Source organism: uncultured Limimaricola sp. (assembly GCF_964022235.1).
Taxonomy (GTDB): domain Bacteria; phylum Pseudomonadota; class Alphaproteobacteria; order Rhodobacterales; family Rhodobacteraceae; genus Limimaricola.
The window spans coordinates 111,896-167,913 of the sequence record NZ_CAXHZL010000007.1 but is presented as its reverse complement, the minus strand read 5'-3'; the positions used below and the strand labels follow the sequence as shown (position 1 = coordinate 167,913).

The following is a 56,018-nucleotide window of genomic DNA, read 5'->3' as shown; positions in this document are numbered from 1 at the left end:
TGTCGTGAGCGAGGTGGCTCGCACGCTGGACATCCCCTTTGCCGGCACCGATTGGCAGGCCGCCCTTGAGCAGTGCCGCCCCGACATCGTCTCCATCGCGACGCCGGGCGGCGCACATTTTGAGCCGATCAGGCAGGCCATCGCTTACGGCGCGCATGTCTTCTGCGACAAGCCGATGACGACCCAAGGCGACACCGCGTCCGAACTGCACGACCTTGCGTGCGAGCGCGGCATCAAGACCGCCTATGCCGCGAGCTTTCGCTATGCGCCGAGCGTGCTGCACGCCAAGGCACTGGTGGCGGCGGGTGCGATCGGCGCGCCCACCGAAGTCGAGTGCATCTCGCACTTCAACCTCGAACGCGAGATTCCCTTTGGCTGGTCGCACCGCAAGGCGGATGGCGGCGGGCGCCTGAACAACAACTTCACTCACACGCTGTCGATCGTGGCCTCGGTGGTCGGCGACAGGATCCTGAAGATCGCCGGAGAGGTGCGCGACGATCTGGGCCGCGCGCCGATCGTCGAGGGCGTGCACAACTTCGCCACGCGGCGCGACTTCATTCCCACCGATCTCGACGACCCCACGCTCGAATGGGGCGAGAGCGACGTCGAGTGGTCCTATACCGTAATGGCCCGGCTTGAGAGCCGCTTTGCCGATGCGCCGGTCTCGGTGCTGTTCAAGCACGGAGGGCTGGTGCCGCGCTTTCGCGAGGATCACATCGTGTTCTACGGCCAGAAGGGCGCGATCTACCTCGAAGGCCATTACGGCAACGGGGCGCTGCATCTGCACGACGGCAAGGGCTGGCAGAAAAAGACCCTCCCCGACGAGATCGCTGCGACCGTGCCGGATGTCAAAGGCGAGACTGAGCAGTGCTGGCACTATCTCGCGCGCGAGTTCGTCCGCGACATTCGCGGCGAGGAGGTCGACCCCTATCCGACCTTCCGCGAAGGCAGCCAGTACCAGCGCATCATCGACCTGATCCGCGAGGGCGATCCCTGGACCGACCTGACCAGCAACGCCTGACCATCCCCCAAGCGACGGGCTGCAAGCGGCCCTTACACGGAGACCCCAAATGAAGATCACCGATGCCAAGGTGTTCGTCGGCGGCCCTGCCAAGAACTACGTGACGCTCAAGATCATGACCGATCAGGGCGTCTACGGCCTTGGCGACGCGACGCTGAACAACCGCGAGACCCTGCCCGCCAAATACCTGCAGGACTACCTGATCCCGAACCTGATCGGCATGGACCCGCGCCGCAGCGAGGACATCTGGCAGTTCTTCTATCGCGGCGCCTATTTCCGGCGCGGCCCGATCGCCATGGCCGCCTACGGCGCCATCGACATGGCGCTGTGGGACATCAAGGGCAAACTCGCGAACCTGCCGGTCTATGATCTCTTGGGCGGCAAAAGCCGCGACGGCGCGCTGGTCTATGCCCATGCCACCGGCGCCGATCTCGAGGACCTGATGGACTCCATCGCGCATTACGTGGAGGCGGGCTACAAAGCCGTGCGCGTGCAATGCGGCATCCCCGGCATGCCGACGGCAAGCTATGCGGTCCCCGAGGAAAAGGGTGCAAGGCACTTCATCACCGACTACTCCGGCATCCGCCCCAAGGTCGAGGCTTGGGACAGCGAGAAATACATGCGCTTCATGCCCGAGGCATTGATGCGCATCCGCGAACGCTTTGGCCCGGATCTGAAGATCCTGCACGACGTGCATCACCGCCTTACCCCGCGCGAGGCGGCCCAGTTCGCCAAGGAGGTCGAGCCCGCGCGGCTGTTCTGGCTCGAGGACCCGACGCCCGCCGAGGATCAGGACGCGCTGCGGCTGTTGCGGCAGCACTCCATCGTGCCGGTGGCCATCGGTGAGGTGTTCAACTCGATATATGACTGCAACAAGCTGATCGAGAAAGAGCTGATCGACTTCATCCGCATCGCCGCGACCTATGCGGGCGGCATCACCCCGACCCGCCGCATCGTCGATCTCGCGGCGCTGCACCACGTGCGCACCGGATTTCACGGCGCGCCGAGCCATTCGCCGATCTGCATGGCGGCCCATGCGCATCTCAACGCCTGGGCGCCCAATTTCGGCATCCAGGAATACCTCGTGCTCGGCACGCCAGAATGCGACGCGCTGTTTCCCTCCGAACACCGGATGGAAAACGGCATGGTCTTCGTCAGCGACGCGCCGGGCCTCGGCGTCGAATTCGACGAGGATGAGGCCGCGCGCTACGAATACGCGCCCGGCAGCCACCCTGTCGTGCGGCTCGAAGACGGGACGATGTGGAACTACTGAACCGGCTTTGGAGCGGCGTGCCCGACCCGCACCGGGCCGGGCATGCCTGCCTCAACGGCCCATCCAGCCGCCGTCGACCACTATGACATGCCCGTGCATGTAGGACGCGGCTTCGGAGGCGAGGAACACCACCGGCCCGCCGAAATCCTCGGCCCGGCCCCAACGGCCCGCCGGAATGCGCGACAGGATCGCCGCCGAGCGTTCGGGATCGTCGCGCAGTGCCTCGGTGTTGTCGGTGTCGATATAGCCCGGCGCGATGGCGTTGACGTTGACGCCCCGGCCCGCCCATTCGTTGGCAAAGGCCATGGTGAGCTGCGCGATCCCGCCCTTGGAAGCGGCATAGCCCGGCACGGTGATCCCGCCTTGAAAGCTCAGCAGCGAGGCGGTGAAGATGATCTTGCCCGCCCCCCTCTCGACCATGCCACGCCCGATCTCGCGGGTCAGCACGAACTGCGCCGAAAGATTGACCTCGATCACCTCGTCCCAGATCTCGTCGCCATGCTCGGCGGCGGGCGCGCGCCGGATCATGCCCGCGTTGTTGACCAGGATGTCGATCGGCGGCGCGTCCCGCTCGATCCGCGCGGCCAACGCGCGCACCGCCGCGCGGTCTGAAAAATCGCAGGCAAGGGCGGTGAAACGGCGGCCCATGTCGCGCACCGCCGTCCCCACCGCGCCGCCGTCATCGGGTATGGTGGCGCTGACACCGATGATATCGGCGCCCGCCGCCGCCAAGGCCTGCGCCATGCCGCGCCCGATACCCCGGCTTGCCCCCGTGACGAGCGCTGTCTTGCCAGTCAGGTCGAATGACGGCGCGCTCATCGGCGCGCCTCCACCCATGCGGGGTCTCGCGGGATCATTGGCATGTCGCGTTTCCTTTCTCGGTTTGCGTGTCACTCGACGGCGAGGCCGCGCTTCCATTCGCCTTTGTAGAGCCGCATGTGGAACAGCGGGAACTTGACCAGTTCCTCGACCAGAAACAGCGCGAAGACCCATGTCACCGACAGGTCGAGGTGCAGCACGAACAGGGCCGTCAGCGGGATCCGCACCAGCCACTGCGCCGCGACGAAGATGTTCATCACGTAAAGCGTATCGCCCCCCGCGCGCAGGGTCTGCCCGCAGATCGCGTTCGACCCTTTGGGGAAGGGCAGCACCAAGAGCACCGGCAGGAAGCTCAAAAGCGCCGCCGTCGTCTCGGCTTCGAGCCCGGCATAAATCCGGGTCGAGGCAAGGCAGATGACCAGATAGGCCAGCGACACCAGCCCGGCGGCGACGAAGGCCATGCGCCAGGCGCGGCCGAGAAAGGCGTCGAGCTCCTCGCTGCCGCGGTCGTTGCCCAGAAGCTGGGCCACGATGATCCCCGTCGATTGCGCCCAGGCGATGCCGAAGGTGCCCGCCGCCTGCACCCATGGCAGGATCAGCGTCATCGCGGCGAACTGGTTCACGCTCATCTTGGCGAACAGCAGCGTCGCGGCGTAATTGGCCACCGCATTGCTGACGAAGGTGCCCGCGATCGGCATCGAAAAACTCAGGTGCCGCGCAAGAGAGCGGCGCAGCGTGCCATGCAGCCAGCCCGGCTCGTCGAGATAACCGCCGGTCTCGCGGTAAAAGCTGACGCCCATGTAGAGGCTGCGCGTCGCCGCGCCCAGCACGCTGCCGATCGCGGCCCCGGCCACGCCGAGAGCCGGCAGTCCAAAGGCCCCGTGGATCAGCAGGTAGCTCGTGGTGACGTTGATCGGGATTGCGATGAGGAAACTCTTGAGCGGAATGATCGTGCGGCCGCTGCCGTTGAAGAAGCTGCCGATGTTTTGCGCCACCGCCTCGAACATCACCACCATGAGAAAGATGTAGAGGTAGCTCTTGGCCTGTTCGGCGATCCACGGCGTATGCGCCATCCGCTCCAGCATCCCGCCGCCAAACAGCGCCACGAGCGCGACCCCGCTGGCCCCGACGGCGAGGTTGGTCACGAGACCTGCGTAAAAGCCGGTCTTGAGCGCCACCCGCCGCCCCGATCCCGCCGCTTGGGCAAGCCGGATCTGCGTGGCAGTCGAAAAGGCCATGAGCGTGCCGACCAGCAGGCTACCGAAAGCCGCCGCCAGCCCCATCGCCGCAAGCGCGGGTTCGCCCAGACCGGAGACGAGATAGGCGTCGATCAGCACGATGGCGTTGACCATCATCGCCTTGAAGGTCAGCGGCCATGCGACGTTGAAGACATCGCGGTTGGAGGGCGTCGTGTCGGCGCGTGCGGCGGTGTCGGACATGATGTTCCATCAAGGGCGAAAGGCGCGAGCCTCGAAAGGGCGGCGCTCGGGGGAATCTCGCGGCGGCGGGGGTGCCCCCGACGACAAAGGCCCCCTTGGGGGGGGGCGTGTGGCGGCCGGGCGGGGCCGCGGTTGCGGGCGGCGGGGTCGTGATCCCGCCGCCCGCCCCGATCCGGGTGTCAGCTGCCGTGTTCGATATCGAGATCGAAGAAGGTCACCTGATCGAAATCGCGCTCGGGCTGGTCGCTGGTGTTGTTTTGCGAATAGGCCCCGGCCTTGAAATACATGAAGTCGTCGGCGACCGAGTAGCCGCTCTCGCTCATGTCGTAGGGCTCGGCCTCGATCCGGCTTCCGTCGTCGCGGGTGATCGAGACGTGCAGCATCGGATGGATCTCGCCATCCCGCTCTTCGCCACGCACCGCGATCTCGTAGGAAAAGGTCTCGTCGAGCGCGATACCGTCATCGGGGTTCTCGGCGTGGTTGCCGCGATCGCCGATCATCTCGACATAGACGTCGTCCTCGCCCACCGCCTCATGCGCGTAGTAGATCGAACCGAACTTGTTGCCCGGCAGCTTGCGATAATAGAGCCGGATCGGTTCGTCGTCCTTGGCGTGGATCTGGCCGATGATGACACGGCCGACCTTGCCCGCCTCGCCCATCCGCGTGACCTGATTGACCGCCAGCGTCGCGCGCATCACCCCGTCGACGCCGCCGGCCATGACCTGCGCCTCTTCGGGGGCCGAGGAAAACACCCAGTTGTTGGCCGTGGGCGTGCCGTCGTCGTTGCGGGTCGAGATGCTCTCGTCGCCGCGTCGCATCATCTCGCGCAGCTCCGAGCGGGTGTAGCTGGAGCCCGAGGTGGTGACGCCGCCCGGAACGGTGCGGAAGACCATGCCGCCGGTGACGGGATCGGTGTAGAAGAACCGCTCGTCGGAGTAGCCCGCGAGATCGGTCTCGGAGATCTCGTCGACCTTGCCGTTACCGTCGAGATCGGCGGGCAGGGTCAGCTTCCAGTAGGAGAGGTCGAAGTTCTCGCTCGGCGGCACGTCGATGCGCAGGTCGAGCCCGGTCTTGCTCATGTTGGCGACCCGTGCCGTGTCGCTGCCATCGCTCAGCTCCGCGATCTCGCCCGAACCGCAGCCAAAGGCCTGCATCTCGATCAGGCTGTTCCAGCCGCTGGATTCGTTGCCCTGCCCGGTGAGCCGCAGATAGCGCGCCTGCGTGGCGGGCACCTCGAAGGTTTCGATCGCGGTGGTCGTCCCGCCGCTCTGGCCGCCCTCGATCAGCGTGGTCCAGGCCTCGCCGTCCTCCGACGCCTCGATGTCGAACATCGTGCGGCGCTCGTCGCCCTTGTAGAAGGCAAGCCCGACCGCGCTCATCGTCTGCGCCTCCCCCAGATCAAGGGTGACCTGCTTGCCCGCCCCTTCCGAGGACCAGCGCGAGTCCGGGTCGAAGTCGTTGTCGAAAACCCGTTCGGGCCCGTACTCGGCGTCAAAGCTGCCATCGTCGACGGCAGCCTTGATGGCCAGAGGCGAGATATCGGCGCAGGCCTCTGGCGTGGCTGCGGCGGACTGGGTCGCGGGCCACAGCACGCTTGCGAGAATTAGCGCGGAGCCGCCGCGCAACCATTTGGTCTTGTTCATCTTATCGCTCCTCCCCGAGCGGTCGAACCGCGCTTGCGCGCAGACTGATTTAAAACTCGAACTTCGTGCCCCTCTTAGGACGCGATCTCCTCTTGCCGCGTGGCCGTCAAGGGCAGGATGGCCCCCGGCGTCGCGACCACGCGCGCCGCCATCTCATGCGCCTGCCGCAGGGCCGCGCCGACGCCGCGGCCCTCGATCCAGGCCGCGAGAAAGCTGCCGTTGAAGCTGTCGCCCGCGCCGGTCGTGTCGACGACCCGGGTCGCGCGCGCGAATTCCGGCACCGGCCCCTCGTGTTCGGGCACCAGAAGGCGCGGCCCCTGCCCGCCCCGCTTGAGCACGCACAGTGACATGCCATAGCCGCGCAGCCGTGCGACGGTCTGATCCTCGGTGCCGCCGAACAGCGCCATCTCGTCATCGACCGACGGAAATCCCACGTCGGTCACGGCCCAGGCCGCGGCAACGCTGCGCTGCGCGGTGGCGGCGCTCTCCCACAGGCGGGGGCGGTAGTTGCTGTCGAAACAGATCAACACGCCTGCGCGCCGCAGCTCGGCCAGCCGGTCGAGCAACGCCTCGCGGATTGCGGGCGACAGGATCGCCAGCGTGATCGCTGACAGGCAAATATGGGTCGCGCCATCCAAGGCCGAGAAGTCCGGCGCGTGGTCGGGGCCGAACATGTGCCGCGCCGCCGCCGCGTCGCGCCAATAGGCAAAGCTGCGCTCGCCCTCCGCGTCGGTCTCGATGGCATAAAGGCCGGGGCCGCGATCTGGATCGGTGCGGATGCGCGCGATACCGACGCCATGCGCCGTGACAAATCTTCGAACCCGGTCGGAAAACCGGTCCCGCCCCAGCGCCGTGACCAGCTCGACCTGCGCCGGACCGGTGAGGCCCCGGCGCAGGTAGATCGCCGCGTTGAGCACGTCGCCCGCCACACCGAGGCGGGCGGTGTCGCCGTCCCTTGGCACCGACAGCTCGATCATCGGCTCCCCGACGAAAAGGACGACAGGCGCGGTCATCCCCTGAGCTCGGCGGGCAGCAGCGCGGCGGGGATGTTCTGATAGCTGACAGGCCGCAGGAAGCGGCGGATCGACAGCGTGCCGACCGAGGTTGCGCCGAAGTTAGTCGAGGCCGGATACGGCCCGCCGTGAACCATCGCGTCGGCCACCTCGACCCCGGTCGGGAACCCGTTGGCCAGCACCCGGCCCGCCTTGCGCTCGAGCGTGCGCAGCAGCGGTGCCGCGGCCTCGGCGTCCGCGTCCTCGATCTGCAGCGTGCAGGTGAGCTGGCCTTCGAGTTCGCGGGCCACGTCGCGCATCTCCTCGACGGTCTCGGCCAGCACCACGACGCCCAAGGGGCCGAAGGCCTCCTCGTGCAGCGTCGTATCCGCCAGCCAGTCCGCGGCGCGGGTCACGAACAGCGCGGGCGAAGCGTGGCGCGGGTCGCTCTCGCGGGCGATGCGCGTTTCGGCCCGGCCATTGGCGACCATGGCATCCCGCGCGGAGCGGAAGGCGGCGGCGATGCCCGGCGTCAGCATCGGCTGATCGGGGGCGGCATCGAGCGCCTCCTGCGCCGCGTCGATGAAGCTCTCGGCGCGGTCGCCCGCGGGCAGCACCACGACGCCGGGGTTGGTGCAGAACTGGCCCGCGCCCATCAGCAGCGAGGCGGCCCAGCCGGTCGCGATCTCGCCGCCGCGCGCGGCCAGTGCACGGGGCAGCACAAAGACCGGGTTGATCGAGCCCAGCTCCCCGAAGAAGGGGATCGGCTCGGGCCGCTGCGCGCACAGATCAAACAGCGCGCGACCGCCTGCGAGCGATCCGGTAAAGCCCACGGCGCGGATCAACGGATGGCGCACCAGCGCCTCGCCCACCGCGCGGTTGCCGCCCTGGATCTGGCTGAAGACGCCCGGGTGCAGCCCTTCGGCCACCCGCGCCGCATCGACGGCCTGCGCCACGATGTCGGCGACGCCGGGGTGCGCCGAGTGTCCCTTGACCACCACCGGGCAGCCGGCCGCCAGCGCCGCCGCCGTGTCGCCACCGGCGCTCGAAAAGGCCAGCGGGAAGTTCGAGGCGCCGAACACGGCCACGGGGCCGATCGGCCGCTGCATCAGCCGCAGCTCGGGGCGCGGCGCGGGCTGGCGCTCGGGCAGCGCCGCGTCATGGCGCAGATCGAGGTGCTTACCGGCCTCGACGTGATCTGCAAAGAGGTTGAGCTGGACGATGGTGCGCCCGCGCTCGCCATTGAGCCGCGCTTCGGGCAGGCCGGTCTCGCGCATGCCGATCTCGGTGATCTGGGCGCCGCGCGCCTCGATCTCCTGACCGATGCGGCGCAAGAAGGCCGCACGCTGCGCGCCGCTGGTGGCCGAGTAGCTGTCGAACGCGGCTTCGGCGGCCTCGCAGGCGCGGTCCACGAGCTCGGGCGTGCCCGCCTGAAACCGGTCGGGCGCGCCGTGGATCGGCTGGTTCTCGAAGGTCGCGGTGCCGTCGAGCCATTCTCCGGCGATCAGGTGTTGGGTCTTGAGCATGGATGGGCTCCTTGTCAGGTGTCGTCGAAGGGCGGCGGGGCCCGGCGCGGTCGCCTCGCTTGTGGATGCGGCCGTGGCTTCGGGGCGAAAAGAGGTGGTCGGCGGGCTCACGCGCGGCGCGGCGGGCCGTGAGGCTGGCAGACCGTGGCCCGCGAAGGCGGCCACGGCGCAAACCAGATACTCGTCACGACTTGGTCGGGGCCACCCCGGCGGGGCGGCCCCAATGGAGCATCACGAAAACAGCATGCCGCCGTTGATGTCGACATTGGCCCCGGTGATGAAGGCCGCCGCAGGCGACGCGAGGAAGACGGCGAGATCGGCCACTTCCTCGGAGGTGCCTTCGCGCTTGAGCGGCGTGTTGCCTGCCACCATCTTGCGCACCTCGGGCTTGGTGAAGATGTTGTGGAAATCGGTGTCGATCATGCCCGGGCAAAGCGCGTTGACGCGGATCGCGGGGGCCAGCTCCTTGGCCATGCCACGGGTCATCGTCATGATCGCGCCCTTGGCCGCGCCATAGGCCAGCGCGCCGCCGCCGCCGCCGTCGCGGCCCGCTTGGGAGGCCATGTTCACGATCGAGCCGCCCTCGGTCATATGCGGCAGCGCCGCCTGCACCAGCAGCAGCGCGGAGGTGACGTTGACGTCCATCACCGCCTGCCAATGCTCGACCGTCAGCTCGGGGATGGTCTTGCGCGCAATGAGCCCGCCGGTGATCGGCATGACCACGTGGATCGGGCCGTAGGCCTCGGCGGCGGCGGTGACGAAGGCCTTGACCTGCGCGGGGTCGGTCATGTCGCCCTGCATGGCGAAGGCTTTGCCGCCCATCTCTTCGATCTCGCGGACGGCGGACTCGGCACCGTCGCCGCTCTTGTAGTAGTTGATCGCGACATTGGCGCCCGCCTTGGCGAGGCGGATAGCGCAGGCGCGGCCGATATCGCGGCCACCGCCGGTGACGATCGCGGTTTTTCCGGTGAGATCCATGTCGTGTTCCTTGGATATGAGTGGATTGGCGCCGCCCGGACCCTCGGGGCCCGAGCGGCGAAGGGTGTCAGGTCCGGGCGAGCTTCTTCACCACGCGCTTGAAGGTGCGCTCCTCGGCGTCGGTGAAATACAGGTCGCAGTCGTAGCCCTGATCGTCGAGGAAGTGGAACACCCGCTTGGGCGCGTCGAGCCGGTAGGGCACGAGCAGCGTCGCGATCCGGTGGCGCGTCGCTTTGGGAAAGCGCGCGGTCAGGCAGGTGCTCTCGGGCAGGCCCTCGTACTCCTTGGGGTCGACCCCGGCAAAGCCGGTCTCCTGGCTCAGGCGCGGCATCCCCGCCTCGGACCAGACGACCTGCCCGTAAAAGCCCGCCGTCTTGCCCGAGTAGCGGAACGAGGCCTGCCCCAGCTCGTAGCGGCCATTGGCGTGCAGCAGCCAGTCGATTGAAACCGGAGTCTCGGCATCGATGCAATCGACGATGACGAAGTAGCTGTCATGCACGAAATGCACCTCGCGGGTGACGCTTGTCACCTCGGGGCTGAGCGAGCGGTAAGCCTCGGTGGCGTCGCCGTGGATATAGATCTCCTCGCCGCGATCCTCGGCGGTGATGATCTTGCCGGTCGCCGCCATGGCGCGCGCCTTGTCCTTGTCGGCGTATTGCCCCTTGCCGTCGATCAGGATCGCGTTCTTGGAACGCGTCTGCCGCCGCCAGCCTTGGTGCATGGTCGAGTTGAAGGCGACGTAATGCCCCGACTGGATCGCCAGATCTTCGCCGAAAGCCGAGAGGCAAAAGGCGTTCTGGTCGCCGTGGCTGTGGCTGATCGAGCCGAAAGGCGAGGATTTCATCACGAACTGCAGATGCCGCTCGGGGTCGTCCATGTGGCTCTGGATCGCGGCCCAGCCGATGCCCTTGAACCAGCGCAGCCGGTCGTTCGGCCCCGGTGCGGCGCCCTCGACCTGCGGCCAGTCGTGCCGGTACATCAGGTCGTCGAAATTGAGATCCCACCAGCCGTAGTTGTAGAACGCGCCCTCGGTGCCCGGATCGTTGCGGCAGATCTCGTCGAAGTACCACTGGTAGGCCGGGTTGCCGGTGACGCCGGCATATTGGCGCAGGTTATAGCCGATCTTGAGACAGGGCAGATCGCCCATGGTGCTGTCATCGCCGAAGGTGGCGCGGCGGGTGTCGGGCGCCTTGGTGTAAAGCGGGAAATCCCCGGTGTTCTGGAAGAAGGGCCGCTCGTAGAGGTTCAGGCCGGTGAAGGATTTCAGCAGGTTGGCCGCCTCGACCAGATAGGCCATGCCGGTCATCCAGTAATGCGGCCCCTCGGCCCAGCCGCCGTCCTTGTCGCCCCAGGGCGAGTAGACGGTCCAGAGGAATTCGATCGAATAGTCGAGCCACTCGCGCGCCTCGGGCTCTTCGTCGAGAAGTGCTATGCAGGCCGGGACCAGTACCGCCGAGACCGAGCGCACGGCGTGGCTGTCGTAGGGAAAGAGGTGGATGTGCGCGTGACGGATCACGTGGTCGGCGACCTCGCGGGTGCGGATCAGCAGGGCGGTGCGGACCCGCGTCTTCTCGTCCTCGTCGAGCACGTCGTGCAGCCAGTCATAGCCCCAGGCCAGTGCCACGGCGACGCGGAAGGCCCACTCGTCGGTGTAGCCGCGCGAGGTGGTGCCCGCCGGATCCCAGTCGGCGGCAGACAGCAGCCATTCCTTGGAACGCGCGACCATCGCCTCGTCTTCGAGCACCTTGCCCGCGATGGCGAGGTGGCGGATCGCGTAGATCAGCTCCTGACAGTCTATATAGGTCTGACGCCAGATCGGCGCGGTGCGGGTATTGTTGGGGTATGGCGCGGGCTCGGCCATGATCTCGCGGTCGAGCCACGGCGCGACCGACTTGTCGAAGAAGGCCTGCCAGTTGCAATGCTCGGGATCGGCGGCGACATCGCGGCGGAACGCCTTGAGCTCCTTGGGCCCGAGCCAGAGGCGCGGATGCGCCATGTCGGCCCGCGCATAGCGGTCGGCGCGCGAGGGCAGCGGCGTCTCAGGCAGGTCATCGGCCAGATCGAAGGCGCGCGACACGCTCCAGCGGCTGGCGGGGCGCTTGGCCTCGGCGTCCCACACCGCGTAGGACCAGTGGTAGCGGCCCGGCGGCAGCGCCGCGTCGGGCGTCATGAAATTGAGCGGCAGGTCGGTGAAAAGCTGCGTCGCGGCATCGCCATACTCGGGGTCGGTCGAGAGGCGCAGCACGTAGCGCGCTGCCTCGTCGACCACCGGCAGCCATGTGAAGCGCGGCGGGTTCTCGGCGATCTCGGCCCCCTCGTCGGGGGCATAACGGATGTTGAGCCGGCCGGCGGCAGGTTCGTCGAGATAGGCGGTCTGTTGATCGGCGGTCATGGTGGCCATGCGCTTGCATCCTTGGTCGAAGGGGTCGGACTGAGGTCCGGGAGGGCGCGATCGCCCCCCCGGAGCCGGTGCGTCAGCTGTCGTACTGGCGCTCGTAGGCGGAGTTCATCACCTCGAGCACGTCGCTCAGGCCGCGCTTGTCGAGCTGGGCCATGTAGTCGTCCCAATCGGCTTCGATGTCGCCGGTGCCCAGGATCCAGGCCTGCTGGCGCTCGAGCATGTAGGTCAGGATCGAGGGCCAGTAGCGATCATAGACCGCCTGCTCTTCCTCGTTGAGTGTGACGCCAAGGAATTGGTCGATCAGCAGGTCGTTCTGCTCGTAAAGCTCGATGCCTTCGCGCGCCGCGTCGGAGGTCCACTGCAGCTCGTAGGCATAGTCCATGTAGTAGCCGCGCGGGATGCCCGCCCCGATCTCCCACATCTGGCTGTTGACGGGCTGATCGGCGGTCAGCACCGCGTCGGTGAACACCGGCTCGCCGTCGACCATCTCGTAATGCTCGCCCTCGACGCCGAAGTTCGACAGGCGGCGACCCTCTTCGGTGAACCAGAAGTCGAAATACTTGATCGTCTCGACGGGATGCTCGTTGGCGTAGCTGATGGCCCAGCCATCGGGCTTGAGCGGGGTGCGGCGATGCTCTTCAAGACGGGTGCCGCTGATGCTCTCGGGCGGCAGCATCGGCGCGAAGTCGAAGCCGGGCACCTTTTCCTGAAGCGTCTCGTTGTAGCCCGCGGTCGAGGCGAACCAGTCATGGGTGATGCCGCCGAGGTTCTCCGACAGAAGGTACTCGCGCGCGCTGGTGCCGCGGGTGAAGACCTCTGGATCGATCAGCCCCTCCTCGTACCACTGGGCGATGTTCTTGATGCCCTCGCGGTAGCCTTCGGTGGCGTAGGGGTGCTTGATCTCGCCGTTGTCGACATAGAAGTCGTGATAGGTGTCAGAGCCCGTCGAGCGGCCGTCCCACAGGGTGACGAAGCGAATGAGCTCCTCCCAGTGGCGCAGGAAGATCGGAATCTCGTCCTTCTGGCCGTTGCCGTTGGGATCCTGATCGCGGAAGGCCACCAGCACCTTGTAGAGATCCTCGACATTGTCGGGCCGCTCCAGCCCCAGCGCGTCGAGCCAGTCCTGACGCACGAACCAGGCGCGGCCGAACTCGCCATCGGGCAGGTAAGGGATGTAGTAGATCTCGCCGTCCCACGACGCCATCGCGTCGCGCAGCTCGGGGCGCGCATCGAGCACGGCCTGGATGTTGGGAGCATGCTCGGCGATCAGATCGCCCAGCGGCAGGAAGGCGCCCTCGGGGCCGTACTGGTTGACCGGGTCCTTGATCCGGTTGCCGCCGACGATGTCGGGCAGGTCGCCCTGCGCCAGAAGCAGGTTCATCGCCTCGTTGTGGTCGGGCGTGTTGCGCCCGGCGGTCGCGTCAACAAGGTGGATGCCCGTCATCTCGCGCGCCGCCTGCTCGACCGGATAGTCCTCCTCGTAGCCCTGGTTGCGGGGCCAGTGGAAGTGGATGCTGAGTTCGAGCGGCTCTTCGACGATGCGCAGATGCTCGTCTGCGAAGCCGGGCTGGGCCAGCATGGTGGTGGCCAGGAACGCGGCGGACAATGTGGATTTACGCATGGTTCTCCTCCCAAATCGCGTGTTTGTCTTGCGGGTCATTCCTTCACGCCTCCCAGAAGGATGCCCTTGTTGAAGTACTTCTGGACCCACGGGTAGATCAGCAGGACCGGAATGATCGAACAGACGATGATCGCCGCCGTGACCGTCTCGACCGAGTAGGCCGCGCTGATCAGCGTGCTGGTGAACTCCTCGTCGTCCGACAGCTCGGCGATCAGCTGGCGCAGGTAGACCTGCAGCGGGATCTTGTCCTCGCTCTGAAGCAGCACCATCGCCCAGAAGAAGCCGTTCCAGCGCGCCACGATGCAAAACAGGGTGATCGTGGCGATGGCGGGCTTGGACAGCGGCACATAGACCTTCCACAGCACCTGGAACTCGTTGGCGCCGTCCATCCGCGCCGCCTCCTCAAAAGAGGACGGGATGGATTCAAAGAAGTTGCGCAGCAGGATGATGTTGAAGGCGTTGAGCGCGAAGCCGATGATGATGCCGAAGTAGCTGTCGAGCAGCCCGAGATCGCGCATGTTGAGAAAGAACGGGATGAGCCCTGCGTTGAACCACATCGTGAAGGCCACGAAGAGGTTCCAGAACCGCCTTCCGATCAGCTGCGGGCGCGACAGCGCATAGGCGCCGGGGATGATGATCAGCAGGCTCACCGCCGTGCCGCCGAAGGTGTAGATGAAGGTGTTGGCGTAGGAGCGCCAGAACTCCGGCTCGCTCAGCACGCGCTCATAGGCCGCGATGGTGAAGTTCACCGGGGTCAGCACCACCGTTCCGGCCGCCGCGGCAAAGCCCGAGCTGAAGGAGACGGCGGCGATGTAGATGAACGGGTAGAGCGTCGAGATCGTGAACAGCCCCACCAGGACCATGTTGGCGATGACGAACCATTTGTCGCCGCGGGAATAGAGATTCATCTTCATGGCTTTGCCCTCCTCACCACAGCGACGTGCGCGACACGCGCTTGGAGATGGTGTTGGCGGTCATCACCAGAACGAAGGCGACGACGGCGTTGAACAGGCCGGCCGCGGCGGCGAGGTCGTATTGCCCCTGCTGCAGGCCCTGGCGGTAGATGAAGGTGTTGATCACGTCCGCCGTCTCGTAGGTCGCGGGCTGGTAGAGCAGGATGATCAGCTCGAAGCCCACTTCGAGCAGGTTGCCGATGCGGATGATCAGCATGATGATGATCGTCGGCAGGATCGACGGCAGCGTCACCTTCCACACCATCTGCCAGCGGCTGGCGCCATCGACCACCGCGCTCTCGTAAAGCGAGGGGTTCACGCCCGCGATCGCCGCGAGATAGACGATCGACTGGAACCCCGCCTCCTGCCAGATGCCCGAGCCCACGAAGATCGGCCGGAACCATTCGGGCTTGGTCAGGAAGTAGATCGGATCCATGCCGAACCATTCGAGCACGGTGTTGACGATGCCCGCCGATGGCGAGAAGGCCGTCATCACGATACCGGCGATGATCACCGTCGAGATGAAGTGCGGCAGGTAGACGATGGTCTGCGCGGTGCGCTTGTAGGTCTGGTTCAGGATCTCGTTGAACATCAAGGCGAGGATGATCGGCGCGGGAAAGCCGAACAGCAGCGTGAAGAAGCTGATGACGACGGTGTTCTTGACCGCCCGCAGGAACTGGTCGTTGCCGAACAGCGTCTGGAAATGCTCGAAGCCGATCCAGGGGCTGCCGTCGATGCCGCGGAAGATCGAGTAATCCTTGAAGGCGATCTGCAGGCCGTACATCGGCTTGTAGAGGAACAGCAGGAACCACAGGATCGTCGGCAGGAGCAGCACGTAGATCTGCCACTCGCGCTTGAAGTGATCGCCAAGCCCCGTGGCCCGGCGGCGAACCCGATCGCGCAGCGCCTCTCGCGCCTCGACGACCAGCTCCTCGGTCGAGGGACCGATATGCTCTTGCTGGCTCATGCCGCCACCCCCATCCGGGCGGCTCCCAGCACCCGGCCGGTCTCGTGGTCGAAGACCTTGATCCGCTCGGGCAGCACGTGAAAGGCATCGACGCCGCTCAGATGCGCGGTGTCGCCGCCGGTCTCGGCCTTGATGACGAAGGGCACCTCGCCGATCGAGCTGTGAAGCAGCGCCTCGGAGCCCAGCGTCTCGATCAGGTCGAGATCGACCGGCACCGTGGAGGCGCCCGGCAGGGGATCGATCGAGGCATGCTCGGGGCGGATGCCGATGACGACGCGGCGCCCTTGGGCGTGGCGCAGGCTCTCGAGCGCCGGAAGCGCGATCCGCGCGCCGTTGGCGATGGCCACGGGGCCGCGATCGCCGGTCTCGACCACCGCCTCGAACTGGTTCATCGGCGGTGAGCCGATGAAGCCCGCGACGAAGGTGTTGACGGGATTGTTGAACAGATCCATCGGCGTGCCGATCTGCTCGATCCGCCCGTCGCGCATCACCACGATGCGGTCGGCGAGCGTCATCGCCTCGACCTGGTCATGGGTGACATAGACCGAGGTGACGCCGAGCCGCTTGTGCAGGCGCTTGATCTCGGCGCGCATCTGGGTGCGCAGCTTGGCGTCGAGGTTCGACAGAGGCTCGTCGAAGAGGAACACCTCCGGGTGGCGCACGATGGCGCGGCCCATGGCGACGCGCTGGCGCTGGCCGCCCGAAAGATCGGCGGGGCGGCGGTCGAGATAGGGGGTCAGCCCGAGGATGCCCGCGACCTCCTCGACCGAGGAGGCGATCTCGTCTTTGGGCGTGCGGCGGATGCGCAGGCCGAAGGCGATGTTGTCGGCGACGCTCAGATGCGGGTAGAGCGCATAGTTCTGGAACACCATCGCCACGTCGCGATCCTTTGGGGCGACGCGGTTCACCACCCGGTCGCCGATGCGACAGGTGCCATCCGAGATCTCCTCGAGTCCCGCGATCATGCGCAGGGTGGTGGACTTGCCACAGCCCGAAGGCCCGACCAGCACCACGAATTCCTTCGGCGCGATCTCGAGATCGATACCGTGGACGACTTCGAGCGCTCCGTAGCGCTTTACGATTCTATCGAGCTTGACGCCTGACATGTCCCCTCCCTTTCGGCCCCGGTGTGAAGCACTGGACAATGATGTAGCGGATTCGTCAGTCCCGATCAATACAAATATTGACAACTACCCGGCCATCGGGCAATCAACTTGTAACAAGCTGTAGCCGCACTGGAAAAACACGATGAAGATCCGCTCGGTAAGGATCACACCCGTCGCGGTGCCTGATGTTCCGCTGCTCAACCTCAAGGGTGTGCATCAAGAGGTGTTCCTGCGATCGATCATCGAGGTGACCTGCGACAGTGGCCGCGTCGGCATCTCCGAGAGCCATGGCGCGACGCGGACGCTGGACAGCCTGAACCGCGCCGCCGAAAGCCTTGTCGGGCTGGATATTTTCGATCTGAACGGGCTGCGCCACCGGATCAATGAGGCGCTGCCGGACGCCGGTGGCATCAACGTGCCGACCGCGCTTGCCGATCCCAGGCTGGTCGATGTGGTCTACGGCGCCTTCGAAGTCGCATGTCTGGACCTTCAGGGCCAGCACCTGGACCGGCCGGTCTGCGACCTGCTGGGCGGGGCGGTGCGCCGCCACGTCCCCTACGGCGGCTATCTGTTTTACAAATTCGCAAAACCGGCCGGACAACCGGGCGAAGACCTCTTCGGTGAGGTGATGACGCCCGAGGCCCTCGTGGCCGAAGCGCGGGCGATGGTGGCCGAGCACGGCTTTGGCTCGCTCAAGCTCAAGGGCGGCGTGCTCGAGCCCGAACTGGAGGTCGAGACCCTGCTGAAGCTGCGCGAGGCTTTCCCGAACGCGCCGCTGCGCATCGACCCGATGGGCGCGTGGTCGGTCGACACCGCGATCCGCCTGTCGCGCAAGCTCAAGGGCGTGCTCGAATACCTAAAGGATCCGACGCCGGGCCTGGACGGCATGGCCGCCGTCGCGCGGTTCAGCCCGCTGCCTTTGGCCACCAACCTCGTGGTGGTGGCGTTCGAGCAGGTGATCGAGGCGCTGCGCAAGGATGCGGTCGCGATCGTGTTGTCGGACCATCATGACTGGCAGGGCATGACCGGGGCGCTGCATCTGGCGCGGATGTGCCGCGCTGGCGGGCTAGGTGTGTCGATGCACTCGAACGCGCACCTCGGCATCAGCCTCGCCGCGATGACCCACACCGCCGCGGCGATGCCGAACCTGACCCATGATTGCGACACGCATTACCCATGGGTGCAGGACGAGGTGATCAAGGGCGGCAAGCTGCGCTTCGACAAAGGGCGTCTCGCCGTCCCGACGGGCCCCGGCCTCGGCGTCGAGATCGATCAGGAGGCGCTGGCGCGGCTGCACGCGCTCTACAATTCCGTGGGCCTGCGCGCCCGCGACGACACCGACGAGATCCGCAAATACATCCCCGATTTCGAATGCCGCGTGCCCAGATGGTGACGCGTGCGACACCCCCCGAAGAGGAGACGACAATGCAAGTGAACAGCGACACCCCCGACGCCTGGATGACCTCCGGCCCCGGCGCGCAGCGGCGCATCCTGTGCGAGGACGCCGACCTGATGATGGTCGAGTTCCGCTTTGAAAAAGACGGGGTCGGCCTGCCGCATCACCATCCGCATGTGCAAACGACCTATGTGACCTCCGGCCTGTTTCGCTTTACCGTGGCCGGTGTCACGCGCGATCTCGGCCCCGGCGACGCGATGCTGATCCCCTCGAACGCCGAGCATTCCTGCCTGTGCCTCGAGACCGGCGTGCTGATCGACGCCTTCACCCCGCGCCGCAACGATTTCATGGAAGCGCACGGCCTGCCGATGGGCTGAACGCGAAGGGCCCCCGCCGCGGCGGGGGCCCATCAACAGGCGGGGCGATGAACCGCCAGCACGATCAGGCGGGGCCGATGTCGCCTTCGAATACGCGCCTGCGGGCGTTCTCGATATGGCTGCGCATCGCGCGCCGCGCCGCCTCGCCGTCGCGCGCCGAGATCGCGGCGAAGATCGCGTCATGCTCGGCCTGCACCATCGCCAGCCGCTCTTGCGACTTGATGAGGGACAGGTTGCGGGTGAGGTTCAGGCCGGTGAGGATATTGGCCTTCATCGAGTTGCGCGCCGACATGAAGTAGTGGTTGTCGGAGGCCGCGCAGACGGCGACGTGGAACGCCTCGTCGGCATCGACGCCAAGCTCGCCGGTGCGCACGCAGCGGTCCAGCTCCTCGAGCGCGGCCTGGATCTGGCGCAGTTCGCGCTCGGAGCGGCGCTGTGCCGCGAGATAGGCCGCCTCGCCCTCGATCGCGGCGCGGAATTCGAAGGTGCGCTGGATGTCGGCAATCGAGCCGATCGGCGCGAAGTCGAGCACCGCCTCCTCGGGCTTGCGCCGCACGAAAGAGCCGGAGCCTTGGCGCGACACCACGACCCCGTCCTCGCGCAGCTGCTTGAGAGCCTGACGCAGCACCGGGCGCGATACCCCCATCTCCTCGCTCAGCTCATGCTCGGTGGGAAGTTTTTCGCCCACCGGGAACTCGCCCTGCACGATCCTGGCCAGCACGTTCTCATAGACCGTGTCGGCCAGCGTCCGATCGCCCGACTCGCGGGCGGCCCGAACCGGGGCCGCCTGCTTGGTCGCTTGCGAGAGCACAACTTTGGCCCCCTCGGGGGTCTCTTGCGGGGGGAGCTCTATCGCCCGTTTGCCTGTCGCCATGCGCTGTACTTCCCCTTGGTGGCCGGATCGGTCGGCGGATAGAGACCGAAGGTCGAAGCGCCCTTCTGAACCTCCTCCATCACGAAGTCCTCGAAAGAGGTCATCTCGACCGCCTCCTCGGCGACCTCATCAACAATATGCCTTGGAATGCATACTACTCCCTCGTTGTCCCCGACAATGACATCGCCGGGAAAAACCGACACGCCGCCGCAGGCGATCGGGTCGTTGACCGCCACCGCGTGGTGCTTGGTGAGGTTGGTCGGCGCGCTGGGGCGCGAATGATAGGCCGGCATCTCCAGCTCGGCGATTTCGGGAGTGTCGCGAAAGCCACCGTCGGTGACGATGCCCTGACAGCCGAGCTGTTGCAGCCGGGTGGCCAGAATGCAGCCCGCCGAGGCGGCGGTCGCATCCCCGCGCGAGTCGATCACGAAGACCGCCCCCTCGGGGCATTCCTCGACACCCTTGCGCTGCGCGTTGTTGCGATCGCCAAAGCTTTCGAGCACGTCGAGGTCCTCGCGCGCCGGGATGTAGCGCAGCGTATAGGCCAGCCCCACCATGTTGCGCCCCGCCCGGAGCCGCTGCGGCCCCTGCAGGTAGATGTTGCGAAACCCGCGCTTGAACAGCGCCGTGGTCAGCGTCGCCGTGCTGACCTGCATGAGCCTCGCGTGGGTCTGTGCCCCAAGCGCCGTCATCTCCATCGTCCCCTCCTGTCGCCACGCGGCCATTGTCTGAGTTGTCAGGGGCAATCTAGCGGGACAGGGTGCCTCTTGTCAACATTTGTAATTCTTATTTTGACAAGATGGGCCGGGAGACCAGTCTTAGTCATCGCCCAAGGGGGCACAACATCGCGATTTCAAGGCCTATCCCAAGGCATATACAAATTTTGTTGCTTGTTTTTGTAAATTTGACTACCGCTTAATAATTACAAGTTTGAGGGAGGAACCGAACATGTCCATCAAGACCGTCCTGACCGGCTGCGTCGCAGCCATCGCCCTGACCGGCACCATGACCACGCTCGCCGTGGCCGAGGAATGGCGCGGCTGGAACATCCACGTCGAGGATTACCCCGTCAGCCACGGCATGGAGCGCTTTGCCGAACTGGTGGCCGAGCGCACCGACGGCGCGCTCACCGGCAAGGTGTTCCACTCGGGCGTGCTCGGCTCGCAGCCCGACGCGATCGAGCAGCTGCGCCTTGGCGTCATCGACTTTGGCGTGTTCAACCTCGGGCCGATGGGCCAGGCCGTGCCGGAGGCCAACGTCACGCTGCTGCCCTTCATCTTCAAGGACATCCCCACGATGTACCGGCTGATGGACGGCGAGGTCGGCGAGGCGATCGGCGAGGGCATGCGCGCCCGTGGTATCGTGCCGGTCGGCTGGTACGACGCCGGCGCGCGGTCGTTCTACAATGGCGAAGGCCCGATCGAGAGCCCCGAGGACGTCGCGGGCATGAAGGTCCGGGTGATGAACAACGACCTGTTCGTCGGCATGATCGAAGCGATGGGCGGCAATGCCACGCCGATGGCCTTCGCGGAGGTCTATCAGTCGCTGAGCACCGGCGTCGTCGACGGCGCCGAGAACAACCCGCCCTCCTACGAATCGACCAACCACTACGAGGTCGCCAAGTACTACTCCCTGACCGAGCACCTGATCATCCCCGAGTGTCTGTGCATCAGCCTCAAGGCTTGGGACGCGCTGACCCCCGAGCAGCAGGAGATCGTCGCGGAGGCGGGCCGCGAGAGCGCCGAGCTCGAGCGCGAGCTGTGGCAGGAGCGCGAGGCGCAGAGCCTCGAGACCCTCAAGGGCGCCGGCGTCGAGATCAACGAGATCGCCGACAAATCCGCGTTCCAAGAGGCGATGGCCCCGGTCTACGAGGCCTATGTCACCGATAACCCCGAGATGGCGTCGCTGGTCGACATGATCCGCTCGGCCGAGTGACCGGCGCGGGCGGGGCATCGCCCCGCCCGGCCTTCCTAGTATCGGGACATTCCCCATGATCGACCGCCACCGCCTCACCGCCCGGCTCGATATCGCGCTGCGGCTCCTGCGCGACGCCTGCATCCTCGTGGCCTCGCTGTGCCTCGTGGTGCTGATCGCCAGCTTCGGCTGGCTGGTCTTCGGCCGCTACGTGCTCAACGCCACGCCCACATGGGTCGAGCAGCTGTCGCTGCTGCTGGTGGGCTATATCACCTTTCTCGGCGCCGCCGCGGGGCTGCATGACGATGGGCACTTGGGCGTCAGCTTTCTGCGCGACAGCTTCGGGCCGCGCGTGGCAGCGGTACTGCGCAGCGTGTCGGATCTGGCGCTGGCCGCCTTCGGGCTGGTGATGTTCTCGGCCTCGACCGAACTGGTCCAGTTCGGCTGGTCGTCGAACCTGCCGATGCTGAACCTGCCCGAAGGGATGCGCGCCATTCCCGCCGCGATCTGCGGCCTGCTCGCGGCGCTGTTCTGCGGCACCCGCGCCCTGCGCCGGCTCTTGGGCGACACGCCCAGCACCGACGCCTTTGCCCTGGAGGAGATCTGATGGGACTCGCGGTACTCTTGGGGGCCTTCGCGGCCACCGTTCTGCTCGGCGTGCCGGTGGCCTTCGCGATGGGCATCTCGGCGGCGCTGACCTTCTGGTTCGAAGGGCTGCCGTCGCTGATGACCTTCCAGCGCACGATCTCCGGCATTTCGGTGTTCTCGCTGCTGGCGATCCCCTTCTTCATCTTCGCGGGCGAGCTGATGCTGCACGGCGGCATCGCGCGCAAGCTGGTGCATTTCGCCGGCACGCTGGTGGGCCATATCCGCGGCGGGCTCGGATCGGTCAACATCCTGTCGAGCATGCTGTTCGGCGGCATCTCGGGCTCGGCCATCGCCGACATCTCGGCGCTCGGCTCGCTTTTGGTGCCCACCATGAAGGAACGCGGCTACCGCCCCGACTATGCGGTCAACGTCACCGTGACCTCCTCAATCGCGGGCATCGTGATCCCGCCCAGCCACAACATGATCATCTTCGCCATCGCGGCGGGCGGCGGCGTGTCGATCTCCAAGCTGTTCGTCGCGGGCGTGGTGCCCGGCATCCTGATGTGCCTGTGTCTGGCCATCGCGGCCTATGTGCTGGCGATCCGCCACAACTACCCGGCCGAGGCGTTTCCGGGCTGGCGCGCGGTGCTGATGTCGGCGGCCGAGGCGATCCCCGGCCTCGTCACCGCGATCATCATCATCGGCGGCGTGCTCTCGGGCGTATTCACCGTCACCGAATCGGGGGCCTTCGGCGCGCTCTATGCACTGGCGCTCACCGCGCTGGTCTATCGCAGCCTGAGCTTCGAGGATTTTCGCATCGCCGTGGTCAACTCGGTGCGCACCACGGCGATGGTGATGATCCTGATCGGCTTCGCGGGCTCGTTCGCCTATCTGCTGGCGCTCTATCAGGTGCCGACCCGGCTGAGTGAATTCCTGCTGGCTCTGACCGAGAGCAAGATCCTGATTCTGCTGATGATCAACGCAATCCTGCTGCTGCTTGGCATGATCATGGACATGGCGGCGCTGATCCTGATCTGCACGCCGATCTTCCTGCCGATCGCCAAGAGCCTCGGCATGGAGCCCGAGCAGTTCGGGATCATGCTGCTGATCAACCTCGGCCTCGGCCTGTGCACGCCGCCCGTCGGCACCTGTCTCTTCGTGGGCTGCGTCGTGGGGCGCATCCGCATTGAAGAGGCGGTGCGCACGATCTGGCCCTTCTACATCGCCATCGCCGGGGCGCTGCTGCTGGTCACCTATGTGCCATGGGTGTCGCTGGGCTTGCCCGCCCTGATGGGGCTGTGACCCGAAGGGGCTGAGACCGTGCTCCCCCGCACCGCCGGACGCGCCCTTGAGGCGTCCGGCGGTGCCCTTGGTTCAGTGCGGCCTCACCTGCTCCAAGGATTGCGCTATGTCTTCGGCCAACAACCTCAGCGCTTCGGGATCGCCGCCCCGATGCGCCTCGATCCGCAGCGCGGTCATGTCGGCCTGATAGCGCCGCGCCAGCCGGGCCGGGTCGGCCCCCTCGGGCAGCTCTCCCGCCGCCCGCGCAGCATCGAAGATCGCGACGATCTCCGCCGTCATCTCATCGAGATAGCCGCGCGCCCGCGCCCCGATCACCGCGTCCTGCTCAGTCACGTCGAGCAGCGTCTTGACCAGCATGCAGGCGCGATGGCCGGATACCTCGGCCTGTTGCCGACCGAAGCCGCGCAGATGATCGGCCAGCGCCCCGAGCGGCGAGCCGCCCCGCGCCGCCAAGGCGCGAAGCCCGTCGCGGTTGCGGTGGAAATACCGCTCCAGAGCCGAGAGATAGAGCCCCTCTTTGCTCTTGAAGGCCGCGTAGATGCTGCCAGGCTTCATGCACAGCACGCCTTCGAGATCCTTCAGCGACGTCGCATGATAGCCCTTCTGCCAGAAGAGGTTCAGCGCCGCGTCCAGCGCGATGTCGCGATCATAGGGTCGGGCTCGTGTCATGGCTCAGAAGATAGGTCTTCGAATGCGGTTTGTCCCGCCTTGTCGATGCCAAGCCAAGATCACGCTTGAGTGATCGCTCAAATCGGGCATTGAGCGATCACTCAAATGGGTTATGTTGCCGATCATCCCGGGTCGCATGGACCCCGCCAGGACAAGGACACCGACATGACCGAATTCACCTTCCACGACGAAACCACCGCCCCCGAGGAAAGCCGGCCGCTGCTGGAGAAGTCCAAGGCCGCCTTCGGCCGCCTGCCCGGCCTGCACAAGGTGATGGCCGAGGCGCCCGGCCTGCTCGAAGGCTACCAGAAGCTCCATGAGCTGTTCGTGAACTCCAGCTTCGACAAGGACGAGCTGACCGTCGTGTGGCAGACCGTGAACGTCGAGAACGCCTGCCATTACTGCGTCCCCGCCCACACCGGCATCGCCAAGAGCATGGGCGTCGACGACGCGATCACCGACGCGCTGCGCGACGGCACGGCCCTGCCCAACGCCCGGCTCGAAGCGCTGCGTGACTTCACGCTCAAGCTGGTGCGCCAGCATGGCAACGTCGCCGACGCCGACGTGCAGGCCTTCCTCGACGCGGGCTTCACCAAGCGCAACATCCTCGAGGTGATCCTTGGCTACAGCCAGAAGGTGATGTCGAACTACACCAACCACCTCGCCGAGACGCCGGTCGACCAGCCGTTCCAGAAGTTCGCCTGGGCGCCTGCCTCCAAGGCCGCCTGAACCGCACCGCCAAAACGCGACAGGCCCGCACCAAGCGTGCGGGCCTGTTATCCACCGTTGCCCGTCATAGGCGGCCTTTGGTCAGTGCCTCGGTGTCTCGAACGGCAGGCCGCGCGGCTTGGGCTCCACCGCCGGGGCCTCGTCGGCCAGCACCTCGGGCAGCACGAGGTTCAGGATGATGGCGAGGAAGGCCGCGGGCAGCAGGCCCGAGGTCAGCAGCACCCGCGCCGTCTCGGGCAGATACTGCACCGCGTCCGGCTCGAGCTGAAGCCCGAGACCGAGGCTGAGAGAGACCGCGAAGATCACCATGTTGCGGCGGTTCCAGTCGACATCCGACAGCATCGACACGCCCGCCGCCACCACCATGCCGAACATCACGATGACGCCGCCGCCCAGCACCTCGATCGGCACGGTGCGGATCACGCCCCCGACCTTGGGCACCAGACCGCAGATGATCAGGAAGATCGCGCCGCAGGTGACGACGTGGCGGCTCATCACGCCGGTCATCGCGATCAGCCCGACGTTCTGGCTGAAGGACGTGTTGGGCAGGCCACCGAACACGCCGGCGAGCGCGGTGCCCAGACCATCGGCATAGGTCGCGCCCTCGATCTCGCGATCCGTGGCCTCCCGCCCGGCCCCGCCCTTGGTGATCCCCGACACATCGCCCACGGTCTCAACCGCCGAGACGAAGGCCATCAGGCAAAAGCCCAGGATCGCGGCGACGGTGAAGTCGACGCCATAGCGGAACGGGTCTGGCAGCGCGAAGGCCGCCGCGTTGGTCCAGGAGCTCGCGATCGCCTCTGTCGTCAGGATCCCCACGGCCAGAGCGTAGGCGTAGCCCGCGAGCAGCCCCACCAGCACCGCCGACACCGCGAGCATGCCGCGCGCGAAGAACTTGAGCCCCAGCGTCACGAGGATCACCACGAAGGCCGCCGACCAATTGAGCGCCGAGCCGTATTCCGCAGCCCCTGCCGCCTTGGCTGGCACGCCGCCCGCCGCGTATTGAATGCCGACCTGCACCAGCGCCAGACCGATCAGCGTCACCACAAGGCCGGTGACCAGCGGCGGCAGCGCGAAACGGATGCGGCCGATCACGAGGCCGAGGCTGCCATGGAACAGACCGCCCACGACGATGCCGCCATAAAGCGCGGCCAGCCCGTCGATGCCCTTGCCCGCCACAAGCGGGATCATGATCGGCAGAAAGGCAAAGCTGGTGCCTTGGACGATCGGCAGCGCAGCACCAACGCGGCCCACGGTGATCGTTTGCAACAAGGTCGCGATGCCGGCGAACAGCATCGACATCTGGATCAGGTAGAGCAGTTCGGGAAAATCGGGCGAGTTCGAGCCAAAGCCGAAGCCCGCCGCCCCCGCCACGATGATCGCGGGCGTGACATTGGCCACGAACATGGCCAACACGTGCTGGATGCCCAGCGGGATCGCCTTGTAAAGCGGTGGGGTATAATTGGGGTCGCGCAACTGCGCGGGCGTTCCGATCGAGGCGTCGGCCATTCCTGTCTCCCTGATTTGGAGCGACCCCGGTCTTGGTGCCGGATGCCGCGGTCAGCCGGTGACGTGCCAGGGCACGCTGAACCGGTGTTCTTCGAGGTTGGCACCCGGCCCGATGCGGTCGACCACCGCAAAAAGACCGGGGGCGGCGAGCGGCGTCAGCACACCGTGCCATGTGTTGCGCAACAGGTTGACGCCCTGACCGGGCGTCGTCACGAAGGCGCGGGGCCGACCGGGCACACCGTTCTCGTCCGGGGCCACGATGACCAGAAAAGAGGCAAGGCTGAGCGGAAGAAAGGCTTGGCTGCCATCGGGGTGCCGCTCCACGAGGTCGAGCGTGTAGGGCAGCGCGCGCGGCTCGGCGTCGAACACCGAGATCCCGGCGCGGCCTTCATCGCCAAAATCGAGCCGCGCGAGATCGTGGTGCCGCCCGCAGAGCCCCGCGTTGATGATCTTGTCCGGTGCCCCCGCCGCTTCGATCACGTCGCCGAAGGGGGCGAAGGCCTCACGCGTCAGCGGCTCGGTGCGGATCTCGCCGCTCATGACAGCATCGCCTTCAGCCGGTGCATCGCAATCCTCTCGACCTGATGGCAGGCCTCGGCGAACTCGGTGTCGCGGCTGCTGTCAATGCGCGCCTCGAAGGCTGAAAGGATGCCGGCCTTGTCGTGATCGCGCACCGCGATGATGAAGGGAAAGCCGAACTTGGCCACATAGGCGTCGTTCAGCTCTGTAAACCGCGCGCGTTCGGTATCGGTGAGCGCGTCGAGCCCGGCGCTGGCCTGCTCGGCAGTGCTCTCCGCCGTCAGTCGCTTGGCCGCCGCGAGCTTGCCAGCGAGGTCGGGGTGGGCGGTGAGCACGCCGAGCCGCTCCTCATCCGACGCCGAGCGAAACGCCCGCGCCAGCGCGTTGTGCAGGCCCAATGCCGTGTCATGCGCGGGGCCAAGCTCCAGCCCGTGCGCACGCTCGGCCACCCAAGCCGAATGCTCGAACACGCCGCCAAATCGGTCGACGAAGGTCTCGCGGTTCATTTCGGAGGGCCGCTCGCGCGACACGGGCGGATGCACCTTGGCCCAATGCTCGGCGATCTGAAGCCGGGTGGCGAACCACACGCCCTCATGGCCCTGCGCATAGTCGATGAAGCGCCTGAGCGCCTGCGCCCGGCCCGGCCGCCCGACAAGGCGGCAGTGCAGGCCTACCGACATCATCTTGGCCGCGCCTTCGGCCCCTTCGGCATAGAGACAGTCGAAGCTGTCCTTGAGATAGGAGAAATACTGATCTCCCGAGTTGAAGCCCTGCGGCGTGGCAAAGCGCATGTCGTTGGCGTCGAGCGTGTAGGGCACGATGAGCTGGTCGCGGTCGCCGAAGCGCGACCAGTAGGGCAGGTCGTCGGCATAGGTGTCGGCGGCATAGGCAAAGCTGCCGTTCTCGGCCACCAGACGCACCGTGTTGTCCGAGGACCGGCCCGTGTACCAGCCGCACGGGGCCTCGCCCACGACCTCGGTGTGCAGGCGGATCGCCTCTTCCATGTCGGCGCGCTCGGTGGCCTCGTCGGCGTCCTTGTACTCGATCCACTTCAGACCGTGCGACGCGATCTCCCAACCGGCATCCTTCATCGCCGCCACCTGTTCGGGGCTGCGCGCGAGCGCCGATGCCACGCCGTAGACGGTAATGGGCAGATCCTTGAGCATCCGGTGCAGCCTCCAGAACCCGGCGCGCGCGCCGTATTCATAGATCGACTCCATGTTCCAATGCCGCTGACCGGGCCAGGCCGCGGCGCCGACAATCTCGGACAGGAACGCCTCCGAGCCCGCGTCGCCGTGCAACACGTTGTTCTCGCCGCCCTCTTCGTAATTGAGCACGATCTGCAGCGCGATCTTCGCGCCATCGGGCCACTTCGGATCGGGGGTGTCGGCGCCATAGCCGATCATGTCGCGGGGGTAGCGGTTCACACGGGTTCTCCTGTTCTTGCCGGAACCATACCGTCCCGGAGCCGGTCGAATTCTAAGAATTAATTTGAAGGAGTGTCGCGGCACGGCACCCACGGCGTCGCGGCGGTGTGCACCCTACCACCGCTTTTGGATCTTCAGCATCTCGCGCACCTCGCTCGGCCCCATGACGCCCACGTTCATCGCCGAGAGCATCGTCGCCGCGCGCTCGACCAGCGCGCCATTCGTGGCCGGGACGCCGCGCGACAGCCAGATGTTGTCCTCGAGCCCGACCCGCACATGCCCGCCCGACAGCACCGATTGCGCCACATAAGGCAGCTGCATCCGGCCGATCGAAAACGCCGAGTGGATCCAGCCCTTGGGCAACTGCGCCAGCATCGCGTTCAGCGCGGGCAGCTCGGCAGGTGCGCCATAGGGGATGCCCATGCACAGCTGCACCAGCACCGGATCGTCGATCAGCCCCTCTTCGACCAGAGTCCTAGCCAGCCACAGGTGGCCCAGATCGAAAACCTCGATCTCGGGCTTCACGCCCGCGGCGCGGATGCGCCGGGCCATCGCGCGCAGCATGCCGGGCGTGTTGGTCATCACGTAATCGGCCTCGGCAAAGTTCATGGTGCCGCAGTCGAGCGTGCAGATCTCGGGCAGCAGCTCCTCGACATGGGCGAGACGCTCGGCGGCGCTGGCCATGTCGGTGCCGGCCCCGAGCGGCAGCGGCGCCTCGGGCGGGCCGAGCATCAGGTCGCCGCCCATCCCCGCCGTGAGGTTGAGGATCACATCCGTGCCGCTGTCGCGCACCCGTGCCACCACCTCGCGGTAGAGCTTCGGGTCGCGCGCGGGCGCGCCCGTCTCGGGGTCGCGCACATGGACATGCGCGACCGCGGCTCCGGCCCCGGCCGCCTCGACGCAGGCGGCGGCGATCTGCGCCGGGGTCACCGGCACACGGTCGCTGCGCAGATGGCTCTGCCCCGAGCCGGTCACGGCGCAGGTGATGAACGCGTTCCAGTTCATGTCGATGCTCTCCCCAGGCGACGACCGCCCGGATCGACGCTAGGCCCGCGCACCCCGGTTGCGCAACCGCGTGCGGCGCCAAGGACACCGGGGCGATCATCATCGCGTGTCTCTGGGATACCGGGCTGGCGCGGTCCTAGATCGACACGTCGGGAAGCGCGTCGAAGGCGATCCTGAGCGCGTCGCTCCAGCCGCCCGAGATCGCGAGATACTGCGCGTCGTCGCCCTCGATCCGGTGCGTGCGCCCGGTCTCGAAGCTGTCGGCCTCGTAGATCTGCAGATCGAGCGGCAGCCCGACCGAGAGGTTGGCCTTGATGGTGCTGTCGTAGCTCACCATCAACAGCTTCACCGCCTCGTCGAAGCTCATGGCCGGGTCGAACACCCGCACGAGGATCGGCCGGCCGTACTTGGTCTCGCCGCTCTGGAACCACGGCATGTCGTCGCCGGCCTCGATGAAGTTGCCCTCGGGGTAGATCAGGAACAGGCGCGGCGCGCTGCCGCGCACCTGTCCGCCGAGGATCAGCGTTGCGCCGAAGGTGCCCGCATCGGCGGACATCTGCCCCTCGCCCGCGCGCGCGATCTCTTCCTTGAGCAGGTCGCCCACCATCCGCGCCACCGCGAACATCGAGTTCTGGCCCAGGATCGACGGGTGCCGGTCGGCGGGCGATTTCAGCCGCTCGTCGATCATGCTCACCACCGCCTGCGTCGTGGCGAGGTTGCCCGCCGTCAGCAGGGTGATGGCCGAATCTGCATCCGTCCAGCTGAACATCTTGCGACAGCTCGAGATGTTGTCGACACCGGCGTTGGTGCGGGTGTCGGACATGAACACCAGCCCCCGGTCGAGCCTGAGGGCACAGCAATAGGTCATGATCGCTCCATTCAGTCCTGCCGCACTTCGAGCGCGACACACAGATCCTCATTGGCCGTGCCATAGCGAAAGCCGTTGACCGGCGCGGCCTCGGCATAGTCGAGCCCGGTCGCCACCCGCACATAGCGCGCGTCCGGCGAGATCGCATTTGAAATGTCGAAGCCGACCCAGCCCAAGCCCTGCAGATGCGCCTCGGCCCAGGCGTGGGTCGCCTCCTGCGCCACGCGATCATCCATCATCAGATAGCCCGAGACATAGCGCGCGGGCACGCCCATGGCGCGCGCGCAGCTGATGAAGATATGCGCGTGATCCTGGCACACGCCTGACCCGGCGGCGATCGCGTCTTCGACCGTGGTGCGCACGTCGGAGCTTCCGGTGCGGTATTCCACCGCGTCGCGGATCGCCTGCGACAGCGCGTGCAGCCGCTCGAGCGGTCCCATCTTGGGCGCCAGCCCCGCCACCAGCCGACGGCAGCCCGCGCCGGGCCGGGTCAGCGGCGTCTGCCGCTCGAACAGCCACAGCGGCATGTGCCCCGCATGGGCGCCGTGCACCCCGTGGTGATCCTCGATCTCCAGCTCGCCCTGCGACATGATCTCGATTTCTCGCGTGCCCGGATCGACCGAGATCAGCTCGACCGTGTTGGCGTGGTGATCCTCGAAGCAAAGCTCGCGCCGCCCGCCCGTCACGGTGGTCGTCCACGACACCACGCGCTGCGCGCCGCTCGACTTCGGCGTCAGCCGCAGCTGCTGCAGCCCGAAATCGACGGGACCGTCATAGCTGTAGGTGGTGCGGTGCGTGATGCTCAGGCGCATGGGGGCGCTCCTGCAAGTAGGGGGCGGCTCATCGGTAGAACCTGTAATCGATCTCGATCTGCCGGTTCAGATGGCCGATGCAGCCCTCGAAATCGACGAGGAACTCGTGCAGCCCGGTCTCGAAAATCGCGTCGATGGGCCGGGCCAGCAGCTTTTCGTTCATCTGGTCGGCGATATCGTGCGATGGCAGCCTTTCGCCGTAATCGGTGGCGAGGTAGCCGAGGTTCTCGCGCAGCTTGTGGGCGCAGAAGGCAAGGCTGCGCGGCATGGTCCGGTCGTGGAGGATGAACTGCGCGATCTCGCGCGGGCGCAGCTCCTGACCAAAGCGCATCTGATAGGCGCCGACGCCGGAGACCGAGCGCAGGATCGTCTCCCACTGGATGTCGTCGAGCCGCGATCCCACGGCCGAGGCCGAAGGCAGCAGCACGAAATACTTCACGTCGAGGATCCGGGCGGTGTAATCCGCCCGCTCGCAGAACATGCCGAGGCGGCAGAAGTCGTAGATGTCGTTGCGCAGCATCGTGCCGTGGGTCGCGCCGCGCACGAAGGCCGCGCGTTGCCGGATCATCCGCAGCACGTCCTGCAGGTCGCGGTCCGCCACCCGTCGCTTCATCGCGGCGGCGAGGCTCATCCACGCCTCGTTCACCGCCTCCCAGACCTCGCGGGTGAGCGCGGTGCGCACCACGCGGGCGTTGTCACGCGCGGCCTTGACCACCGACAGCACCGACGACGGGTTGTCGGCATCGCGCAGCATCCAGTCGATGGCATGGTCGCGGGTCACCGCCTCGTGCTTGGCCATGTAGCCCTGATAGGTGCCCGAGGCCTGCAGCACGCTGGCCCATTCGTCGTCCGCCGAGGACCGGGTAAGCGCGATGCGCTGGCCGACCTCGACCATGCGGGCGGTGTTCTCGGAACGCTCCAGATACCGAAACATCCAGTAGAGCCCGCCCGCCGTCTTGCCCAGCGTCGTCATTCTTCAAGCACCCACGTGTCCTTGGTGCCGCCGCCTTGGCTCGAATTCACCACCAACGATCCTTTCTTGAGCGCGACCCGCGTGAGGCCGCCCGGCGTGATCGACACCCCCTCGGGCGAGACCAGAACAAAGGGCCGCAGGTCGACATGGCGTGGCGCCAGCCCCGCGCGCGTGAAGATCGGCACGGTCGAGAGCGACAGCGTTGGCTGCGCGATGTAGTTGCCGGGCCGGGTCTTGAGCTTGTCGCGAAACGCCGCGATTTCCTTTTTCGAGGCCGTCGGCCCGATCAGCATGCCGTAGCCGCCCGAGCCGTGCACCTCCTTGACGACGAGCTCTGGCAAGTTGTCGAGCACGTAGGCCAACGCGTCCGGCTCCGAGCAGCGCCACGTCGGTACGTTCTTCAGAATGGCCTTCTCGCCGGTATAGAACTCCACGATCTCGGGCATGTAGGAATAGATCGCCTTGTCGTCGGCGATGCCGGTGCCCGGCGCGTTGGCCAGCGTCAGCCGCCCCGCGCGGTAGACATCCATCAAGCCCGGCACGCCAAGCGCGCTGTCGGGGTTGAAGTTCATCGGGTCGATCCAGTCGTCGTCGACGCGGCGATACAGCACGTCGATCGGGGTGTAGCCGCGCGTCGTGCGCATCGCCACGCGCCCGTCGATCACCCGCAGGTCGTGGCCCTCGACCAGCTCCACCCCCATCTTGTCGGCCAAAAAGCTGTGCTCGTAATAGGCCGAGTTGTAGCTGCCGGGCGTCAGAATGCCGACCACCGGCTTGGACCCCGCGCTCGCGGGCGCGCAGGCGCAGAGCGAGCGGTGCAGCTGCGACGGGTAGGACGAGACCGGCCGCACCCGCGTCTTCATGAACAGCTCGGGAAACATGTGCAGCATGGTTTCGCGGTTTTCGAGCATGTAGCTGACGCCCGAGGGCGTGCGGGCGTTGTCCTCGAGCACGTAGAACTCGTCCTCGCCGGTGCGCACGAGATCGGTGCCGACGATGTGGGTATAGACCCCGCCCGGCGGGTCGACGCCGATCATCTGCGGCAGGAACGCCTCATTGCGGGCGATCGCCTCGATTGGCACCCGTCCGGCGCGGATGATCTCCTGCCTGTGGTAGATGTCGTGCAGAAAGGCATTGATCGCGCGCACCCGTTGCTCGATGCCGCGCGACAACCGGTCCCATTCGCGCGCGGCGATGACCCGCGGCACGATGTCGAAGGGGATCAGCCGCTCGCCCGCGTCCTGCTGTCCATAGACGTTGAAGGTGATGCCGGTGAGGCGGAACAGGTCCTCCGCCTCGCGGGCCTTGCGGCGCAATCGCCCCGGATCCTCGCCCTGAAACCAGCCGTCGATGGCGGCGTAAGGGGGCCGGAGGGCGGCGTCGCGGCCCCACATCTCGTCGAATGTTCTACTGTCGCTCATGGCTTGACGATACGCCGCCGCGCGACCGCGCCAATCGCGCTTCGTCGCCGCCGCGCTGCATGGCCCGATCACGGGCAGGCGCGATGCATCGCAGCCTAATCGCGAGGCATCTGGAGCGTTTTGCAGGCATCCGGCAAAGTCTTGCCCCCTGTGAGGCAGTGCATCGCACCGCGGGTCGGACCCCTACAGGCGTTGGGGGCGTCCCTTACGGGGGCGTCTAGCCGGCGGAGGCACTGATATGGGCAAAATCGGAAAGCGCGCTGCCATCGCTTGCGCTCACCCCTTGAAACCGGCCATACACCATCCATATGGATGGCACACGGAAGGAGAACCGCCAATGAAGGAGCGCATGGCCGACAGCGAGAAGATCACCATCAACCTCGGCCCGGTCGATCTGGGCCGGATCGACCTGCTGGTGCAGGAGGGGTTCTTCTCGAATCGGACCGATTTCATCCGGACGGCGATCCGCACCCAGCTCGCCGCGCAGTCGGCCGAACTGGGCCGGTCGATCGAACGGCACCGGCTGGAGCTGGGCCTGCACGATTTCACCCGCGCCGATCTCGAGGCGCTGCGCGACGCGGGCGAGGTTTTGCATGTCCGCGTGGTCGGGCTGGCGCGCTTCGCCCCCGATATCGACCCCGAACTAGCGCGGCAGACCATCGCCTCGCTGACCGTCCTAGGCGCGCTTCAGGCGCCCGCCGCCCTCAAGGCGGCCTTGGCGGACCGTATTGCATGAGGCCCGATGGGGCCGTTGAGAGGACGACGAGATGAGGCATGACATGAGCGCAATGATGCAGCGCGCGATGGCCGCGCTGCGGTCCCAGGACCCGATGGCCGCCACGCGCGAGATACAGGCCGGGCTCAGCGGCAAGGGCACGGCCGCGCAGCCCGCCCCCACCGACAAGACCGCGACACCCGACGCGCGGAGGGGCAAGGTGGACATCCTGCCGCCCGACGGATCGCAGACGCAGAGGTCCAAACCGCAGGCTCGCCCCCAGCCCCGCGCCGAAGACGCCGAGATCCTCGACGAGACCCCCTCGCGGCGCTCACTCCTGCAGCGGCTACAGGCGCATCTGCCGGGCTGCGCCGATTGCGGCACCGCGTCACCGGGAACGGCATCGCCGCTGTCGGGTCTGGCGTCATCGGGTCTGGCGTCATCGCTGTCGGGGCTGGGCACCTCGCTGCCGGGCATGGCCCGACCCGCGACCGAAATTCCCCTGCCCCCCGGTGCCCGCTTCGAGCGGCGCTCCCACGCGGGGCCCGAAGGCGGCCGCGACTACCGCCTCTATGTCCCCTCCTGCGGGGCGGCTCAGGTGCGTGGGCTGATCGTCATGCTGCACGGCTGCACCCAGACGCCCGAGGATTTCGCCAGCGGCACCGGCATGAACGCCGTGGCCGAGGCCGAGAACCTCGCCGTGGCCTGGCCCGAGCAGACCCGCGCGGCGAACATGCAGTCGTGCTGGAACTGGTTCGAGGCCGCGCACCAATCGGCGGCGCAGGGCGAGCCTGCTATTCTCGCAGCCCTGACCCGCGCGCTCTGCGCCGAATTCGGCGTCGGCCCCGAAAGGTGCTTTGTCGCCGGGCTGTCGGCGGGCGGGGCGATGGCCGCGATACTGGGTGAGACGCATCCCGACCTCTTTGCCGGGATCGGCGTGCATTCGGGCCTGCCCGCCGGGGCCGCGCGCGACATGGTTTCGGCGTTCTCGGCGATGCGTGGACAGGGTGGAGGCCGGGCCGCCGCTGCAACGGGGCCACGTCTCTTCGTGATCCACGGCGATGCCGACCGCACGGTCGACGTCTCGAACGCCCACAAGCTCATGGGCGAGGCGCGCGGCGAGGCGGCCCCCGCCACGGCCACGGCCACGGGCCGCGACGCCCGACGCCAGCTCTACCGCGACGCCTCGGGCCGGGTGCGGGCAGAATTCTGGATCGTCGCGGGCGGCGGACACGCATGGTCGGGCGGCAGCCCGTCGGGCTCCTACACCGACCCGCAAGGTCCCGACGCCTCGCGCGAGATGGTCCGCTTCTTCCTCGATGCCGAATGACGCGGATGGGGCCGCCCCTCGGGGTGGCCCCGTTTTGCTTAGCCGCGCCCGATGAAGGGCATCTTGGTCGCCATGACGTTCATGAACTGCACGTTGGCCTCGGGCGGCAGCGACGCCATGTGCAACACCGCATCCGCCACATGGGCCACGTCCATCACCGCCTCGACGGCGTTCGAGCCGTCGGCCTGCGGCACGCCGCGGGTCATCGCCACCGCCATGTCGGTGAGCGCGTTGCCGATGTCGATCTGCCCGCAGGCGATATCAAACGGCCGCCCGTCGAGCGACAGCGTCCGCGTCAGCCCGGTCACCGCGTGCTTGGACATGGTGTAGGGGGCCGAGCCCGGGCGCGGCACATGCGCCGAGATCGAGCCATTGTTGATGATCCGCCCGCCCTGCGGCGCCTGTCGACGCATCAGCCCAAAGGCCCCGCGTGCTGCCAGAAACATTCCGGTGATGTTGACGTCGCAGACCTGTTTCCAGTCGGCCACCGGGATCTCGTCGATCGGCCGCCCTGGCGCGTTGGTGCCCGCGTTGTTGAACAGCGCGTCGAGACGGCCCCATTCGGCCTCGATCCTCGCATAGAGCGCATCGACCGACGCCTCGTCGGTGACGTCGCAGGGCACGATGAGCGCAGAGGCGTGGCCCGCCGCCGTCTCGATGAGCGGGTCCTCGCGCCGTCCGGTCAGCGCCACGCGCCAGCCCGCCTCGAGGAACCGGCGCGCCGTGGCGCGGCCGATGCCGCTGCCCGCGCCGGTGATCAGGATCGTCTTACTCATCTCATGCCTCAATGGTTGTCGCGCGGCAGGTCGCGGCCGACCTTGTGATAGGCCGTCGCCAGTTCAAGACAGCCGCCATCGGCGAGCTGGCCCACGTTCTTGCGGTAGATCTCCTGCCACGGCGTCTGGTTGCGCAGCTCGGGCGGCGACCACGCGGCGCGGCGCGCGTCCCATTCGGCGTCGTCGACCAGCGCGTCGAGACGGCAGGCCGCGAGGTCGAGCCGCACCCGATCGCCGGTCTTCAGCAGCGCCAGCCCGCCACCGACCGCCGCCTCGGGCGAGGCGTTGAGGATCGAGGGGCTCTCCGAGGTGCCCGACTGCCGTCCGTCGCCCACCGTCGGCAGGTGGTCGATGCCCTGCATCAGCACCGCGTCGGGCGGCTGCATGTTCACCACCTCGGCCGAGCCGGGGTAGCCGACGCAGCCGACGCCGCGAATGAACAGGATCGTCTCGGCGTCGATCTCCAAGGACGGGTCGTTGATCCGCTCGTGGTAGTCCTCGGGTCCCTCGAACACCACGGCGCGGGCCTCGTAGATGCCCTCTTGGCCAGGGCGCGAGAGGTACCGCTCGCGGAAGCCCTCGGAAATCACGGAGGTCTTCATCAGCGCGCTGTCGAAGAGGTTGCCCGAGAGCACGAGAAAGCCCGCGTTGATGCGCAAGGGCGCGTCATAGGTCAGGATCACATCGGTGTCGCGGCTCTCCCAGCCCTTGAGGTTCTCGCCCATGGTCTGACCGCTCGCGGTCATCGCGCCCTCGTGGATGCGGCCCGCCTTGCGCAGCTCGCCCATCACCGCCGGGACGCCGCCCGCGCGGTAGAAGCTTTCGCCGAGGTATTTCCCGGCGGGCTGCATATTGGCCAGAAGCGGCACGTCGAAGCCCACCTTCTGCCAGTCGGTCACGTCCAGCTCGACCCCGGCGTGCCGCGCGATCGCCTGCAGATGCGGCGGCGCGTTGGTCGAGCCGCCGATGGCCGAGTTCGTGACGATGGCGTTCTCAAAGGCCTCGCGCGTCAGGATGTCGGAGGGTTTGAGATCCTCGTGCACCATGGCGACGATGCGGCGGCCCGTCTCATAAGCCATCGCCATCCGCTCGCGGAACGGGGCCGGGATCGCCGAGTTGCCGGGCAGCGTCATGCCCAAAGCCTCGGCCATCGCGTTCATGGTGCTGGCCGTGCCCATGGTGTTGCAATGGCCCAGGCTTGGCGCCGAGGCGCAGACCCGGCCCATGAACTCGTCATAGTCGATCTTGCCCTCGGCCAGCAGGCGGCGGCTTTCCCAGATGATCGTGCCGGAGCCCGCCCGTTCGCCCTTCCACCAGCCGTCGAGCATCGGCCCGCCGTTGAGCGCGATGGCGGGGAGGTCGACCGTCGCCGCCCCCATCAGCATCGCGGGCGTGGTCTTGTCGCATCCCGTCGTCAGCACCACCCCGTCGATCGGATAGCCGTGCAGCACCTCGACCAGACCGAGATAACTCAGGTTGCGGTCGAGCGCCGCCGTGGGCCGCTTGCCGGTTTCCTGAATCGGGTGCACTGGAAATTCCATCGGGATGCCGCCCGCGTCGCGGATGCCCGCCTTGATCCGGTCCATCAGGAACACGTGGATCTTGTTGCAGGGGGCCAGATCGCTGCCGGTCTGCGCGATGCCGATGACGGGCCGCTCGCTCTGCAATTCGCCCTGCGTGTAGCCCTGGTTCTGATAGCGTTCGATATAGAGCGCAGTCATGCCCGGGTTATTGGGGTTGTCGAACCATTCCTGGCTGCGGAACTTGCGCTTGGCGCGGGTGTCCATGGCCGTCTCCTCCCTCGTGCGGCGCCCAAACCCGGTGCCGCCTATCTGCTTGTGGCAGGATCGTTAAATGGTATACCAAATGCAAGAGCCAATCCGCCCCCTGCCGCATCGTGACCGGAGCCTCCCCATGCCGCCGCCTCGCCACCCTTTTCGCGCGGGCTTTCGCGACTGCCTGCCCTTCGTGTTGATCGTGATCCCCTTTTCGACCCTGTTCGGCGTTGTTGCCCGCGACGCTGGCCTCGACCTTTTGCAGGTGATGTCGATGTCGGTGATCGTCATCGCGGGCGCGTCGCAGTTCACGGCGCTGGCGCTGCTGCAGGACGGCGCGCCGGTCTTCGTGGCGCTCTTGGCGGCGCTGGCGGTGAACCTGCGCATGGCGATGTATTCTGCCGCCCTCGTGCCGCATCTGGGCGCGGCTCCCTTGGGGCTGCGCGCCCTCGCGGCCTATCTCATGGTCGATCAGAGCTTTGCCGTGGCGGTGCGCCGCTACGAGGACAGCCCCGAGATGACCCTGTCGCAAAAGCTGCGCTACTACTTCGGCTGCATGGCCGTGGTCTGCCCGATCTGGTATGGCTGCACCTTCGCGGGCGCGCTGATGGGACAGGCGATCCCGGCCTCACTGTCGCTCGATTTCGCGGTGCCGGTCTGCTTCATCGCCCTGCTCGCGCCGCTGCTGCGCAGCCTACCGCATCTCTTCGCGGCGCTGGTGTCGTCGGTCGTCACCATCGGCTTTGCGTGGCTGCCGTGGAACCTCGGCCTGCCGATCGCCGCCACCGCCGCGATGATCACGGGCGCGCAGGCGGAGCTGTTCCTGCGCCGCCGCGCGGCGCGGCGCGCGGGGTGCCCGGCATGATCGGCGCGGTCGAATTCTGGAGCCTGACGCTGGCGCTTGGTCTTGGCACCTTCCTGATCCGGTTTTCCTTTCTCGGGCTGTTGGGGGGCAAGCAGCTTCCCGACTGGCTGCTGTTGCACCTCAAATACGTGGGCGTCGCGGTGTTCCCGGCGCTGATCGTACCCGCCGTGCTCTGGCCCGCCGCGACGGGCGGCGAGACTCAGGCCCCGCGGGTGATCGCAGCGCTGATCGCGGTGCTGGTCGGGCTGCGCTACGGCCCGGTGGGTGCGATCGTCGCGGGGCTCGCCACGCTCTACGCGGCTCAGGCGCTGCTCTGAGCCACCGCCGCTTCGAGGTCGAGCCCGTTCAACGCGGCCACGTGATCGGCGAGCCAAGGCACGTAATCGCCGCCCTTCCCGGCCGCCTCCATCTGCGCAAAGGCGTTGCGGATCGCCGCGCCCAGCGGGTTCGCCATCCCCGCCTCGGTCGCCATCGCGGCGGCATAGCGCGTGTCCTTGGCGGCATTGGTGATGGTAAAGCGGTGCACGTCGCGCTCGCGGGCGACGGCGGCGCGCATGAAGGTGTCGAAGAAGCCGTTCGACAGCCGTGAGCCGCCGATCACCTCGCGCACCGCCTGCGGGCTCAGCCCCGACTTCACCCCCATGGTCAGCGCCTCGGCGTAAAGGGCGGCGTAGCCCATGGAGATGAAGTTCATCACCAGCTTCATGCGGTGACCCGAGCCGGTGTCGCCGACATGGGTGATGTTGCCGGCCCAGACCTCGATCACCGGCTTCACCTTGGCAAAGGTCTCGGCGTCGCAGCCGACCATCGCGTCGAGCGTGCCCTCCTCTGCCTCCTTCGGCGTGCGCCCCAAGGGCGCGTCGACGAGGGTCATGCCAGCCGCCGCCATCTCGGTGGCGAGAGCGGCGGTCGACACCGGGTCGGCGGTGGTCGTGTCGATCACGATCAACCCCTTTCGCCCGCTTGCCAATATCCCGTCCTCGCCCCGGATCACCGCCTCGACCTGGCCTGAGTTCGACAGGCACAGGTGGATGATCTCGCAGCTTTCGGCCATCTCGCGCGGGCTCGGCGCCTCGACAGCCCCTTGCGCCACCAGCGCCTCGACCGGCGCGCGGTCGCGGTTGCCCTTGACCATCATCGGATATCCCGCGCGCGCGAGGTTCGCCGCCATGCCGCGCCCCATGAATCCCAGCCCGATGAAGCCGATCTTTGCCTTGTCCGTCATTGTCCCTCCCGCGCCGCACCGGGCGGCTTGATGCATCGCGAAAATGGTATACCAATTGGAGCGGAGGACAAGCGTGGGCTGCGAGGCCCGCGCCGGGAGGACAGATGCAGACCATTCATCCGGCCGCCGCAGCGGCCATCGCGGCGCTCGCGCCGATTTTCGGCGACCGCCTTGCCACCTCGGCTTCGGTGCGCGCGCAGCACGGCGGCAACGAGGCGCATTACCCCGAGGCCCCGCCCGACGCCGTGGTCTTTCCCGAGACCACCCAAGAGGTCGCGGCCCTGCTGCGCATCTGCCGCGCGCAGGGCTGCCCGGTCACCGCCGTCGGGGCCGCCAGCGCGCTCGAAGGCCACCACCTGCCGATCCACGGCGGCATCAGCCTGAGCCTCGCGCGGATGAACCGCGTGCTCGCGGTCCACCCGCAGGACATGGACGCGGTGGTGCAGCCCGGCGTCACCCGACGCCAGCTGAACGAGGAGCTGCGCGCCACCGGGCTGATGTTCCCGGTCGATCCCGGCGCCGACGCGAGCCTTGGCGGCATGGCCGCGACCCGCGCCTCGGGCACCACGGCGGTCCGCTACGGCACGATGCGCGACAACGTGCTGGCGCTCGAGGTGGTGCTGGCCGACGGGCGCGTCATCCGCACCGGCAGCCGCGCGCGCAAATCGAGCGCGGGCTTCGATCTCACCCGGCTGATGATCGGCTCCGAGGGCACGCTCGGCATCATCACCGAACTGACGCTGAAGCTGCACGGCCAACCCGAGGCGGTCTCGGCCGCGACCTGCCGCTTCGGTTCGGTCGCCGAGGCGGTCGATTGCGTGATCGCGACGATCCAGTCGGGTCTCGCGGTGGCGCGTATCGAACTGCTCGACGAGATGATGCTGCGCGGCTTCAACGCCTATCAGGGCAGCGACCTGCCGGAGGAGCCGCATCTTTTCGTCGAATTCCACGGCTCGCCCGCGAGTGTCGCCGAACAGGCCGAAGCCTTCGGGGATCTGGCGGGGGAATACGGGGCCTCGGCGATGCGCTGGACCGACCGCGCCGAGGAATGCCGCGAGCTATGGCACATGCGGCATCAGGCGCATTACGCGACCGGCGCGCTCGATCCGGGCAAGCGGACGCTTGCCACCGATGTCTGCGTGCCGATCTCGCGGCTGGCCGAGGCGGTGACCCACGCCCAATCCCTCGCCCGCGAACTGAACCTCACCTCGACCATCGTCGGCCACGTCGGCGACGGCAATTTCCACTGTGGCCTGCGCGTCGATCCGAATGATGCGGAAGAAATGGCCCGGCTGCACCGCTTTACCGACGCGCTGGCCGAAAACGCGCTGCTCTTGGGCGGCACCGTCACCGGCGAACATGGCGTGGGCCTTGGCAAGATCGCCTACATGACCGCCGAACACGGCGAGGCCGTCGCGGTGATGCGGTCACTCAAATCCGCCCTTGACCCCAAGGGCATCCTCAATCCGGGCAAGATGCTGCCCCCCCAAGACGAAGGCTGACCGATGCTGCCCCAAGACCATTCCCGCGCCCTGCTCGTGGGCCGCGTGCAACGCGCCCATGGCCCCGCCCTCATCACCCTGCGCGACGGCCGGGTGATCGACATAACGTCGCGCGAGGCGCCGACCATGCGCGACCTTATGGAGCGCGACGATCTTGCCGCCTTTCTGCGGGACGCGCCGGGCGAGGATATCGGCGGCATCGACGAGATCTTCGCCGCCTCGACCGAAACCCCCGGCGCGCCGCACCTCCTCCCGCCCGCCGATCTTCAGGCGATCAAGGCCTCCGGCGTGACCTTTGCCGAAAGCATGGTCGAGCGGGTGATCGAGGAGCAGGCGGCGGGCAACGCCGACCGCGCGCAAGAGATCCGGGCGCGGGTGCAGGGCGTGATCGGCGACAGCCTGTCGGGCATCGTGCCGGGCTCGGACAAGGCCATGCAGGTCAAGGCAGTGCTGCAGGCCGAGGGGCTGTGGTCGCAATATCTGGAGGTCGGCATCGGCCCGGATGCGGAGGTCTTCACCAAGTGCCAGCCCATGGCCGCCGTCGGCTGGGGCGCCAGCGTCGGACTGCACCCGATGTCGAACTGGAACAACCCCGAGCCCGAGATCGTGCTGGCCATCGACAGCCGGGGCCGAATTCGCGGCGCGACGCTTGGCAACGACGTCAACTTGCGCGACGTCGAGGGCCGCTCGGCGCTGCTCTTGGGCAAGGCCAAGGACAACAACGCGTCGTGTTCCATCGGCCCCTTCATCCGGGTGTTCGACGAACACTACACCATGGACGACATGCGCGCCGCCGAGTTGAGGCTCACGGTGACGGGCGAGGATGGCTTCGCGCTGCAGGGGCGCTCTTCGATGTCGAAGATCAGCCGCGACCCCGAGAGCATCGTCGCCCAGACCATCGGTCGGCATCACCAGTATCCCGACGGCTTCTTGCTGTTTCTCGGCACGCTCTTTGCCCCGGTGCAGGACCGCGATGCGCCGGGACAGGGCTTTACCCACAAGACCGGCGATGTGGTGGTGATCGAGGAGGCCCGCTTGGGCGCGCTGCGCAACACGGTGCGGCTCTCGACCGAATGCCCCGAGTGGCGCTTTGGCACGGGGGCCTTGATGCGCAACCTCGCCGGACGCGGGCTGCTCTGACGGTTTCTCGCGCCCGATTGTCGAATTGTCTGGCAATCGGGCGCGGCTCTTGGCAGGGTCCGGGTGGAGGACTTCCAGGGAGGGAACCATGAAGATCATCTCGACACTCGCCACCGCCACCGCCGGTCTCGCGCTGCTCGCCGGTGCTGCCGCCGCGCAGACCACGACGCTGCGCATCCAGACCCAGCAATCGCCCGAGTCGCCCGCGGGCCAACTTGCCGCCGAATGGGTGGAGAATGTCGAAGCCATGTCTGGCGGCGATATCGACATCGAGATGTTCTACTCCTCGGCAGTGGTCAAATCCGCCGAGACCTTCGACGCCGCCGCCAATGGCATCCTCGATTGCGACATGACCAACGGCTCCTACCAGACCGGCAAGAACCCGGCCTTCCAGTTCGTGGCCGACGTGATGGGTGGCTACGACTCACCGCTGCAGTTCCTTGCCTGGATCCAGCACGGCGGCGGGCGCGAACAGATCAACGACCTCTACAACGCCAACGGCATGGAGTTCGTCGGCGCGTGGCTCGGGGGCCAAGAATCGCTCAACTCGACCAAGCCGTTGGCCGGCATCGCCGATCTGCAGAACTTCAAGTTCCGCTCGCCGCCGGGCATGGAGTCCGAGATCTTCGCCGCCTTGGGCGCGAAGCCCGTGGTGATGGATTTCACCGAGATCTTCACCGCGCTGGAGACCGGCATCATCGATGGTGCCGATGCCTCGACGCTGGCCAACAACGTGGGCCTTGGCATCTACGACATCGCCACCCACACCACCTATCCGGGCTTTCACTCGATGTCCTCGGATCACCTCGCCTGCTCGACCGCGACATGGGAGGCCATGCCCGAGCCGCATCGCGAGATCCTGCGCGTCTCGATGGACAGCCTCGCACTCGGGCTAATGACGCGGGTCATCGTCGACAATGGCGAGGCGCTCGACGCGCTGCCCGAAAAGGGCGTGACGCTGCATGACTGGTCCGACGAGGATCGCGCCACCTTCCGCAAGGCCGCGACCGACACATGGGAGGGCTGGGCCGAAAAGACCCCCGAGGCCCGCGCCATCGTCGACAGCCACATCGCCTTCCTCGAGCGTATCGGCCTCGGCGACTAGGCCCGTGATCGCCGGGGGCGCACCCGCCCCCGGCTCCTCCCCATTCGTGCGAAAGACACCCAAATGAACATCCTGATCATCGGCGGCGGCGGCTTTCTGGGCCAGAAGCTGGCGCGCCGCCTCATCGCGCGCGGCGAGCTGCGCGGCCGCGAGATCGCCGGGCTGACGCTGGCCGACATCGCCGCGCCCGCCTCTCTCGACGCGCCCTTCGAGGTCGCCACCACCGCCTGCGACATCACCGACCGCGCTTTGGTCGACGCGCTGATCGGCCCGGGCTTCGACGCGATCTTCCTGCTCGCCGCCGTGGTCTCCTCCCACGCCGAAGCCGAGTTCGAGGACGGCATGAACGTCAACCTGCACGGCGCGCTCAACGTGATGGAGGCGGTACGCCAGCAGGGCCGCGCCCCGATCCTCGTCTTCACCTCGTCGCTCGCCGTGTTCGGCGGCGAAGTACCCGACCCGATCCGCGACTGGACCATTCCCAATCCGCAGACCTCCTACGGCACGCAAAAGGCGATCGGCGAGCTTCTGGTCAACGACTATTCGCGGCGGGGCTTCATCGATGGCCGCACGCTGCGCCTGCCCACCATTTCGGTGCGCCCGGGCAAGCCCAATCGCGCCGCCTCCTCCTTCATGTCCTCGATCATCCGCGAGCCGCTGAACGGGGAAGAGGCCATCTGCCCGGTCGATCCCGATTTCGAACATTACTACCTGAGCCCAAGGCTTTGCGTAGAGAACCTCATCCGTGGCGCCGAGATCGAGGCCGCCGATCTGGGTCAGAGCCGCACCATGATCATGCCGGGCCGCAGGCTCTCGATCCGCCAGATGATCGAGGCCATGACGGCAGTGGCGGGGCCAGAGCCCGCAAAACGGATCCGGTTCGAAGATGACGCCGCGATACGCGACATCGTGTCGGGCTGGCGTTTCGACTACGATCCTGCCAAGGCGCTGGCGCTCGGTCTCGAAGCCGACGAGAGCTTCGAAGAGAACGTGCGCTACTATCTCGAGGACGACAAGCCCGCCTGACCACGGAAAGCATCGCGTGAAGCCCATCATCCAGACCCCGCGCTACCGTCTCGTCGCCGACGAGATCGTGGCCGCGATCCGCACGGGCGACCTCGCACCCGGCGCCAAGATGCCCGCAGACAAGGATCTGGTCGAGCGTTTGGGCGTCAGCCGCACCACGGTGCGCGAGGCGATGATCGCGCTCGAGCTGATGGGCTATGTCGTCACCCGCTTCGGGGCCGGGGCCTTCGTTACCGAAACCCTGCCCGAAGCGCCGCGCGAAGCCCCGGCGCAACCCGGCTTTTACGAGCTGGTCGAGGCGCGTTACCGGATCGAACCCGAGATCGCCGCCGCCGCCGCACCCTTCATCGGTGCGGCGGACCTCGCGCATCTGCGGGACCTCGTCTCCGGCATGGCCGATCCCGCGCTCGGCCTCTCGCAGGTCGAACGCCTCGACCGCGACTTTCACGTCACCATCGCGCGCGCCACCGGCAACTCGGTCTTCGTCTCCATCGTCGAAGAATTCTGGCGCGCCCGCCGCCGCTTTCCCGAATGGACCCGCGCCAACAACCGCCGCGACGCCGCCGACGTGGCGCGCTTCTACGAGGCCGAGCACCTCGCGATCCTCGACGCCTTTGCCGCCGCCGACGCGGAGGCCGCGCGCCGCGCCATGCGGGTGCATTGCCGCAACTCGGGTCAGCCGCTGCTCGACCGCTGGCGCGAGCGCGAGGAGGGCGGCGCGCCCGATGCCCGCGTGGCCGACCGCATCCGGGCTTGGGGCGCACCCTCTTGAGCGCGCCGGGAAGCGCGAGCTAGCGCCGCTCGCGGTTCCAGATATAGGCCCCCGCCGCCACGATGATCGCCCCGCCGAGAAGCGTCCAACCCGTGGGCCAGGTCGCAAAGACGAGGATGCTCGCCAGCGAGGCGAAGACGATCTGGATATAGACCACCGGCGCCAGCAGCGAAGCATCGGCAAAGCGGTGCGCCACGGTCGCGAAAATATGCCCCACCCCGCCGAACAGCCCGATCGCCACGAGGATCACCCCTTCGAGCAGCGTCGAAGGCCACTGCCAGACCGGCAGCACCATCGGCGCGATCACCAAGGACGACAGCCCGCTCGACCAAAGCTGGCTCGTCGCCGTGCTCTCGGCCCCGGCGATCATCCGCGTCAGCACGAAATAGAGCGACGCGCAGCACAGCGCGCCCAGCGACAGGATCATCGCCGGATGGAACGCCGCCCCCCAAGGCTGCACCACCACCAGCACGCCCGAAAACCCGACCAGCACCGCCGCCAGCCTGCGGATGCCGACCCTCTCGCCCAGGATCGGGATCGACAAGAGCGTCACCGCGATCGGGCCCGCGAACATCACCGTCGTGGTGATCGTCAGCGGCAGGTAATTCAGCGCCGTGAAGTTGAGAAACGTGCTGCCCAGCAGAAAACCCGAGCGCAGGAATTGCAGCAACGGGTGCGCCGAGCGAAACCGCGCCAGACCACCGTTCGGCATGTAGAGCGCCAATGACAGCAGCAGATGCCCCGCGTAGCGCGCAAAAACCACCTGCAGCGCTGGAAACCCGGCGAGGATCAGCCACTTGGCCGATGTGTCGACGCAGGTGAAGAACCCCACCGCGCCGGCCATCAGCACCAGCCCGAACCCCGTCCGGTCCTCGCGCGGGCGCACCGCCTCCATCAGCCGTTGGCCCAGCCGCCGTCGATGATATGCGCCTGCCCGGTGGTAAAGCCCGACTCCTCCGAGCCCAGATACACCGCCAGCGCCGCGATCTCCTCGGGCGTGCCGATCCGGCCCATCGGCTGGCGCGCGATGAAGGCCGAGAGTGCGGCGTCATAATCGCCCGTGGCGCGCAGCCGCTCGTGCAGCGACGGGCTGTCGACGGTGCCGGGGCAGATCGCGTTGGCGCGGATGCCTTGGGTCACGAAATCCTTGGCGACCGATTTGGTCATCGCGATCACCGAGGCCTTGGTGGTGCCATAGACAAAGCGGTTCGGCGCCGAGAGCAGGGAAGAGCAGACCGAGGCGATGTTGACGATCGCGCCGCCGCCGCGCTCGACCATGCCGGGCAGCGCCGCCTGCATCGAATGAAACTGCGCCCGCACGTTGAGCGCGAAGGCAAAGTCGAGATCGTCGTCGGTCGCCTCGAGGACCGAACCCGCATGCACCACGCCCGCGCAATTGACGAGGATGTCGGGGGCCGCCGCGCGCACCGCCGACTGCAGGGCTGCCTTGTCGGTCACGTCGAGCGCCGTGCCGCCGATGTCCGCGACCTTGGCCCCGTCCACATCCGTGGCCGTAACCGCCGCGCCCTCGCGCGCATAGGCAAGCGCGATGGCCCGCCCGATCCCCTGCCCCGCCGCCGTGACGAAGGCCTTCTTGCCCGTCAGTCTCATGATCTTACCCTCACATCACCGCCCCGACCTGCCAGGGCACGAATTCATAATCGCCAAGCCCCTGCGCCTCGGACTTCGACGCCTCGCCGGAGGCCATGCGCAGCCACATCTCATAGATCTCGCGGCCCACCTCCTCGACCGTAGCACCGCCCGACAGGATGCGGCCCGCGTCGATGTCCATGTCCTCCTCCATCCGGGCGAACATCTCGGAATTGGTAGCGATCTTCATCGACGGCGACGGCTTGGCCCCGAAGGCCGAACCGCGCCCGGTGGTGAAGGCCACGAGGTTGCAGCCCGACGCGATCTGTCCCGTCACGCTGGCCGGGTCGTAGCCGGGGCTGTCCATGAAGACGAAGCCGGTCTCGGTGATCGGCTCGGCATAGCGGTAGACGCCATTGAGCGGCGTCGTCCCACCCTTGGCCGCCGCGCCGAGCGATTTTTCGAGGATCGTCGTCAGCCCCCCCGCCTTGTTGCCAGGCGAGGGATTGTTGTCCATCGAGCCGCGGTTGCGCGCGGTGTAGTCGCGCCACCACTCGATCAGGTCAATGAGCTTCTGACCGACCTCCGGCCGCGCCGCGCGCGCCGTCAGCAGATGCTCGGCCCCATAGATCTCGGGCGTCTCGGCCAGAACCCCGGTGCCGCCCTGCGCCACCAGAAGATCGCAGGCGTAGCCGACCGCCGGGTTGGCGGTGATCCCCGACCACGCGTCGGATCCGCCGCATTGCAACGCCACCATCAGATCCGAGGCTGGGCATTCCTCGCGCCGCGCCGCGTTGACGACGGGGAGCATTTCCTCGATCGCCGCCACCCCGGCCTCGACCGTGCGGCGCAGACCGCCCACATCCTGGATGTTCATGGTGCGAAACAGCGGGCCGGGGGTGAGGCCGTAGGCCTCGATCAGCCAGTCGATCTGCATCATCTCGCAGCCCAGACCCGCCATCAGCACGCCGCCGACATTGGGGTTGCGCGCATAGCCCCAAAGCGTGCGTTGCAACAGCTCGAACCCGGTGCCGTCGCCACCCATGGCGCAACCAGTGCCATGTACGAAGGCCACGACCCCGTCGACCTCCGGATAGGCCGCGAGCCGCTCGGGCGTGAATTCCTGCGCGATGAGCCGCGCGGCGGTGGCCGAGCAGTTCACGCTTGTCAGCACGGCGATGTAGTTGCGCGTGCCGACCCGCCCCGTGGCGCGGCGGTAGCCCATGAAGTGATCCTTGCACGCGGGCGCGGCGGCGGGCCGCAGGTTCGAGCCGAAGGCATGGGCGTGGTCGATGTCACGGAATGCAAGGTTGTGCGTGTGCACATGCGCCCCCGCCGCGATGTCCTCGGCGGCATAGCCGATGACTTGCGCGTATTTGGTGACCGGCGCGCCCGCCGCAATGGGCCCGAGCGCCATCTTGTGACCCCGCGGCACCGGGGTGCTTGCCCCCTCCTCGCCGGGCTGGAGCGTGCGGCGCGCGGTGGCGACGTTGTCGGCGGCGTCGAGGCGGATCAGGGCGGACATGAGAGCGAACCTTGGGGGAGAAATGGGAGGGCGGGCCATCGCGGCCCGCCCCGAAGCGTCAGAGGAACACCGACACCAGCGGCGGCCAGATCAGCAGCAGCGACAGGGCCACGAGCTGGATCGCGATGAAGGGCAGGAAGCCACGGAAGATGTCGGTGAGCGATATCTCGGGCGGGGCCACGGATTTGAGATAGAAGGCCGCCGGGCCGAAGGGCGGGCTGAGGAAGCTCACCTGCATGTTCATGCAAAACACCACCCCGAACCAGATCGACAGATGCGCCGGGTTCAGCTCTCCGAACAGGCCGATTTCCTCGATCGGCAGCCGCAGGATGATCGGCAGGAACACCGGGATCACCAGAAGCACGATGCCGACCCAGTCCATGAAGGCGCCGAGCACGAGGAAGATCGCCATCATGATCAGGATCACGCCCATGGTCGGAAGATCGCTGCCGACGATGGTCGAGGCGATGAAGGTGGGGCCACCAGCGATGGTATAGGCGCCCGCCAGCGCCGTGGCACCGATCGTCACCCAGATGATCGTGCCGGTCGATTTCAGCGTCCGTTTCAGCGCCTCGGCCAGCAGGTTGAAGCTCATCTCGCCGCGCAGCGTCGCGATGACGCCCACCGCGATGACGCCCATGCCGGCGGCCTCGGTGATGCCGGTGATGCCGCCGTAGATCGAACCCAGCACCACGCCGATCACCACCATCGGCCCGACCAGACCCTTGCCCATCGACCACGAGGTGCGAAACCGCTCGCGCCCCATCACCCCGAAGATCAGCGCCACGGCTGCGAGCACCACCACCCCGAAGATCACCACATAGACGGGTGTGCCGAAGGCGATGTCCTCGACGCCTTCGCGCGCGGTGTTCTGCCCCGTGAGCGTCAGGAACAAGGCCCGCAGGAACAGCGCCGCCGCAAAGCCGCCGACGAGGGTGAGAAGGAAGGTGCCGAAGAGTTTGCGCTTCTCGGCCAGTTCCGGCTCGCCGATCTCGAGTTCGGGCAGAGGCGCCAGACCTGGGTTCAGCCTCGTGCGCACCACGATGTAGAGGATGAAGAACGAGGCGAGGATGAAGCCCGGCAGGAACGACGCGGTGAACAGCGCCTTGATCGAGGTCTCGGTGATGAGGCCATAGATGATCAGCACGATCGACGGCGGGATCATCGTGCCCAAGCTCCCGCTGGCGCAGATCGTGCCGATGGCGAGGTTGCGGTCATAGCCGAGCCGCAGCATCTGCGGCAGCGCGATCAGGCCCAAGAGCACCACCTCGCCGCCGATGATGCCCGACATCGCGGCCATGATCACCGCCATGATCGAGGTGACGATGGCGATGCCGCCGCGCGTCCGGTTGAGCCAGACGTTGAGCGAGTTGTACATCTCGGCGGCGATGCCGGATCGCTCCAGCAGGTTCGCCATGAAGATGAAAAGCGGAATCGAAATCAGCACGTAGTCGGTGAGCAGCCCGTAGATCCTCTGCGCGAGGATGTTGAGCGGCCCGGTGCCGAAGCTGGAAAACAGCAGGTCGGGGCCGAACTTCATCACCAGCACACCGACGGCGAGGATCGCCGAAGCAAAGCCCAGCGGCATGCCGATCGCCAAAAGCCCCAGCATGGCAAGCAGAAGCAGGGTGGAAATGGTTCCGATATCGAACATCAGTCGTGTCTTCCCTGTTCATGCTGCGCGCGCGCGGTCTGGATCATCTCCTCGACCTCGCCCTCGTCGATCACGCCGTGGGTTTCAGGGCCCTTGCGCCAATCGGCGATCAGGTTGGCCACCGCCTGCAGCGCCACCAGCACCATCACCAGAAGGATCAGCGGCTTGAGCGTCGCGGGGATCGGCGGGTCGAAGGCGGTGCCGAAGGTCTCCCAGCGCAGGAACTTGTCGCGCGCCTCGTTCCACGAGCCCCAGATCATCGCCGCGGCAAAGAGACAGATCAGCGCGGTCGAGATCACGTCGCAGACCCGCTGCACGGAGCGCGGGAACACGTCGTAAAGCAGATAGATGCGGATATGGCTGCGCTGCTGCATGGCATAGAGCCCCGACAGCAGAAAGATGAACCCGGCCATCCACAGGCTCATCTCGTTGGCCCAGAGCGTCGGGCGCTCGAACACGTAGCGCAGCGTCACCTCGTAGGCCATCACCGCCACGAGGATCACCACGAGCAGCATCGTCACCCGGCCCAGAAACAGGCTCAGCCTGTCGATCGGCGTCTCGATCTCGCCCTCACCGGCGGTGGTGCGCACCGAACGCAGCCCCATGACAAGCGCGATCACCGCCCCCGCCATCAGCGCGAAATCGACCGCGCCCGCGGTCATATAGCCCGAGTTGAGGTTGTCGTTGGCCAACCCCGCGTAAATGATGAAGCGCGGAAAATACCAGACCAGCCAGACCAGGCAGGCGATGAACGCCGCAGGCCAGGCCATGTCCCCGATTGTCGTCTTTGCCTTGCTGGCCACGGCCCTCTCCCCCTGCGGCGTGTCGTCGTCTCTCGTGCGCAGCCCCCGGACGAACCGGGGGCTGTGCTCTTTTCAAGGCCTGCGGATCACTCGCCCGCGATGAGGCCGAGCTGCGTCATGAAGGCGATGTGGCTGTCGACCAGCGCCTTGGTTTCGGGCGTCCTGGTCGCCCAGTCGGCCCAGGCCGCCTGCGCTGCTTCGCGGAACACCTTGCGGTCCTCGTCGGACCAGTCGTAGAGCGTGACGCCCTTTTCGCGCAGCTCCGCCGCCGCCTCGTTGTTGGCGACCTCGAAGGTGAGCGCCGTCTGGAACGCCAGCTTCTGCATCGCGGTGTCGATGATCCGCTGATGCGCCTCGCTCAGGCCTTCCCACTTGTCGAGACGGCAGGCGAGGTGGTCCGACGGCATCGAATGAAAGCCCGGGAAGGTCGCGTGCTCGACCAGATCGTACAGGCCGAGACCGACGTTGTTGGCCAGACCGGAGGCGTCGGCGCCGTCGATGATGCCGGTCTCGAGCGCGGTGAAGATCTCGGTGAAGTCCATCACCACCGGGGAGGCCCCGAGGTTCGCGAAGATCTCGGTCTCCATGCCCGGAGGCGAACGGAACTTCCAATCCTTGAGATCGGCGGGCCCGGCGATGGGCTTGGACGAGGACATGGATTCCTGGCCGTAGATCCACCAGCCCACGAGCTTCATGTTGAACTCGTTGTAAAGCTCGTCGGCGGTCTCGAAGCCGCCGTTGTAGAGCCAGGCGTATTGCTGCCACGGCGTGTCGTAGCCGCCCATGATGTCGCCCACGAATTGAAAGGCGGGGTTCTTGCCGGTCTGGTAGGCGCCACCGGTCATGTCGCAATCGAGGATGCCATTGGCGGCGGCGTCAAAGGCCTCGACCGTCTTGACCACGGACGAGGAGAAGAACATCTCCACGTCGATCTCACCGTTCGACATTACCTCGATGTCGTCGGCGAACTGCTGGGCGAGCTTGCCCGATTCCGTCTCGGGCGCGTAGTGCGTCTGAATCCGGAGCGTTTCCTGCGCCACGGCCGGCAGGGCCATCGCCGCCACCAGTGCTGTGGAGAGACATACGATACTGGTCTTCATCACTTTCCTCCCTTGGCGGTTCTGCCCGCCTGTCCCGCCGCCGGACCCCCCTCCTCCCAGAGATGGTATACCAGCCGCTACGTCACGCTAGCGACGGCGATCTCGACAGACAAGAAATTTTTGGTATACCAGATGGGATTGCCGCCCTTTGCCGCGCCCTGCCGCTCCCTCCTGCCCAAGAAACGAACATGATGACCGCGTCCACCTTGCCCGAGCAGATCGCCCTGAAGCTGCGCCGCGACATCCTGCGCGGCGTGCTGGCCCCGGGCGATCCGATCAAGGAGCGCGACAACGCGCTCGAGATGGGAGTGAGCCGCACGCCTTTGCGCGAGGCGGTGCGCATCCTTGCCAAGGAGGGGCTGGTGTTGCTGCGCCCGTCGCGCAGCCCGGTGGTGGCCAGCCCGAGCCTCAAGGAGGTGCGCGACTCGGTCGTGGTGCTGCAGGCGCTCGAGATCCTCTCGGGCGAACTGGCCTGCCGCGAGGCCTCCGACGCCGAGATCGCCGAGATCCGCGCGCTGTTCGAGCAGCACCGCGACCTGAGCGAGACCGCGGAGGGCGACGCGCTGATCGAGCTGTTCGAGATCGACATGGCGTTCCACACCGCCATCGCGCGCGCTTCGCACAACCCCGCGCTGGCCGAGACCCACGCCGCCTATCTCGCGCGGATGTGGCGGCAGCGGTATCTCTCGGCGGTGCAGCGCCGCGCCCGCGAGCGGGTCCGCTCGCAGCACGAGAACATCGTCGCGGGGCTGGAGGCGCGCGACCCCGCCCGCGTCACCGCCGAGATCGACGCGCATCTCGCGGCGCTCATCAACAACCTCACCCGCCTGTTCGAAGCACAAGAAGCGGGCCGAAACACGACAGACAACGAAAGGGACATCGAATGAAACTGCTGCGCTACGGCCCCGTGGGCCAGGAAAAGACCGGTCTGCTCGACAGCGAGGGCCGCGTGCGCGATCTCTCGGCCCATGCGCCCGACCTCGCGGGCGAGGCCGTGTCGAAGGACGCGCTCGCGCGCCTCGCGCAGATCGACCCCGACAGCCTGCCGCTGGTCGAGGAACCGGGCCGCATCGGGGCCTGTCTCGCGCGCGTGCCCAACTTCTTCTGCATCGGTCTGAACTATGCCAAGCACGCCGCCGAAACCGGCGCGCAGCCGCCTGCCGAGCCGATCATCTTCTCCAAGGCCTCCTCGGCTCTGTCGGGTCCCTTCGATCCGGTGCAGATCCCGCGCGGCTCCGAGAAGTGCGACTGGGAGGTCGAGCTCGGCGTCGTGATCGGCCGCGAGACACTCTACGTCTCCGAAGACGAGGCGCTCGACCATGTCGCGGGCTATTGCACCATTAACGACGTCTCCGAGCGTGCCTTCCAGATCGAGCGCGGCGGCCAGTGGATCAAGGGCAAGTCGGCCCCGACCTTCGGCCCCATCGGCCCGTGGCTGGTGACGGCGGACGAGATCGCCGATCCGCAGGCCCTGCGCGTCACGCTCGATCTCAACGGCGAGCGGGTGCAGGACGAGACCACGGGCGACATGATCTTTACCGTGGCCCAGATCGTCAGCCACATGTCGCAATTCATGAAGTTGATGCCCGGCGACGTCATCGCCACCGGCACGCCCTCGGGCGTCGGCATGGGCATGAAACCGCAGCGCTTCCTCAAGCCCGGCGACGTGATGGAGATCGAGGTCGAGGGTCTGGGCCGTCAGCGTCAAGACGCCGTCGCCGCCCAGTAAGCCCGAGTGATCCTGCGCGGCCCCGCCCCAGGGCGGGGCCGCCCCAGATCAATGCCCGGCGTGATCGCAGGTCACGGCCGGGTTCATCGGCTCCAGATCGCCCGACGGGTTCGCCCGGAACAGCCAGATGTGCTGATCGTAATGCGGCATGAAGCCATGCGCCTCGTCGGCGTCGGTGGCCGCATCGTCGGCCATCGCATCCCACAATCGCCCGTTGACCTCCGGCGGCCCGCTGTGACCGGCTTCTTCCCAGGCCTTCATGAACACAAGGTTCTCGACCCCCACCAGCTCTACCGAGCCATCTGCCTGCGGCTCGTAGAGCAGGATCGCGGGCTGCATGAAATCGGTGTGCGTGCTGGCCCCATCAACCCGCTCGCCCGGCTCTGCAAGCTTGAGCATGGCCGGGTGCAGGTAATGGATCCCCATCGCCCCCAGCTCGGGCGGCAGCCCCTCGGCCGCCGCCGAGACGCAATGACCCGAAGGGTCGGGGATGTAGCCATCGGCCAGCGCCACCTCGACATCCTTGTATTTCTCGGTCGCGGCGCGCAGCGCGTCGAGATCGTAGGTTTCGGCAACGGCGGGTGTCACCAGTAGCCCGAGGGCCACCACCGCACAAGCTTCTCTGAACATCGAAAATCTCCACGATTCGCCCGTCTCGTGCCTGGGACGGACGCCGAAGATTATATCACAACCGGCCCGGACCAAGCGGAATATGAGCGGTCGAACCGGCGCTCAGTTCACCGGCGTCAGCAGCTCCCGGCCTTCGAGAAACGCCGCGATGTTGTCGCGCTGAAGCTGGCCCATCGCGGCGCGGGTCTCGTGGGTGCCCGAGCCTTGGTGCGGCTGCAGCACCACCGAGTCCAACGCCTGAAACCGCGGGTCTACCTTCGGCTCGCCTCGGAACACGTCGAGCCCTGCGCCGCCAAGCCGCCCCGCCTCCAGCGCATCGAGCAACGCGCCCTCATCCACCGTCGAGCCGCGCGAGATGTTGATCAGCACGCCGTCGGGCCCAAGCGCCGCGATCACCTCGGCCGAGACGTAGTTCTCGGTCTCAGGCCCGCCAACCAGCGCGACGACGAGGTAATCGACCGCGTCCGCTAGCGACACCGGATCGGCGTGGTAGGTCCAGCCCGGCGTCTGCTTTTCCGAGCGCGCGTGGTAATGCATCTCCATCTTGAAGGCCGCCAGACGATCCGCGATGTCGCGCCCGATCCGCCCCAGCCCCATGATGCCCACGCGTCGCCCCGAGACCTTGCGGTTGAGCGCGAACTCCGCCCCCTGACCCCAAGCCCCCGAGCGCACATGCGCGTCGCCCTGCCGCATCCGCCGCTGCTGCATCAACAGCATCGCCACGGCGAGATCGGCAACGTCGTCGTTGAGCACATCCGGCGTGTTGGTGACCCGCACTCCCGCCGCATCCGCCGCCGGCACCTTGATCGCATCATAGCCGACGCCGTAGTTGGCGATCACGCCGAGGTTCGGCAGCAGGGCCATCTCGGCCGCGTCGAAATCATGGTGCCCCTTGTAGGCCACGGCGCGCACCTCGGCCCGCGCGGCCTCGTCCATGCCGCGCATCGCGTCGAGGCTCTCGACCACGACGGCCCCCATCTCGCGCAAGCCCGCCAAATCCGTTTCGGTATAGCTGCCGATGGCCAGTATTTCGCTCATGTCGTTCCCCCTGCCCGCTCCTGCGGGAATGCGTCCATCCATCCAAGACCGTCCTCGGTCCGCCCCGACCGGGGCCTGTACTCCGCGCCGATCGGCGCGTCCCAGCCCATCTTGCGGAGCGCCGCGATGAGGTTGGGGAAATGCAGCTCGCCGCCATCGGGCTCGCCCCGGTCCGGCACGCCCGCGATCTGCACATGGCCGACCATCTCCCGGTGGGTCTCGAACCGCCGGATCAGGTCGCCCTGCATGATCTGCAGGTGATAGCAGTCGAACATGATCTTGAGCGTATCAGAGCCGACCGCCGCCACCGTCGCCGCCGCCTGCTCGACATGGGACAGGTGATACCCCGCCACGTCGCGCCGGTTGATCGGCTCGATCAAGAGCCCGATGCCGCGTGGCGCGGCCAGATCGCAGGCCGCGCGCAGCGTGCCGCGAAACAGCGCCTCGGCGGCCTCGAAATCGCCGGTCCGCCCGGCCATGACATGCACGTTTCGCGCGCCGATCTCGGCGGCATAATCCAGCGCCTGCTCGATCGCCGCCTGCGCCTCGCGCTCGCGCCCCGGCACCGCGGCCAGACCGAAATCTCCCGTCGCCGT

The 56,018-nt window shown here is 67.1% G+C and carries 53 protein-coding genes (2 of these 53 running past the window's edge); 19 read left to right on the top strand and 34 right to left on the bottom strand.

Annotated elements, in window-relative coordinates; all coding sequences use genetic code 11:
* Together AADJ02_RS11035 and manD are read left to right on the top strand one after the other, a co-directional pair.
* Positions 1–1,021, top strand: the 3' portion of a protein-coding gene (locus AADJ02_RS11035; RefSeq protein WP_341213060.1) for a Gfo/Idh/MocA family oxidoreductase. It extends 107 nt beyond the left edge of the window; 1,021 of the gene's 1,128 nt are visible here — the last part of the coding sequence; its start codon lies beyond the left edge, outside the window; the stop codon is at positions 1,019–1,021.
* 49 nt (positions 1,022–1,070) lie between these two features.
* Positions 1,071–2,294: a D-mannonate dehydratase ManD gene (gene manD / locus AADJ02_RS11030; protein ID WP_341213059.1), complete on the top strand. Its 1,224-nt coding sequence runs from the start codon at positions 1,071–1,073 to the stop codon at positions 2,292–2,294.
* A 51-nt stretch (positions 2,295–2,345) separates the two neighbouring features.
* Here the strand turns inward: manD and AADJ02_RS11025 are convergent, their stop codons facing one another.
* The 11 genes from AADJ02_RS11025 to ugpC all read right to left on the bottom strand — a co-directional run bounded on the left by AADJ02_RS11025 (position 2,346) and on the right by ugpC (position 16,739).
* Positions 2,346–3,113, bottom strand: a complete 768-nt coding sequence (locus AADJ02_RS11025) for an SDR family oxidoreductase (RefSeq protein ID WP_341213058.1) — start codon at positions 3,111–3,113, stop codon at positions 2,346–2,348.
* 71 nt (positions 3,114–3,184) lie between these two features.
* Positions 3,185–4,552 (bottom strand): MATE family efflux transporter, encoded by a 1,368-nt coding sequence (locus AADJ02_RS11020; RefSeq protein ID WP_341213057.1) that lies wholly within the window; start codon positions 4,550–4,552, stop codon positions 3,185–3,187.
* Between the two features lie 179 nt (positions 4,553–4,731).
* Positions 4,732–6,195, bottom strand: a complete 1,464-nt coding sequence (locus AADJ02_RS11015) for a polysaccharide lyase family 7 protein (RefSeq protein WP_341213056.1) — start codon at positions 6,193–6,195, stop codon at positions 4,732–4,734.
* A 74-nt stretch (positions 6,196–6,269) separates the two neighbouring features.
* Positions 6,270–7,172, bottom strand: coding sequence for a sugar kinase (locus AADJ02_RS11010; RefSeq protein WP_341213055.1), 903 nt, complete (start codon positions 7,170–7,172; stop codon positions 6,270–6,272).
* A 32-nt stretch (positions 7,173–7,204) separates the two neighbouring features.
* Complete coding sequence (locus AADJ02_RS11005; RefSeq protein WP_341213054.1) at positions 7,205–8,713, bottom strand: aldehyde dehydrogenase (NADP(+)); 1,509 nt, start codon at positions 8,711–8,713, stop codon at positions 7,205–7,207.
* Between the two features lie 231 nt (positions 8,714–8,944).
* Entirely contained in the window at positions 8,945–9,691 is a 747-nt protein-coding gene (locus AADJ02_RS11000) for a glucose 1-dehydrogenase (protein ID WP_341213053.1), read from the bottom strand.
* A 67-nt stretch (positions 9,692–9,758) separates the two neighbouring features.
* Positions 9,759–12,092: a DUF4962 domain-containing protein gene (locus AADJ02_RS10995; RefSeq protein ID WP_341213052.1), complete on the bottom strand. Its 2,334-nt coding sequence runs from the start codon at positions 12,090–12,092 to the stop codon at positions 9,759–9,761.
* Positions 12,093–12,165: 73 nt separating this feature from the next.
* Positions 12,166–13,713 carry an extracellular solute-binding protein gene (locus AADJ02_RS10990; protein ID WP_341213051.1) on the bottom strand — a complete coding sequence of 516 codons (1,548 nt, stop codon included), beginning with the start codon at positions 13,711–13,713 and terminating at the stop codon, positions 12,166–12,168.
* Positions 13,714–13,748: 35 nt separating this feature from the next.
* Positions 13,749–14,627, bottom strand: a complete 879-nt coding sequence (locus AADJ02_RS10985; protein ID WP_341213050.1) for a carbohydrate ABC transporter permease — start codon at positions 14,625–14,627, stop codon at positions 13,749–13,751.
* Between the two features lie 13 nt (positions 14,628–14,640).
* The gene (locus tag AADJ02_RS10980; protein ID WP_341213049.1) at positions 14,641–15,633 is read right to left on the bottom strand and encodes an ABC transporter permease subunit; all 993 of its coding nucleotides are present in this window, start codon (positions 15,631–15,633) and stop codon (positions 14,641–14,643) included.
* Positions 15,630–16,739 (bottom strand): sn-glycerol-3-phosphate ABC transporter ATP-binding protein UgpC, encoded by a 1,110-nt coding sequence (ugpC, locus tag AADJ02_RS10975; RefSeq protein WP_341213048.1) that lies wholly within the window; start codon positions 16,737–16,739, stop codon positions 15,630–15,632. The genes AADJ02_RS10980 and ugpC overlap by 4 nt, the downstream gene beginning before the upstream one ends.
* A 142-nt stretch (positions 16,740–16,881) precedes the next feature.
* On the opposite strand from ugpC, the gene AADJ02_RS10970 reads away from it, so the two are divergent.
* Entirely contained in the window at positions 16,882–18,132 is a 1,251-nt protein-coding gene (locus AADJ02_RS10970) for an enolase C-terminal domain-like protein (RefSeq protein WP_341213047.1), read from the top strand.
* 32 nt (positions 18,133–18,164) lie between these two features.
* Complete coding sequence (locus AADJ02_RS10965) at positions 18,165–18,512, top strand: cupin domain-containing protein (protein WP_341213046.1); 348 nt, start codon at positions 18,165–18,167, stop codon at positions 18,510–18,512.
* Between the two features lie 64 nt (positions 18,513–18,576).
* Here the strand turns inward: AADJ02_RS10965 and AADJ02_RS10960 are convergent, their stop codons facing one another.
* Complete coding sequence (locus AADJ02_RS10960) at positions 18,577–19,323, bottom strand: FadR/GntR family transcriptional regulator (protein ID WP_341213045.1); 747 nt, start codon at positions 19,321–19,323, stop codon at positions 18,577–18,579.
* Between the two features lie 38 nt (positions 19,324–19,361).
* The gene (locus AADJ02_RS10955) at positions 19,362–20,084 is read right to left on the bottom strand and encodes a ribonuclease activity regulator RraA (protein WP_341213044.1); all 723 of its coding nucleotides are present in this window, start codon (positions 20,082–20,084) and stop codon (positions 19,362–19,364) included.
* A gap of 250 nt (positions 20,085–20,334) precedes the next feature.
* Here AADJ02_RS10955 and AADJ02_RS10950 point away from each other — a divergent pair, with 250 nt between their 5' ends.
* From AADJ02_RS10950 to AADJ02_RS10940, 3 genes are read left to right on the top strand one after another with little or no spacing between them, the layout of a single operon-like run.
* A complete protein-coding gene (locus AADJ02_RS10950) occupies positions 20,335–21,321 on the top strand; it encodes a TRAP transporter substrate-binding protein (RefSeq protein WP_341213043.1) in 987 nt (328 codons plus the stop codon).
* Positions 21,322–21,376: 55 nt separating this feature from the next.
* A complete protein-coding gene (locus AADJ02_RS10945; RefSeq protein ID WP_341213042.1) occupies positions 21,377–21,907 on the top strand; it encodes a TRAP transporter small permease in 531 nt (176 codons plus the stop codon).
* On the top strand, positions 21,907–23,190 hold the full coding sequence (locus AADJ02_RS10940) for a TRAP transporter large permease (protein WP_341213041.1): 1,284 nt from the start codon (positions 21,907–21,909) through the stop codon (positions 23,188–23,190). The genes AADJ02_RS10945 and AADJ02_RS10940 overlap by 1 nt, the downstream gene beginning before the upstream one ends.
* Positions 23,191–23,262: 72 nt before the next feature.
* On the opposite strand, the gene AADJ02_RS10935 is transcribed toward AADJ02_RS10940, so the two are convergent.
* The gene (locus AADJ02_RS10935) at positions 23,263–23,859 is read right to left on the bottom strand and encodes a TetR/AcrR family transcriptional regulator (RefSeq protein ID WP_341213040.1); all 597 of its coding nucleotides are present in this window, start codon (positions 23,857–23,859) and stop codon (positions 23,263–23,265) included.
* A 165-nt stretch (positions 23,860–24,024) separates the two neighbouring features.
* Here AADJ02_RS10935 and AADJ02_RS10930 point away from each other — a divergent pair, with 165 nt between their 5' ends.
* A complete protein-coding gene (locus tag AADJ02_RS10930; RefSeq protein ID WP_341213039.1) occupies positions 24,025–24,588 on the top strand; it encodes a carboxymuconolactone decarboxylase family protein in 564 nt (187 codons plus the stop codon).
* A gap of 81 nt (positions 24,589–24,669) precedes the next feature.
* On the opposite strand, the gene AADJ02_RS10925 is transcribed toward AADJ02_RS10930, so the two are convergent.
* The 8 genes from AADJ02_RS10925 to AADJ02_RS10890 form a co-directional block, all read right to left on the bottom strand.
* The gene (locus AADJ02_RS10925; protein ID WP_341213038.1) at positions 24,670–26,097 is read right to left on the bottom strand and encodes a nucleobase:cation symporter-2 family protein; all 1,428 of its coding nucleotides are present in this window, start codon (positions 26,095–26,097) and stop codon (positions 24,670–24,672) included.
* 51 nt (positions 26,098–26,148) lie between these two features.
* The gene (locus AADJ02_RS10920) at positions 26,149–26,637 is read right to left on the bottom strand and encodes an ureidoglycolate lyase (protein WP_341213037.1); all 489 of its coding nucleotides are present in this window, start codon (positions 26,635–26,637) and stop codon (positions 26,149–26,151) included.
* Positions 26,634–28,043, bottom strand: coding sequence for an allantoinase PuuE (gene puuE / locus AADJ02_RS10915; protein ID WP_341213036.1), 1,410 nt, complete (start codon positions 28,041–28,043; stop codon positions 26,634–26,636). The genes AADJ02_RS10920 and puuE overlap by 4 nt, the downstream gene beginning before the upstream one ends.
* Before the next feature lie 114 nt (positions 28,044–28,157).
* A complete protein-coding gene (locus AADJ02_RS10910; protein WP_341213035.1) occupies positions 28,158–29,048 on the bottom strand; it encodes a 3-keto-5-aminohexanoate cleavage protein in 891 nt (296 codons plus the stop codon).
* A 136-nt stretch (positions 29,049–29,184) separates the two neighbouring features.
* A complete protein-coding gene (locus AADJ02_RS10905) occupies positions 29,185–29,916 on the bottom strand; it encodes a peptidase (protein ID WP_341213034.1) in 732 nt (243 codons plus the stop codon).
* 11 nt (positions 29,917–29,927) lie between these two features.
* Complete coding sequence (locus tag AADJ02_RS10900; RefSeq protein WP_341213033.1) at positions 29,928–30,728, bottom strand: transglutaminase family protein; 801 nt, start codon at positions 30,726–30,728, stop codon at positions 29,928–29,930.
* Positions 30,729–30,756: 28 nt separating this feature from the next.
* Positions 30,757–31,701, bottom strand: coding sequence for an alpha-E domain-containing protein (locus tag AADJ02_RS10895; protein ID WP_341213032.1), 945 nt, complete (start codon positions 31,699–31,701; stop codon positions 30,757–30,759).
* The gene (locus tag AADJ02_RS10890; RefSeq protein WP_341213031.1) at positions 31,698–33,122 is read right to left on the bottom strand and encodes a circularly permuted type 2 ATP-grasp protein; all 1,425 of its coding nucleotides are present in this window, start codon (positions 33,120–33,122) and stop codon (positions 31,698–31,700) included. Before AADJ02_RS10890 ends, AADJ02_RS10895 begins: the two co-directional genes overlap by 4 nt.
* A gap of 337 nt (positions 33,123–33,459) precedes the next feature.
* Between AADJ02_RS10890 and AADJ02_RS10885 the strand changes: the two genes are divergently transcribed.
* Positions 33,460–33,858 carry a CopG family transcriptional regulator gene (locus AADJ02_RS10885; RefSeq protein ID WP_341213030.1) on the top strand — a complete coding sequence of 133 codons (399 nt, stop codon included), beginning with the start codon at positions 33,460–33,462 and terminating at the stop codon, positions 33,856–33,858.
* Positions 33,859–33,901: 43 nt separating this feature from the next.
* Positions 33,902–35,167 carry a PHB depolymerase family esterase gene (locus AADJ02_RS10880; protein WP_341213029.1) on the top strand — a complete coding sequence of 422 codons (1,266 nt, stop codon included), beginning with the start codon at positions 33,902–33,904 and terminating at the stop codon, positions 35,165–35,167.
* A gap of 38 nt (positions 35,168–35,205) precedes the next feature.
* Here the strand turns inward: AADJ02_RS10880 and AADJ02_RS10875 are convergent, their stop codons facing one another.
* Positions 35,206–35,943: an SDR family oxidoreductase gene (locus AADJ02_RS10875; RefSeq protein WP_341213028.1), complete on the bottom strand. Its 738-nt coding sequence runs from the start codon at positions 35,941–35,943 to the stop codon at positions 35,206–35,208.
* A gap of 8 nt (positions 35,944–35,951) precedes the next feature.
* Positions 35,952–37,730, bottom strand: coding sequence for an IlvD/Edd family dehydratase (locus tag AADJ02_RS10870; RefSeq protein WP_341213027.1), 1,779 nt, complete (start codon positions 37,728–37,730; stop codon positions 35,952–35,954).
* A 127-nt stretch (positions 37,731–37,857) separates the two neighbouring features.
* On the opposite strand from AADJ02_RS10870, the gene AADJ02_RS10865 reads away from it, so the two are divergent.
* Both AADJ02_RS10865 and AADJ02_RS10860 read left to right on the top strand, forming a co-directional pair.
* A complete protein-coding gene (locus AADJ02_RS10865; protein WP_341213026.1) occupies positions 37,858–38,583 on the top strand; it encodes an AzlC family ABC transporter permease in 726 nt (241 codons plus the stop codon).
* Positions 38,580–38,900 carry an AzlD domain-containing protein gene (locus AADJ02_RS10860; RefSeq protein WP_341213025.1) on the top strand — a complete coding sequence of 107 codons (321 nt, stop codon included), beginning with the start codon at positions 38,580–38,582 and terminating at the stop codon, positions 38,898–38,900. Before AADJ02_RS10865 ends, AADJ02_RS10860 begins: the two co-directional genes overlap by 4 nt.
* Here the strand turns inward: AADJ02_RS10860 and AADJ02_RS10855 are convergent.
* A complete protein-coding gene (locus AADJ02_RS10855) occupies positions 38,885–39,808 on the bottom strand; it encodes an NAD(P)-dependent oxidoreductase (protein ID WP_341213024.1) in 924 nt (307 codons plus the stop codon). The genes AADJ02_RS10860 and AADJ02_RS10855 overlap by 16 nt on opposite strands.
* A gap of 104 nt (positions 39,809–39,912) precedes the next feature.
* On the opposite strand from AADJ02_RS10855, the gene AADJ02_RS10850 reads away from it, so the two are divergent.
* From AADJ02_RS10850 to AADJ02_RS10830, 5 genes are all read left to right on the top strand, one after another.
* The gene (locus tag AADJ02_RS10850; RefSeq protein WP_341213023.1) at positions 39,913–41,310 is read left to right on the top strand and encodes an FAD-linked oxidase C-terminal domain-containing protein; all 1,398 of its coding nucleotides are present in this window, start codon (positions 39,913–39,915) and stop codon (positions 41,308–41,310) included.
* A gap of 3 nt (positions 41,311–41,313) precedes the next feature.
* Positions 41,314–42,450, top strand: coding sequence for a fumarylacetoacetate hydrolase family protein (locus AADJ02_RS10845; RefSeq protein ID WP_341213022.1), 1,137 nt, complete (start codon positions 41,314–41,316; stop codon positions 42,448–42,450).
* 88 nt (positions 42,451–42,538) lie between these two features.
* A complete protein-coding gene (locus AADJ02_RS10840; RefSeq protein ID WP_341213021.1) occupies positions 42,539–43,555 on the top strand; it encodes a TRAP transporter substrate-binding protein in 1,017 nt (338 codons plus the stop codon).
* A gap of 63 nt (positions 43,556–43,618) precedes the next feature.
* Positions 43,619–44,581, top strand: a complete 963-nt coding sequence (gene denD / locus AADJ02_RS10835) for a D-erythronate dehydrogenase (protein WP_341213020.1) — start codon at positions 43,619–43,621, stop codon at positions 44,579–44,581.
* 16 nt (positions 44,582–44,597) lie between these two features.
* A complete protein-coding gene (locus AADJ02_RS10830) occupies positions 44,598–45,353 on the top strand; it encodes an FCD domain-containing protein (protein ID WP_341213019.1) in 756 nt (251 codons plus the stop codon).
* Between the two features lie 19 nt (positions 45,354–45,372).
* Here AADJ02_RS10830 and AADJ02_RS10825 read toward each other — a convergent pair whose 3' ends face one another.
* The 6 genes from AADJ02_RS10825 to AADJ02_RS10800 form a co-directional block, all read right to left on the bottom strand.
* A complete protein-coding gene (locus AADJ02_RS10825; RefSeq protein WP_341213018.1) occupies positions 45,373–46,248 on the bottom strand; it encodes a DMT family transporter in 876 nt (291 codons plus the stop codon).
* Complete coding sequence (locus AADJ02_RS10820) at positions 46,248–46,964, bottom strand: SDR family oxidoreductase (RefSeq protein ID WP_341213017.1); 717 nt, start codon at positions 46,962–46,964, stop codon at positions 46,248–46,250. The genes AADJ02_RS10825 and AADJ02_RS10820 overlap by 1 nt, the downstream gene beginning before the upstream one ends.
* Before the next feature lie 10 nt (positions 46,965–46,974).
* The gene (locus AADJ02_RS10815; RefSeq protein WP_341213016.1) at positions 46,975–48,468 is read right to left on the bottom strand and encodes an altronate dehydratase family protein; all 1,494 of its coding nucleotides are present in this window, start codon (positions 48,466–48,468) and stop codon (positions 46,975–46,977) included.
* Positions 48,469–48,526: 58 nt separating this feature from the next.
* A complete protein-coding gene (locus tag AADJ02_RS10810; protein WP_341213015.1) occupies positions 48,527–50,122 on the bottom strand; it encodes a TRAP transporter large permease subunit in 1,596 nt (531 codons plus the stop codon).
* Positions 50,122–50,892, bottom strand: a complete 771-nt coding sequence (locus AADJ02_RS10805) for a TRAP transporter small permease subunit (protein ID WP_341213014.1) — start codon at positions 50,890–50,892, stop codon at positions 50,122–50,124. The genes AADJ02_RS10810 and AADJ02_RS10805 overlap by 1 nt, the downstream gene beginning before the upstream one ends.
* A 119-nt stretch (positions 50,893–51,011) precedes the next feature.
* On the bottom strand, positions 51,012–52,025 hold the full coding sequence (locus AADJ02_RS10800; protein ID WP_341213013.1) for a TRAP transporter substrate-binding protein: 1,014 nt from the start codon (positions 52,023–52,025) through the stop codon (positions 51,012–51,014).
* Positions 52,026–52,216: 191 nt separating this feature from the next.
* Between AADJ02_RS10800 and AADJ02_RS10795 the strand changes: the two genes are divergently transcribed.
* A complete protein-coding gene (locus AADJ02_RS10795; protein WP_341213012.1) occupies positions 52,217–52,912 on the top strand; it encodes a GntR family transcriptional regulator in 696 nt (231 codons plus the stop codon).
* On the top strand, positions 52,909–53,754 hold the full coding sequence (locus tag AADJ02_RS10790) for a fumarylacetoacetate hydrolase family protein (protein WP_341213011.1): 846 nt from the start codon (positions 52,909–52,911) through the stop codon (positions 53,752–53,754). The genes AADJ02_RS10795 and AADJ02_RS10790 overlap by 4 nt, the downstream gene beginning before the upstream one ends.
* 48 nt (positions 53,755–53,802) lie before the next feature.
* Here AADJ02_RS10790 and AADJ02_RS10785 read toward each other — a convergent pair whose 3' ends face one another.
* The 3 genes from AADJ02_RS10785 to AADJ02_RS10775 form a co-directional block, all read right to left on the bottom strand.
* A complete protein-coding gene (locus AADJ02_RS10785; protein WP_341213010.1) occupies positions 53,803–54,384 on the bottom strand; it encodes a hypothetical protein in 582 nt (193 codons plus the stop codon).
* A 102-nt stretch (positions 54,385–54,486) separates the two neighbouring features.
* A complete protein-coding gene (locus tag AADJ02_RS10780) occupies positions 54,487–55,362 on the bottom strand; it encodes a 2-hydroxyacid dehydrogenase (RefSeq protein ID WP_341213080.1) in 876 nt (291 codons plus the stop codon).
* 56 nt (positions 55,363–55,418) lie between these two features.
* On the bottom strand, positions 55,419–56,018 hold the 3' portion of the coding sequence (locus AADJ02_RS10775; protein ID WP_341213009.1) for a TIM barrel protein. It continues 192 nt past the right edge of the window; the window shows 600 of its 792 coding nt (coding positions 193–792); its start codon lies off the right edge, out of view; its stop codon occupies positions 55,419–55,421.

Excerpts from the sequence above, each read along its gene's own strand:
- manD (WP_341213059.1), top strand. The coding sequence starts at position 1,071 with ATGAAGATCACCGATGCCAAGGTGTTCGTCGGCGGCCCTGCCAAGAAC.
- AADJ02_RS11025 (WP_341213058.1), bottom strand. The coding sequence starts at position 3,113 with ATGAGCGCGCCGTCATTCGACCTGACTGGCAAGACAGCGCTCGTCACG.
- AADJ02_RS11020 (WP_341213057.1), bottom strand. The coding sequence starts at position 4,552 with ATGTCCGACACCGCCGCACGCGCCGACACGACGCCCTCCAACCGCGAT.
- AADJ02_RS11015 (WP_341213056.1), bottom strand. The coding sequence starts at position 6,195 with ATGAACAAGACCAAATGGTTGCGCGGCGGCTCCGCGCTAATTCTCGCA.
- AADJ02_RS11010 (WP_341213055.1), bottom strand. The coding sequence starts at position 7,172 with ATGATCGAGCTGTCGGTGCCAAGGGACGGCGACACCGCCCGCCTCGGT.
- AADJ02_RS11005 (WP_341213054.1), bottom strand. The coding sequence starts at position 8,713 with ATGCTCAAGACCCAACACCTGATCGCCGGAGAATGGCTCGACGGCACC.
- AADJ02_RS11000 (WP_341213053.1), bottom strand. The coding sequence starts at position 9,691 with ATGGATCTCACCGGAAAAACCGCGATCGTCACCGGCGGTGGCCGCGAT.
- AADJ02_RS10995 (WP_341213052.1), bottom strand. The coding sequence starts at position 12,092 with ATGGCCACCATGACCGCCGATCAACAGACCGCCTATCTCGACGAACCT.
- AADJ02_RS10990 (WP_341213051.1), bottom strand. The coding sequence starts at position 13,713 with ATGCGTAAATCCACATTGTCCGCCGCGTTCCTGGCCACCACCATGCTG.
- AADJ02_RS10985 (WP_341213050.1), bottom strand. The coding sequence starts at position 14,627 with ATGAAGATGAATCTCTATTCCCGCGGCGACAAATGGTTCGTCATCGCC.
- AADJ02_RS10980 (WP_341213049.1), bottom strand. The coding sequence starts at position 15,633 with ATGAGCCAGCAAGAGCATATCGGTCCCTCGACCGAGGAGCTGGTCGTC.
- ugpC (WP_341213048.1), bottom strand. The coding sequence starts at position 16,739 with ATGTCAGGCGTCAAGCTCGATAGAATCGTAAAGCGCTACGGAGCGCTC.
- AADJ02_RS10970 (WP_341213047.1), top strand. The coding sequence starts at position 16,882 with ATGAAGATCCGCTCGGTAAGGATCACACCCGTCGCGGTGCCTGATGTT.
- AADJ02_RS10965 (WP_341213046.1), top strand. The coding sequence starts at position 18,165 with ATGCAAGTGAACAGCGACACCCCCGACGCCTGGATGACCTCCGGCCCC.
- AADJ02_RS10955 (WP_341213044.1), bottom strand. The coding sequence starts at position 20,084 with ATGGAGATGACGGCGCTTGGGGCACAGACCCACGCGAGGCTCATGCAG.
- AADJ02_RS10950 (WP_341213043.1), top strand. The coding sequence starts at position 20,335 with ATGTCCATCAAGACCGTCCTGACCGGCTGCGTCGCAGCCATCGCCCTG.
- AADJ02_RS10945 (WP_341213042.1), top strand. The coding sequence starts at position 21,377 with ATGATCGACCGCCACCGCCTCACCGCCCGGCTCGATATCGCGCTGCGG.
- AADJ02_RS10940 (WP_341213041.1), top strand. The coding sequence starts at position 21,907 with ATGGGACTCGCGGTACTCTTGGGGGCCTTCGCGGCCACCGTTCTGCTC.
- AADJ02_RS10935 (WP_341213040.1), bottom strand. The coding sequence starts at position 23,859 with ATGACACGAGCCCGACCCTATGATCGCGACATCGCGCTGGACGCGGCG.
- AADJ02_RS10930 (WP_341213039.1), top strand. The coding sequence starts at position 24,025 with ATGACCGAATTCACCTTCCACGACGAAACCACCGCCCCCGAGGAAAGC.
- AADJ02_RS10925 (WP_341213038.1), bottom strand. The coding sequence starts at position 26,097 with ATGGCCGACGCCTCGATCGGAACGCCCGCGCAGTTGCGCGACCCCAAT.
- AADJ02_RS10920 (WP_341213037.1), bottom strand. The coding sequence starts at position 26,637 with ATGAGCGGCGAGATCCGCACCGAGCCGCTGACGCGTGAGGCCTTCGCC.
- AADJ02_RS10910 (WP_341213035.1), bottom strand. The coding sequence starts at position 29,048 with ATGAACTGGAACGCGTTCATCACCTGCGCCGTGACCGGCTCGGGGCAG.
- AADJ02_RS10905 (WP_341213034.1), bottom strand. The coding sequence starts at position 29,916 with ATGACCTATTGCTGTGCCCTCAGGCTCGACCGGGGGCTGGTGTTCATG.
- AADJ02_RS10900 (WP_341213033.1), bottom strand. The coding sequence starts at position 30,728 with ATGCGCCTGAGCATCACGCACCGCACCACCTACAGCTATGACGGTCCC.
- AADJ02_RS10895 (WP_341213032.1), bottom strand. The coding sequence starts at position 31,701 with ATGACGACGCTGGGCAAGACGGCGGGCGGGCTCTACTGGATGTTTCGG.
- AADJ02_RS10890 (WP_341213031.1), bottom strand. The coding sequence starts at position 33,122 with ATGAGCGACAGTAGAACATTCGACGAGATGTGGGGCCGCGACGCCGCC.
- AADJ02_RS10885 (WP_341213030.1), top strand. The coding sequence starts at position 33,460 with ATGAAGGAGCGCATGGCCGACAGCGAGAAGATCACCATCAACCTCGGC.
- AADJ02_RS10880 (WP_341213029.1), top strand. The coding sequence starts at position 33,902 with ATGAGCGCAATGATGCAGCGCGCGATGGCCGCGCTGCGGTCCCAGGAC.
- AADJ02_RS10875 (WP_341213028.1), bottom strand. The coding sequence starts at position 35,943 with ATGAGTAAGACGATCCTGATCACCGGCGCGGGCAGCGGCATCGGCCGC.
- AADJ02_RS10870 (WP_341213027.1), bottom strand. The coding sequence starts at position 37,730 with ATGGACACCCGCGCCAAGCGCAAGTTCCGCAGCCAGGAATGGTTCGAC.
- AADJ02_RS10865 (WP_341213026.1), top strand. The coding sequence starts at position 37,858 with ATGCCGCCGCCTCGCCACCCTTTTCGCGCGGGCTTTCGCGACTGCCTG.
- AADJ02_RS10860 (WP_341213025.1), top strand. The coding sequence starts at position 38,580 with ATGATCGGCGCGGTCGAATTCTGGAGCCTGACGCTGGCGCTTGGTCTT.
- AADJ02_RS10855 (WP_341213024.1), bottom strand. The coding sequence starts at position 39,808 with ATGACGGACAAGGCAAAGATCGGCTTCATCGGGCTGGGATTCATGGGG.
- AADJ02_RS10850 (WP_341213023.1), top strand. The coding sequence starts at position 39,913 with ATGCAGACCATTCATCCGGCCGCCGCAGCGGCCATCGCGGCGCTCGCG.
- AADJ02_RS10845 (WP_341213022.1), top strand. The coding sequence starts at position 41,314 with ATGCTGCCCCAAGACCATTCCCGCGCCCTGCTCGTGGGCCGCGTGCAA.
- AADJ02_RS10840 (WP_341213021.1), top strand. The coding sequence starts at position 42,539 with ATGAAGATCATCTCGACACTCGCCACCGCCACCGCCGGTCTCGCGCTG.
- denD (WP_341213020.1), top strand. The coding sequence starts at position 43,619 with ATGAACATCCTGATCATCGGCGGCGGCGGCTTTCTGGGCCAGAAGCTG.
- AADJ02_RS10825 (WP_341213018.1), bottom strand. The coding sequence starts at position 46,248 with ATGGAGGCGGTGCGCCCGCGCGAGGACCGGACGGGGTTCGGGCTGGTG.
- AADJ02_RS10820 (WP_341213017.1), bottom strand. The coding sequence starts at position 46,964 with ATGAGACTGACGGGCAAGAAGGCCTTCGTCACGGCGGCGGGGCAGGGG.
- AADJ02_RS10815 (WP_341213016.1), bottom strand. The coding sequence starts at position 48,468 with ATGTCCGCCCTGATCCGCCTCGACGCCGCCGACAACGTCGCCACCGCG.
- AADJ02_RS10810 (WP_341213015.1), bottom strand. The coding sequence starts at position 50,122 with ATGTTCGATATCGGAACCATTTCCACCCTGCTTCTGCTTGCCATGCTG.
- AADJ02_RS10805 (WP_341213014.1), bottom strand. The coding sequence starts at position 50,892 with ATGGCCTGGCCTGCGGCGTTCATCGCCTGCCTGGTCTGGCTGGTCTGG.
- AADJ02_RS10800 (WP_341213013.1), bottom strand. The coding sequence starts at position 52,025 with ATGAAGACCAGTATCGTATGTCTCTCCACAGCACTGGTGGCGGCGATG.
- AADJ02_RS10795 (WP_341213012.1), top strand. The coding sequence starts at position 52,217 with ATGACCGCGTCCACCTTGCCCGAGCAGATCGCCCTGAAGCTGCGCCGC.
- AADJ02_RS10790 (WP_341213011.1), top strand. The coding sequence starts at position 52,909 with ATGAAACTGCTGCGCTACGGCCCCGTGGGCCAGGAAAAGACCGGTCTG.
- AADJ02_RS10785 (WP_341213010.1), bottom strand. The coding sequence starts at position 54,384 with ATGTTCAGAGAAGCTTGTGCGGTGGTGGCCCTCGGGCTACTGGTGACA.
- AADJ02_RS10780 (WP_341213080.1), bottom strand. The coding sequence starts at position 55,362 with ATGGGGGCCGTCGTGGTCGAGAGCCTCGACGCGATGCGCGGCATGGAC.